General features: G+C 61.2%; 55 protein-coding genes (1 of these 55 cut by a window edge). 37 read left to right on the top strand and 18 right to left on the bottom strand.

Going from position 1 to position 56,947, the window contains the following annotated elements; all coding sequences use genetic code 11:
- The 10 genes from AQZ49_RS05110 to AQZ49_RS05065 form a co-directional block, all read left to right on the top strand.
- Nucleotides 1-705 carry the 3' portion of an amidohydrolase family protein gene (locus tag AQZ49_RS05110; RefSeq protein WP_067613653.1) on the top strand. It extends 357 nt beyond the left edge of the window, so only the last 705 of its 1,062 coding nucleotides appear in the window; the start codon falls outside the window, past its left edge; the stop codon is at nt 703-705.
- Nucleotides 706-1,018: 313 nt separating this feature from the next.
- Nucleotides 1,019-1,600 carry a DUF2975 domain-containing protein gene (locus AQZ49_RS05105; RefSeq protein WP_082701522.1) on the top strand — a complete coding sequence of 194 codons (582 nt, stop codon included), beginning with the start codon at nt 1,019-1,021 and terminating at the stop codon, nt 1,598-1,600.
- Nucleotides 1,600-1,827, top strand: coding sequence for a helix-turn-helix domain-containing protein (locus AQZ49_RS05100; RefSeq protein WP_067613649.1), 228 nt, complete (start codon nt 1,600-1,602; stop codon nt 1,825-1,827). The genes AQZ49_RS05105 and AQZ49_RS05100 overlap by 1 nt, the downstream gene beginning before the upstream one ends.
- Entirely contained in the window at nt 1,824-3,275 is a 1,452-nt protein-coding gene (locus tag AQZ49_RS05095) for an efflux transporter outer membrane subunit (protein ID WP_231738867.1), read from the top strand. Before AQZ49_RS05100 ends, AQZ49_RS05095 begins: the two co-directional genes overlap by 4 nt.
- Nucleotides 3,272-4,579 (top strand): efflux RND transporter periplasmic adaptor subunit, encoded by a 1,308-nt coding sequence (locus tag AQZ49_RS05090; protein ID WP_067613645.1) that lies wholly within the window; start codon nt 3,272-3,274, stop codon nt 4,577-4,579. The genes AQZ49_RS05095 and AQZ49_RS05090 overlap by 4 nt, the downstream gene beginning before the upstream one ends.
- A complete protein-coding gene (locus AQZ49_RS05085; protein WP_067613643.1) occupies nt 4,576-5,283 on the top strand; it encodes an ABC transporter ATP-binding protein in 708 nt (235 codons plus the stop codon). The genes AQZ49_RS05090 and AQZ49_RS05085 overlap by 4 nt, the downstream gene beginning before the upstream one ends.
- A gap of 23 nt (nt 5,284-5,306) precedes the next feature.
- Nucleotides 5,307-6,515, top strand: coding sequence for an ABC transporter permease (locus AQZ49_RS05080; RefSeq protein ID WP_067613642.1), 1,209 nt, complete (start codon nt 5,307-5,309; stop codon nt 6,513-6,515).
- Between the two features lie 236 nt (nt 6,516-6,751).
- Entirely contained in the window at nt 6,752-7,243 is a 492-nt protein-coding gene (locus tag AQZ49_RS05075; protein ID WP_067613640.1) for a flavin reductase family protein, read from the top strand.
- A complete protein-coding gene (locus AQZ49_RS05070) occupies nt 7,243-7,623 on the top strand; it encodes a Rieske (2Fe-2S) protein (RefSeq protein WP_067613638.1) in 381 nt (126 codons plus the stop codon). The genes AQZ49_RS05075 and AQZ49_RS05070 overlap by 1 nt, the downstream gene beginning before the upstream one ends.
- Complete coding sequence (locus AQZ49_RS05065) at nt 7,620-7,937, top strand: YciI family protein (RefSeq protein WP_067613636.1); 318 nt, start codon at nt 7,620-7,622, stop codon at nt 7,935-7,937. The genes AQZ49_RS05070 and AQZ49_RS05065 overlap by 4 nt, the downstream gene beginning before the upstream one ends.
- A gap of 21 nt (nt 7,938-7,958) precedes the next feature.
- On the opposite strand, the gene AQZ49_RS05060 is transcribed toward AQZ49_RS05065, so the two are convergent.
- From AQZ49_RS05060 to AQZ49_RS05035, 6 genes are all read right to left on the bottom strand, one after another.
- Nucleotides 7,959-9,455, bottom strand: coding sequence for an aldehyde dehydrogenase family protein (locus AQZ49_RS05060; protein ID WP_082701521.1), 1,497 nt, complete (start codon nt 9,453-9,455; stop codon nt 7,959-7,961).
- A 91-nt stretch (nt 9,456-9,546) separates the two neighbouring features.
- A complete protein-coding gene (locus AQZ49_RS05055) occupies nt 9,547-10,572 on the bottom strand; it encodes a hydroxyquinol 1,2-dioxygenase (RefSeq protein ID WP_067613634.1) in 1,026 nt (341 codons plus the stop codon).
- Between the two features lie 21 nt (nt 10,573-10,593).
- Nucleotides 10,594-11,094 carry a cupin domain-containing protein gene (locus AQZ49_RS05050; RefSeq protein ID WP_067613632.1) on the bottom strand — a complete coding sequence of 167 codons (501 nt, stop codon included), beginning with the start codon at nt 11,092-11,094 and terminating at the stop codon, nt 10,594-10,596.
- 122 nt (nt 11,095-11,216) lie between these two features.
- Complete coding sequence (locus AQZ49_RS05045) at nt 11,217-12,272, bottom strand: maleylacetate reductase (protein ID WP_067613630.1); 1,056 nt, start codon at nt 12,270-12,272, stop codon at nt 11,217-11,219.
- 166 nt (nt 12,273-12,438) lie between these two features.
- Nucleotides 12,439-13,299: a dioxygenase family protein gene (locus AQZ49_RS05040; protein ID WP_067613628.1), complete on the bottom strand. Its 861-nt coding sequence runs from the start codon at nt 13,297-13,299 to the stop codon at nt 12,439-12,441.
- Between the two features lie 179 nt (nt 13,300-13,478).
- A complete protein-coding gene (locus AQZ49_RS05035) occupies nt 13,479-14,705 on the bottom strand; it encodes an MFS transporter (RefSeq protein WP_082701520.1) in 1,227 nt (408 codons plus the stop codon).
- A gap of 233 nt (nt 14,706-14,938) precedes the next feature.
- On the opposite strand from AQZ49_RS05035, the gene AQZ49_RS05030 reads away from it, so the two are divergent.
- From AQZ49_RS05030 to AQZ49_RS05005, 6 genes are read left to right on the top strand one after another with little or no spacing between them, the layout of a single operon-like run.
- On the top strand, nt 14,939-16,159 hold the full coding sequence (locus AQZ49_RS05030) for an acyl-CoA dehydrogenase family protein (RefSeq protein ID WP_067613624.1): 1,221 nt from the start codon (nt 14,939-14,941) through the stop codon (nt 16,157-16,159).
- A gap of 12 nt (nt 16,160-16,171) precedes the next feature.
- Complete coding sequence (locus AQZ49_RS05025) at nt 16,172-16,921, top strand: carboxymuconolactone decarboxylase family protein (RefSeq protein ID WP_231738864.1); 750 nt, start codon at nt 16,172-16,174, stop codon at nt 16,919-16,921.
- Nucleotides 16,918-17,640 carry a dienelactone hydrolase family protein gene (locus AQZ49_RS05020; protein ID WP_067613620.1) on the top strand — a complete coding sequence of 241 codons (723 nt, stop codon included), beginning with the start codon at nt 16,918-16,920 and terminating at the stop codon, nt 17,638-17,640. The genes AQZ49_RS05025 and AQZ49_RS05020 overlap by 4 nt, the downstream gene beginning before the upstream one ends.
- Nucleotides 17,641-17,651: 11 nt before the next feature.
- Nucleotides 17,652-18,485 carry an SDR family NAD(P)-dependent oxidoreductase gene (locus AQZ49_RS05015; RefSeq protein ID WP_067613618.1) on the top strand — a complete coding sequence of 278 codons (834 nt, stop codon included), beginning with the start codon at nt 17,652-17,654 and terminating at the stop codon, nt 18,483-18,485.
- A 30-nt stretch (nt 18,486-18,515) separates the two neighbouring features.
- On the top strand, nt 18,516-19,064 hold the full coding sequence (locus tag AQZ49_RS05010) for a carboxymuconolactone decarboxylase family protein (protein ID WP_067613616.1): 549 nt from the start codon (nt 18,516-18,518) through the stop codon (nt 19,062-19,064).
- Nucleotides 19,065-19,097: 33 nt separating this feature from the next.
- The gene (locus tag AQZ49_RS05005) at nt 19,098-19,952 is read left to right on the top strand and encodes a fumarylacetoacetate hydrolase family protein (protein WP_067613614.1); all 855 of its coding nucleotides are present in this window, start codon (nt 19,098-19,100) and stop codon (nt 19,950-19,952) included.
- A 219-nt stretch (nt 19,953-20,171) separates the two neighbouring features.
- Here AQZ49_RS05005 and AQZ49_RS05000 read toward each other — a convergent pair whose 3' ends face one another.
- From AQZ49_RS05000 to AQZ49_RS04985, 4 genes are all read right to left on the bottom strand, one after another.
- Nucleotides 20,172-21,041, bottom strand: coding sequence for an SMP-30/gluconolactonase/LRE family protein (locus tag AQZ49_RS05000; protein ID WP_067613612.1), 870 nt, complete (start codon nt 21,039-21,041; stop codon nt 20,172-20,174).
- On the bottom strand, nt 21,031-22,524 hold the full coding sequence (locus AQZ49_RS04995; protein ID WP_197410928.1) for a bifunctional 3-(3-hydroxy-phenyl)propionate/3-hydroxycinnamic acid hydroxylase MhpA: 1,494 nt from the start codon (nt 22,522-22,524) through the stop codon (nt 21,031-21,033). The genes AQZ49_RS05000 and AQZ49_RS04995 overlap by 11 nt, the downstream gene beginning before the upstream one ends.
- Before the next feature lie 32 nt (nt 22,525-22,556).
- On the bottom strand, nt 22,557-23,078 hold the full coding sequence (locus AQZ49_RS04990; protein WP_067613608.1) for a VOC family protein: 522 nt from the start codon (nt 23,076-23,078) through the stop codon (nt 22,557-22,559).
- A gap of 121 nt (nt 23,079-23,199) precedes the next feature.
- Nucleotides 23,200-23,985 (bottom strand): helix-turn-helix domain-containing protein, encoded by a 786-nt coding sequence (locus AQZ49_RS04985; RefSeq protein WP_067613606.1) that lies wholly within the window; start codon nt 23,983-23,985, stop codon nt 23,200-23,202.
- Between the two features lie 188 nt (nt 23,986-24,173).
- Here AQZ49_RS04985 and AQZ49_RS04980 point away from each other — a divergent pair, with 188 nt between their 5' ends.
- The 8 genes from AQZ49_RS04980 to AQZ49_RS04945 all read left to right on the top strand — a co-directional run bounded on the left by AQZ49_RS04980 (nt 24,174) and on the right by AQZ49_RS04945 (nt 32,919).
- Nucleotides 24,174-24,911, top strand: coding sequence for a maleate cis-trans isomerase family protein (locus tag AQZ49_RS04980; RefSeq protein ID WP_231738861.1), 738 nt, complete (start codon nt 24,174-24,176; stop codon nt 24,909-24,911).
- 55 nt (nt 24,912-24,966) lie between these two features.
- Nucleotides 24,967-26,118, top strand: coding sequence for a thiolase domain-containing protein (locus AQZ49_RS04975; protein ID WP_067613604.1), 1,152 nt, complete (start codon nt 24,967-24,969; stop codon nt 26,116-26,118).
- Nucleotides 26,118-26,543, top strand: a complete 426-nt coding sequence (locus AQZ49_RS04970; protein ID WP_082701519.1) for a Zn-ribbon domain-containing OB-fold protein — start codon at nt 26,118-26,120, stop codon at nt 26,541-26,543. Before AQZ49_RS04975 ends, AQZ49_RS04970 begins: the two co-directional genes overlap by 1 nt.
- A gap of 5 nt (nt 26,544-26,548) precedes the next feature.
- A complete protein-coding gene (locus tag AQZ49_RS04965) occupies nt 26,549-27,949 on the top strand; it encodes a 3-oxoacid CoA-transferase (RefSeq protein WP_067613602.1) in 1,401 nt (466 codons plus the stop codon).
- Nucleotides 27,950-27,979: 30 nt separating this feature from the next.
- Nucleotides 27,980-28,408, top strand: a complete 429-nt coding sequence (locus AQZ49_RS04960) for an SRPBCC family protein (RefSeq protein ID WP_067613600.1) — start codon at nt 27,980-27,982, stop codon at nt 28,406-28,408.
- A gap of 313 nt (nt 28,409-28,721) precedes the next feature.
- Nucleotides 28,722-29,582 carry an IclR family transcriptional regulator domain-containing protein gene (locus AQZ49_RS04955; protein ID WP_067613598.1) on the top strand — a complete coding sequence of 287 codons (861 nt, stop codon included), beginning with the start codon at nt 28,722-28,724 and terminating at the stop codon, nt 29,580-29,582.
- Between the two features lie 40 nt (nt 29,583-29,622).
- The gene (locus AQZ49_RS04950) at nt 29,623-30,261 is read left to right on the top strand and encodes an NADPH-dependent F420 reductase (RefSeq protein ID WP_082701518.1); all 639 of its coding nucleotides are present in this window, start codon (nt 29,623-29,625) and stop codon (nt 30,259-30,261) included.
- Between the two features lie 321 nt (nt 30,262-30,582).
- Nucleotides 30,583-32,919 (top strand): TonB-dependent receptor, encoded by a 2,337-nt coding sequence (locus tag AQZ49_RS04945; RefSeq protein ID WP_082701517.1) that lies wholly within the window; start codon nt 30,583-30,585, stop codon nt 32,917-32,919.
- Nucleotides 32,920-32,979: 60 nt separating this feature from the next.
- On the opposite strand, the gene AQZ49_RS04940 is transcribed toward AQZ49_RS04945, so the two are convergent.
- Nucleotides 32,980-33,417 (bottom strand): carboxymuconolactone decarboxylase family protein, encoded by a 438-nt coding sequence (locus tag AQZ49_RS04940; RefSeq protein ID WP_231738858.1) that lies wholly within the window; start codon nt 33,415-33,417, stop codon nt 32,980-32,982.
- A gap of 315 nt (nt 33,418-33,732) precedes the next feature.
- Here AQZ49_RS04940 and AQZ49_RS04935 point away from each other — a divergent pair, with 315 nt between their 5' ends.
- Both AQZ49_RS04935 and AQZ49_RS04930 read left to right on the top strand, forming a co-directional pair.
- On the top strand, nt 33,733-34,989 hold the full coding sequence (locus tag AQZ49_RS04935; protein WP_067613592.1) for an acyl-CoA dehydrogenase family protein: 1,257 nt from the start codon (nt 33,733-33,735) through the stop codon (nt 34,987-34,989).
- A complete protein-coding gene (locus tag AQZ49_RS04930; RefSeq protein ID WP_255355404.1) occupies nt 34,986-36,251 on the top strand; it encodes an MFS transporter in 1,266 nt (421 codons plus the stop codon). Before AQZ49_RS04935 ends, AQZ49_RS04930 begins: the two co-directional genes overlap by 4 nt.
- 251 nt (nt 36,252-36,502) lie before the next feature.
- On the opposite strand, the gene AQZ49_RS04925 is transcribed toward AQZ49_RS04930, so the two are convergent.
- Entirely contained in the window at nt 36,503-37,357 is an 855-nt protein-coding gene (locus tag AQZ49_RS04925; RefSeq protein WP_067613588.1) for an SMP-30/gluconolactonase/LRE family protein, read from the bottom strand.
- Nucleotides 37,358-37,594: 237 nt separating this feature from the next.
- On the opposite strand from AQZ49_RS04925, the gene AQZ49_RS04920 reads away from it, so the two are divergent.
- The gene (locus tag AQZ49_RS04920) at nt 37,595-38,800 is read left to right on the top strand and encodes a hypothetical protein (RefSeq protein ID WP_067613586.1); all 1,206 of its coding nucleotides are present in this window, start codon (nt 37,595-37,597) and stop codon (nt 38,798-38,800) included.
- Here the strand turns inward: AQZ49_RS04920 and AQZ49_RS04915 are convergent.
- Nucleotides 38,787-40,973 (bottom strand): N,N-dimethylformamidase beta subunit family domain-containing protein, encoded by a 2,187-nt coding sequence (locus AQZ49_RS04915; RefSeq protein ID WP_067613584.1) that lies wholly within the window; start codon nt 40,971-40,973, stop codon nt 38,787-38,789. The genes AQZ49_RS04920 and AQZ49_RS04915 overlap by 14 nt on opposite strands.
- Nucleotides 40,974-41,341: 368 nt before the next feature.
- On the opposite strand from AQZ49_RS04915, the gene AQZ49_RS04910 reads away from it, so the two are divergent.
- The gene (locus tag AQZ49_RS04910) at nt 41,342-43,732 is read left to right on the top strand and encodes a TonB-dependent receptor (protein ID WP_197410925.1); all 2,391 of its coding nucleotides are present in this window, start codon (nt 41,342-41,344) and stop codon (nt 43,730-43,732) included.
- 199 nt (nt 43,733-43,931) lie between these two features.
- On the opposite strand, the gene AQZ49_RS04905 is transcribed toward AQZ49_RS04910, so the two are convergent.
- Entirely contained in the window at nt 43,932-44,630 is a 699-nt protein-coding gene (locus AQZ49_RS04905) for a TetR/AcrR family transcriptional regulator (RefSeq protein WP_082701514.1), read from the bottom strand.
- Nucleotides 44,631-44,845: 215 nt separating this feature from the next.
- Nucleotides 44,846-45,613 carry a class II aldolase/adducin family protein gene (locus AQZ49_RS04900; RefSeq protein ID WP_067613579.1) on the bottom strand — a complete coding sequence of 256 codons (768 nt, stop codon included), beginning with the start codon at nt 45,611-45,613 and terminating at the stop codon, nt 44,846-44,848.
- A gap of 346 nt (nt 45,614-45,959) precedes the next feature.
- Here AQZ49_RS04900 and AQZ49_RS04895 point away from each other — a divergent pair, with 346 nt between their 5' ends.
- The 6 genes from AQZ49_RS04895 to AQZ49_RS04870 are packed head-to-tail and all read left to right on the top strand — an operon-like array spanning nt 45,960 to nt 51,741.
- Nucleotides 45,960-46,433 carry a VOC family protein gene (locus AQZ49_RS04895; RefSeq protein ID WP_067613577.1) on the top strand — a complete coding sequence of 158 codons (474 nt, stop codon included), beginning with the start codon at nt 45,960-45,962 and terminating at the stop codon, nt 46,431-46,433.
- Nucleotides 46,430-46,912, top strand: coding sequence for a RidA family protein (locus AQZ49_RS04890; RefSeq protein ID WP_067613575.1), 483 nt, complete (start codon nt 46,430-46,432; stop codon nt 46,910-46,912). The genes AQZ49_RS04895 and AQZ49_RS04890 overlap by 4 nt, the downstream gene beginning before the upstream one ends.
- A complete protein-coding gene (locus AQZ49_RS04885) occupies nt 46,912-48,249 on the top strand; it encodes an amino acid deaminase (RefSeq protein WP_082701513.1) in 1,338 nt (445 codons plus the stop codon). The genes AQZ49_RS04890 and AQZ49_RS04885 overlap by 1 nt, the downstream gene beginning before the upstream one ends.
- Nucleotides 48,250-48,269: 20 nt before the next feature.
- Nucleotides 48,270-49,052, top strand: a complete 783-nt coding sequence (locus AQZ49_RS04880; protein WP_067613573.1) for an HpcH/HpaI aldolase family protein — start codon at nt 48,270-48,272, stop codon at nt 49,050-49,052.
- 27 nt (nt 49,053-49,079) lie between these two features.
- Nucleotides 49,080-50,804 (top strand): N-acyl-D-amino-acid deacylase family protein, encoded by a 1,725-nt coding sequence (locus tag AQZ49_RS04875; protein ID WP_067613570.1) that lies wholly within the window; start codon nt 49,080-49,082, stop codon nt 50,802-50,804.
- A gap of 22 nt (nt 50,805-50,826) precedes the next feature.
- Nucleotides 50,827-51,741 carry an SDR family NAD(P)-dependent oxidoreductase gene (locus AQZ49_RS04870; RefSeq protein WP_082701512.1) on the top strand — a complete coding sequence of 305 codons (915 nt, stop codon included), beginning with the start codon at nt 50,827-50,829 and terminating at the stop codon, nt 51,739-51,741.
- A gap of 251 nt (nt 51,742-51,992) precedes the next feature.
- On the opposite strand, the gene AQZ49_RS04865 is transcribed toward AQZ49_RS04870, so the two are convergent.
- Both AQZ49_RS04865 and AQZ49_RS04860 read right to left on the bottom strand, forming a co-directional pair.
- Nucleotides 51,993-52,808 (bottom strand): SDR family NAD(P)-dependent oxidoreductase, encoded by an 816-nt coding sequence (locus AQZ49_RS04865; RefSeq protein WP_067613566.1) that lies wholly within the window; start codon nt 52,806-52,808, stop codon nt 51,993-51,995.
- A gap of 259 nt (nt 52,809-53,067) precedes the next feature.
- Nucleotides 53,068-53,673 carry a TetR/AcrR family transcriptional regulator gene (locus AQZ49_RS04860; RefSeq protein WP_067613563.1) on the bottom strand — a complete coding sequence of 202 codons (606 nt, stop codon included), beginning with the start codon at nt 53,671-53,673 and terminating at the stop codon, nt 53,068-53,070.
- A gap of 74 nt (nt 53,674-53,747) precedes the next feature.
- On the opposite strand from AQZ49_RS04860, the gene AQZ49_RS04855 reads away from it, so the two are divergent.
- Entirely contained in the window at nt 53,748-54,479 is a 732-nt protein-coding gene (locus AQZ49_RS04855) for a Coq4 family protein (RefSeq protein WP_067613561.1), read from the top strand.
- Nucleotides 54,480-54,718: 239 nt separating this feature from the next.
- Here AQZ49_RS04855 and AQZ49_RS04850 read toward each other — a convergent pair whose 3' ends face one another.
- On the bottom strand, nt 54,719-55,330 hold the full coding sequence (locus tag AQZ49_RS04850; RefSeq protein ID WP_197410924.1) for a TetR/AcrR family transcriptional regulator: 612 nt from the start codon (nt 55,328-55,330) through the stop codon (nt 54,719-54,721).
- 112 nt (nt 55,331-55,442) lie between these two features.
- Here AQZ49_RS04850 and AQZ49_RS04845 point away from each other — a divergent pair, with 112 nt between their 5' ends.
- Entirely contained in the window at nt 55,443-56,195 is a 753-nt protein-coding gene (locus AQZ49_RS04845; protein ID WP_067614216.1) for an SDR family NAD(P)-dependent oxidoreductase, read from the top strand.
- A gap of 211 nt (nt 56,196-56,406) precedes the next feature.
- Nucleotides 56,407-56,811 carry an amino acid permease gene (locus AQZ49_RS22715; RefSeq protein ID WP_067613556.1) on the top strand — a complete coding sequence of 135 codons (405 nt, stop codon included), beginning with the start codon at nt 56,407-56,409 and terminating at the stop codon, nt 56,809-56,811.
- The last annotated feature ends 136 nt before the right edge of the window (nt 56,812-56,947 follow it).

Raw genomic sequence — 56,947 nt, 5'->3', positions numbered from 1 at the left:
AGATATCCCGACCGTTTCATCGGCATGACCGCGCTTGCCCCGCAGGACGCCGACTGGTCCGCCAACGAGATCCGTCGCGGCGCGCGCGAACTGGGTTTCAAGGGTGTTCAGATCAACAGCCATACGCAAGGCCACTATCTCGACGAAGACCGCTTTGACCCGATCCTGCGCGCACTCGTCGAGGAAGGGCAAGTGCTGTATATCCATCCCGCCACCCCGCCCGACGCGATGATCGAACCGATGCTGGAAGCCGGGCTGGACGGGGCGATCTTCGGATTTGGCGTGGAGACGGGGATGCATCTGCTGCGTATCATCACCAGCGGGGTGTTCGATCGCTATCCCGATCTTCAGATCATGGTGGGCCATATGGGCGAGGCGCTGCCTTATTGGCTGTACCGGCTCGATTACATGCATCAGGCCGGGGTGCGATCGCAACGCTATGAACGCATGAAGCCGCTGCACAAAACCATCGCCGAATATATGCGTTCCAACGTGCTGATCACGTGTTCGGGGATGGCGTGGGAACCGGCCATCCGCTTTTGCCAGCAGGTCGTGGGTGAAGACAGGGTGCTTTATGCCATGGACTACCCCTATCAATTCGAACCCGACGAAGTTCGCGCGCTTGATGCCATGGCAATTTCCGCAGACGTGAAAAAGAAATTCTTCCAGACCAATGCCGAGCGGTGGTTTGGCCTGGATCTGTAGGTAAAAATTCTTGGAAACTGAGCGATTTTGAGTCCAGTTTGGTAAATTGATCTCCAATTTGTTTCAGATATGCCAAATATACCTCTCTCCAGCTCCGAAGCCCACAACGCATTCTACGGCCGGTGGAGTGATCGGTCGCAGGCTGCCGGGCGCGCGCCGGGCTGATTGTGGCGCGCCTGTCATATCGAATTTCAATATCAGGGATTGACCTGGCCCTCGCTTAAAATTATCGATCCCCGATATTGTACATATCGGAGATCGATAAAATGATCGCGAATCTGCGCCGTTGTATGGATCGCCTCCGGCGTGAAACATGCGTCATCGCGATCGGCTGTGTGCCGGCTGCCGGGCAGATGGCCCCATGTTGAGCAAAGCGAGTGATCCGCTGTTGCGCTGGACGCGATTGCTGCTGGTGATCGCCTTGATCATCTTTGGTGTGTCGGGTGTTGCCGCTTTGGTCGCCCTGTTGCCGTTATGGCTGTTCGAGGCTCGTGTGCTGGTCTGGCTGTCGGCGCACTCCGATGGGCCGCAGGTGGCTGGCGAAGCACTGTTTTCGATCGGTTTCACGCTGATCGGGATCGCGGTCATCAATGGCCTGAGCGCCCAGTTCCTGCGCAAGCTGATCGCGATCATCGATTCAGTGGGGCAAGGTTCTCCCTTCATCCCACAGAATGTGGACCATTTGCGGGTCATGGGCTGGCTGGCGCTGGCCACGCAGGCGATGGGGCTGGTTGGTTTGCCGTTGGGCGCATGGCTGCGGCACGCCCTGGCCAACAAGCACATTTTCGTGCCGTTTTCGCTCGCAGGGCTGGTCACCGCGCTCTTGCTATTCATCCTGGCCCGGGTTTTCGAGCATGGCACTCGGTTGAGCGAAGACGTCGAGGGCACGGTGTGATGGTCGACGAGCCCTCTCGCATCGTGGTCAAGCTCGATGACTTGCTCCATGCCCAGCGGATGACGCTGACCGAACTGGCGGAACGCGTCGACATCACGCTTGCCAATCTGTCGATCCTCAAGACCGGCAAGGCCAAGGCCATCCGGTTCTCGACGCTGGAAGCGATTTGTCGTGAACTCAGGTGCCAGCCAGGTGACTTGCTTGGCTATGCAGGTGAAACGTCATGATGACCCGTTGCGGGCAGAGGCGCATCCTGCTTGGCATGACCTTGCTGCTGTGCGGATGCGCGGCGGGGCCCAATTACGCTCCGCCGCAGGGCACTGCATTGGCGGTGCCGGCGCAATACACGCTCCATCTCGCGCCGGGCGCTCCGGTTGATCTTGCGGTATGGTGGAGTCAGTTCAACGACCCGCTGCTGACCGACCTGATTGCACGCGCGACCGCAGCCAATCTCGACATCGCCGTGTCTGCGGCGCGCCTGCGTCAGGCGCACGAATCCTTGATCCAGGCGCACGCGGCGCAATTGCCCACGCTGACCGGATCGGCTGGCGAAACCCACACCGCAGAATATGCCAAGGCGGCAGTCGTTGGTGGTATCCCGCAACTGGCTGAAAACCAGGCGTTTGATAGCCTTTCTGCGGGTTTGGCCGCTTCGTGGCAGGCCGATGTGTTTGGTGGCAATCGGCGCTCTGCCGAAGCAGCGCGGGCCAGTATGGCTTCGTCCCTGTTCAACCTTGTTGCGGTGCGCACCTCGGTTGCGGGCGAAGTGGCGACAAATTATATCGACGCCCGGCTGGCGCAGGCGCGGCTTGCCATCGCACGCGATACCTTGCGCACCCAGGACGACAATCTCGACATTGCCACCTGGCGGTTGCAGGCGGGGTTGGCGTCTTCGCTCGACCAGGAACAGGCCCGTGCCCAGCGCGCGCAGACAGCGGCGACCATCCCGCCCTACGAAACTGCCTTTACCACCGCGGTGAATCGGATCGGGGTCCTGACCGGGCAAGCGCCGGGAGCGTTGCGCGCTGCGCTTGAGGTGCCCGGACCGATCCCTGTTGGGCCTGACGGTGTGGCGGTTGGCATTCCCGCCGATACGCTGCGTCAGCGACCTGACGTTCGCGCTGCCGAACGTGATCTTGCCACCGCGACCGCGCAGATCGGGGTGGCGCAAGCGCAACTTTACCCGGCGCTGACGCTGACCGCCAATCTCACCAGCCAGGGCAGCCATTTCACCGGGCTGACGGATCTTGTCACCAGCACACTGTTTGCCGGTCTGGCACAAACGATTTTCGATGGTGGTCGGCTGCGTTCGCAGGTTCGGGCGGCCCGGGCCAATGCCGATGCTGCCTTTGCAACCTACAAGCACACAATCCTGTCCGGGTTGGAGGATGTCGAAAACGGCGTCCAGGCGCTGGAATCTGCCAAACGCGAGCAGACCGCGCTGGCCGTTGCGCGCGATGCATCCAACAATGCCGCAATCATCGCGCGCAGCCAGTATCGCTCCGGGCTGACCGATTTTGTCACACTGACCCAAAGCGAGCAGACTTTGCTGTCGGCGCGCGACCAGCTTGCAGCCGCGCAAGCCGCGCAGGCCAGCGCATTGGTCCAGCTTTACCTCGCCCTGGGCGGCGGATGGCAGCCTGATCCACCATTGCACAATGGAAAGCCCTTATGACCGACGCCACAATCGCGGAATTTCTGGGAGAAAGCCTGGCGCCTCCCCGGCGGCGCTGGCGCAAATGGGGTTTGATCGCGCTTGGCCTGGTTGGGCTGGCAGCGTTGGCTTACGCGCTGTTTGGCGGCCGTGTGGCACCGAAATATGCGACGGCTGCCGTCAAGCGGGGCGACCTGGCGGTGACCGTCTCGGCGACGGGCAACCTTGCTCCGACAAACCAGGTCAATGTCGGGTCCGAGGAATCGGGCATTGTGGTGAACGTGTTTGTTCAGAACAACGACCATGTGAAAAAGGGCCAGCCTTTGGCACAGCTTGACCCGACGCTGTTCCGTGCCGCGCTGATGCAGAATGAGGCGCAATTGCTGTCGGCACGCGCGAGTGTTGCACAGAACCAGGCGACGCTCGACCAGTCGTCCGTGACGCTGCGTCGGTATCAGGAAGTGGCTCGGCTGTCAGGGGGCAAAGTGCCTTCGCAGACCGAACTCGATACCGCACTCGGCGATCATGCCCGCGCAGTGGCCAATTTGAAAGCGGCCAAAGCGCAAGTTGCACAAGCCGAGGCAACACTGTCGACCAGCCGCACCAATCTGGCCAAAGCGACCATCTATGCCCCGGTTGATGGCGTGGTGCTGTCGCGTCAGGTCGAGCCGGGGCAGACCGTTGCGGCGGCGTTCAACGTGGCAACGTTGTTCACGATCGCCGAAGACCTCACCGCGATGAAGCTGGACGTCAAAGTCGACGAAGCCGATATTGGCGAGGTAGCGGTCGGCAACAGTGCAACATTCGCGGTCGATGCCTATCCCGGCCGGGCCTTTGCGGGTGCGGTCACGCGAATCGATCTGGGCGCCAATGCCACACCAACGGTCAACAGTGCCGGCACCACCACCAGTTCGACCAGCACGGTGGTGGCCTATACCGCGGTGCTGGCGGTCAGGAACCCGCAATTGCTGTTGCGCCCCGGAATGACCGCGACAGCCGCCATTCTGGCCAAGTTGGAACGCAACCAATTGCTGGTGCCCAATGCCGCACTGCGCTTTACCCCCGAAAGCGGCATGGAATCCGGCGGGGTCCAGATCGGCCCCAAACCTGGCAGCGGCGGATTCGGTGTGGCCGGACAGAACAAGACCGCCACAATCGGACGTGGCAGCCATCAGACCGTTTATGTGCTGGCGGCCGATGGTGCGCTGCGTCCGATCGAGGTCACCATCGGCAGCACCAATGGTGCGTTGACCGCTGTTTCCGGCCCCGGCTTGAGACCGGGTATGCAGATCGTCACAGGCCTTCTGGCGGCGACCGCGACATGATCGGGCCAGGCCAAGTACCGCTTATCAGCCTCGTGGGCGTGACCAAGCGTTTCGGCACGGGTGAAGCGGCATTTCAGGCACTCAAGGGGGTCAATCTCGATATCCTGCGCGGTGATTTCATGGCGGTGATGGGGCCGTCAGGCTCGGGCAAGTCAACCACGATGAATATCCTCGGTTGCCTCGATGTGCCGAGCAGCGGTTCGTTCGTGTTTCAGGGCCATCATATCGAAAATCTCGGGCGCGATCAGCGCGCGTTGCTGCGCCGTCGTCATCTCGGCTTTGTGTTCCAGGGCTTTAATCTGCTCGCGCGCACGAGTGCGTTGGAAAACGTCGAGCTGCCATTGCTCTATCGCGGCGAAGACAAGCGGGCACGGCACACCATGGCGATGGCCGCGCTTGACAAAGTTGGCCTGGCGCCGTGGGCCAGACATACCCCGGCCGAGCTATCGGGCGGGCAGCAGCAGCGCGTTGCCATTGCCCGCGCCATCGTGACTGAACCGGCCGTCTTGCTGGCCGACGAACCGACCGGCAATCTGGATAGCGAACGATCGATCGAAATCATGGAATTGCTGACCGATCTCAACCGCAACAGCGGCATTACCGTGCTGATGGTGACGCACGAGCCTGAAATGGCCTCGTATGCTCGCACCATTGTCCATTTTCGTGACGGGATGGTGGATCGCATCGAACGGAAAGCAGCATGACCGGCACATCTGCCTCTACCCGGTTGATCGCCACCAGTGCGTTGTTGGCGGTGCGCGCGATCCGGCGTCACGTCCTGCGTTCGTTCCTTACGGTGCTCGGCATTGTCATCGGCGTGTTCGCGGTGGTGACGATGGTCACGCTGGGCAAGGGCGCGTCCCGATCGGTGCATGACGAGGTCTCCGGGCTGGGGGCCAATGTGCTTACCGTGCTGCCGGGAACCGCTCCGGGGCGCGGCGGCGGAGGCGAGGCGCCGCCACCCTTCAAGCTTGAGGATGTCGATGCCATTCGCGACCAGATCGGCGGCGTGACTGCGGTTGCGGCGCAAGCCCAGGTTTCGGCGACGGCGGTGTTCAATGCGGCGAACTGGCAGACCACGGTCAACGGCGCCGACAACGCCTATCTCGATGCGCAGAACTGGGCTGTGACCGCAGGACGGCGCTTCACGGGTGATGAGGAAAAAGCCGGAAAATCGATCTGTCTGGTCGGCTCTACGGTCGCCAAGAACCTTTATGCCAATCAGTCGCCGCTGGGAACGACCCTGCGCCTCGGATCGATCAGTTGCACGGTGGTGGGGGCCCTGGCTACGCGTGGGCAGGGCGGTTTCGGGCAGGACAATGATGACGCCGTGATCATGCCGATCAAGGCGGTGCAGCGCCGCCTGACCGGCAATCGCGAAATCCGCGCGATCATTGTGGGTGCCGATCCCGCCTATGACAGCAAGGATATCCAGCAGTCGATTGCGGCCCTGTTGCGCGAACGGCGCAACATTCGCAGTGGCAAACTCGATGATTTCACGATTTTTGACAGCAAGCAGATTGCCGACACGCTGGCCAGCATCACCGGCACGCTGACCGCCATTGTCAGTGCCGTTGCGGCGATTTCGTTGTTGGTAGGTGGTATCGGTATCATGAACATCATGCTGGTCTCGGTCACCGAGCGCACGCGCGAGATCGGCATTCGTCTGGCGATCGGCGCGCTGGGTCACGAGGTTATGCTGCAGTTTTTGGTCGAAGCGGTCGTACTGTCGTGCGTCGGAGGCCTGATCGGGCTGGTGCTCGCGCTGGGTGCCTCGATCGGGCTGTCGCGTTTGCTTGACCTGCCGTTCGTGTTCGACCCGCTGACAAATCTGACGGCGTTTGCTTTTTCAGGTTTGATCGGTGTCATATTTGGCTATTTTCCGGCCCGCCGCGCGGCCAGCCTCAATCCGATCGAAGCCTTGCGGCATGAATAGGCTCTCATCGGCCGGATAACGTCCGTCATGCACGTTGCCCGGCGGGGTGCGTAAAGCGCCAGGGCACGGCGGGTTTAATCTGAAACGCATCATGCATCCTGGGCGCGCATTGCTGCGCGGGCCCGGCCCATCCAACTGATCGGTGTCCGTCCGCATAGTGGCCGCATTCAGACTGGACGCATGGCGACCGCCAGCGGCATAGTTTTGAGCCAGCCAAGTCAAAAGAGTTCCAGTGCATGTCCGCCACAACGATCACCATCGATCCGCGAGATTTTCGCGATGTTCTAGGCTGTTGCCCGACCAGTGTGGCTGTTATCACCGCACACCATGGCGATGATCGCGTTGGACTTGTGGTCGGCACTTTCACATCGATCTCGCTCGATCCGCCGCTGGTCGGTTTTTTTCCCGGCATAGGGTCATCAACCTGGCCACGAATTGCGTCAGGCGGACGCTTTTGTGCGAATATCCTGTCATCCGAACAGGCGCATATCTGCAAGACATTCACGTCGAAGTCGGACGACAAATTTGCCGACGTGATGCACGGGCTCAGCCCTGCGGGATTGCCGCTGATCGACGACATTGTTGCGTGGGTGGATTGCCGGATCGAGTCCGTGCAGCAAATTGGTGACCATCTGCTCGTAGTCGGCGCGGTAGAAGCGATGGGGCAGGGTACCGCATCGCCGCTGGTGTTTCTCAAGGGCGGATATTTCGCCACCGCGGCGATTTGATGACAGGTGCTGAGAAGGGCTGGACGCTTCGCCCACAGGCGCCGTCGATCGGTACGGTGCTAGGGCCAATCGGGCAATGGGCAGATGGAGCAGCGCGCGAATTCGTGTTTGGTGCCGGGCTCAACGCGTTTCGCATGCTGGTCGTCCGCAAAGGCTCACGCGTGTTCGGCTATGTCAATCTGTGCCCGCATTATTCGCTGCCGCTGAACGTGCGCGCCGACGAGTTTCTGTCGCGCGATGGGGCACGGATCATGTGCCGCCGCCATTTGGCGATCTTCACAGTTGAGGACGGCATGTGCATCGATGGCGCCTGCATTGGCGCCGCGCTGGATTGCGTGCCGTTACAGATCGACCCGGAAGGGCAAGTGGTGATCGGATGAGCGGGGCCTATTTCATTTTCCGCGGTTACGACGTGCCGGAAACTTCGGCGGCGATCCGCACGCGCATACGGCCAGAGCACCGCGCCTATATCCGTGAGGCCCGGCACGGCGTTCGCGTGGCGGCAGGCGGCATGGTGGTAACTGATGCCGATGACCATGTGACGGGCACACTGCTGATTCTGCACGGGCCTGATCGGGCGGCGGTCATGCGCTATCTTGGTGGTGACCCGTACTGGGCGGCGGGGCTGTTTGCGCGCTATGAGCTCGATCGCTGGACCTGGGGCCTGGGTGCGCCGGCGGAGGAAGCGCCATAGTCTGGCGCTGCCTCGCTGCCATTACCGCGTGTAAAATGGGGGGATCTGCGCATCGACGTTGACCCACACCGATTTGGGCTGGGTGTATTCGCGCATCGCCTCAAACCCCATTTCGCGGCCATAACCTGATACGCCAACCCCGCCAAAGGGAGAGGCCGGATGCACGCGCTTGTAGCAATTGATCCATACCATGCCTGCGTGGATGCCGTCGGCAAAGCGATGCGCGCGTGTCAGATTTTGCGTCCATAATCCTGATCCGAGCCCGTACTCGGTCGAATTGGCGATCGCCATCGCCTCTTCATCGGTGTTGAAGGTTGTCACGGTCACAAAAGGTCCGAACACTTCTTCGCGGCTGACGCGATCGCCGGATCGGGCGCGGACGATTGTGGGTTCGATAAAATATCCGCCTTGCAGGTCCGGTGCGCCGGGCACTTTGCCACCCGACAGGATTTCTCCGCCCTGTTCGCGCGCCATCTGCACATAGGCCAGCACGCGCTCGTGGTGCACTCGCGATGTCAAGGGACCCATCTCGGTGTCGGTGTCGAGCGGGTCACCCAGCCGGATCGAACGCGCAAGACCAATAAACCGTTCCAGAAACTGGTCGGCAATCGCCTCGTGCAGGATGAGCCGGGATCCGGCGATGCAGGCCTGCCCCTGGTTGTGGAAAATGCCAAATGCCGCGCCACCGACAGCCGCAGGAATGACAGCGTCATCAAATACGATATTCGGCCCTTTGCCGCCCAGTTCCAACTGCAACTTTTTCAGGTTGCCTGCCGATGCGCGCACGATTTCCCGGCCCACGTTGGTCGATCCGGTGAACGAGACTTTGCCGATGTCGGGATGGTCTGCAATGCGCTGGCCGGCGGTGTTGCCATAGCCGGTCACGATATTGACGACCCCGTCGGGAAATCCGACCTGTTGTATCAGTTCCGCCACGCGCAACGTGGATAGCGGGGTGATCTCCGACGGTTTCATCACCACGGTATTGCCCGCCGCCAAGGCCGGACCCAGTTTCCAACTGACGAACATCAGCGGGAAATTCCACGGTACGATCTGCCCGACGACACCGATCGGTTCGCGTTTGACGTAGTTCAGGAATCCGGCATCGACCGGAATGACCGCCCCTTCCAGCTTGTCGGCCATCCCCCCGAAATAGCGAAAGCACAGCACTGTGCGCGGTACATCAAGCCCCAGACAATCGCGTACCGGATGGCCGGTGTTGGTTGCTTCCAGTCGCGCAAGATAGTCGGCGTCGGCCTCGATCGCATCCGCCAGCTTCAACAACAGACGGCCGCGTTCGTGCGCGGGCAGTCGCGCCCAACCCGGGGCGGCGGCTTGTGCTGCCGCAACCGCACGATCGACATCCGCTTCACGGGCCTCGGCGATGCGCGTGATGACCGAGCCATCGAACGGATTGATGACGTCGATTTCACCGCCAGCCGCGCCGTCGACCCATGCACCATCGATGAACAGGCGGGTCTTGAGCGCAGCGGGATCGATGGGTGCGAGTTTTGGCACAGGCGTGCTTTCTGATTGGCGAACTTCAACAGGGGCAGGATCTTTGTGAAAACGATCTTGCCCGTTGGTATGCAGGGTGTGGCTTGCGGAATTACCAGGTCACCGAAACAATCGGGGCCTCACCCTTCAGGATCAATTCGGGGATGATCGGGGAACCGTTCTCCCACACCAGCAGCATCGCGCGCTTTTTCGCGTAACCCTTGTGGCGGATGTCCGCGGGCATGCATGACACATCGCCGGCCCGCGTGATAACCTTGGCGCGCGGCTTGCCGGTCTCCTTGTCCTTGATATCCCAGTCGATTTCGTCCGACAGTGTAATGAACCATTCGCAGCGATCATTGCCATGATCGATGGGAAGGGCGAATTCTTCGGTGGTCGGGCAAAACAGGCTTTCCCCCACCACCGAACAGACCGAGGGATTCCACGTCACGTCGGATCGCGACAGGTAGTCGAACAGATTATACGCCCAGACTTCGCCCTCAAAGCCTGGTTCCGGCTCGACGATGGGGGTGGACTGGTCAAGATCGGGAAACATCCGGTTGACCGGAAAGCCATTGGCGTCGGTGCGCAGCGGGGTATCGCCGGGCAGACCGACGATGCGCTTGGCCGAAACGCGCGTGCGTGTAATCGCAGACTCATTGTGGCCGTTCTTCGATCCCCACGGCGCGCCGGTTTCCATGGGCGCGGCAAACGGATCAAACCCCTGGTTGGTCCAGTCGCTCATGATCGCCTTGAACAGCGGCATCAGCACTTCGCTGGGAAAGCGTTCTTCGCGGTCGCGGCCCGCGTTGTGATAGGCATCGTTGTAGCGGCCGGCGAACAGCGTGACTTCGCCATAGTGATTGACCGTGCCGATGACGTCGTCAAAATTGACGGTGCCATAAAAGAAGCCCCACGCGACATCGCGCATCATCGCGCGCAGGAACGCGTCGACCGGCATCGTGTGGGTGCCTTCAGGCCAGGTAATCCGCGCAAAATATTCATCACGCGCAAAGGAAAAGCTGCCTGCGCTGAACGTGCGATAGCCTGTCACGTTGTCGATCGCGCCGATTTCGGTGCGCATGACAAGCGGCAGGTTTGAAGCAGCCGCCTGATGTGCGGTTTCTGACATTGCCATGGTGTGGATCCGATCAAATATTCAGGAGTTCTGGCAGATTTCCGCCCACTTCTGCACCGTTTCCGGACCTTCGACGGTCTGGATCATCAGGCAGGCAGGGGCGTGGGCGATGAAACGATAGGCCGCGCCGCGCGGCAGCAAGCCCTGATGGCCGCGTGACAGGACCACACGGCCCATCTTGCGACCGGCGGGTTCACCGGCCAGCTTGACGGCGCCCTGGCTTTCGGGTGGAGCGACAGCGGCTGGATCGTCGAGCTTGACGAATTGCACTTCCACCACACCGTCCATCGACAGCACGAATTCGTCGTGCGTGGCGCTGTACCAGTCCGAACTGCCTTCGGCGCGTGCGACTTCGATGACATATTCAAAATTCTTGGCAACGGCGACGCGTTCATAGGGTGCCGACTGGCTCGCGACTTCAAAGATATTCGAAAAGACATAGTTTTTCGGATCATCGTCGATCGGAATGACCTTGCCTTTGTCATAGTCGGCAAGCGACCCAAGTCTGGTGGTGTATTCCATAAAATGAGATCCTTGGACGGCCCTGATGGCGCTGCCATGCCGGGCGCATAACGCAATGATTGGCGCCTGGTGTAAACGGGTATGGCACGTCCGTCCGTCTGGCGTCTGTGCGCACGCGGGGCTTACGAGGCCGGCGGCAAACCATCCCACGCGCGTTCCAGCAACATGCGCAGCCGCACTTTGTCCAATGGTGCGGGATTCCAGTACGGCTTGGCAAATGTCAGCTCGATCACCCGGTCCAGACCGCCGTGCGGCATGCCGAGTTCACGCAGCGATGTCGGCGCACCCAGCGACCGGTTCAGATCATACAGCGCCATGGCCGCGTCCGGACGACCAAGCGCCGTACCGATGCGTGCTACGGCATCGGCCGCATAGGGAGCGTTATAGGCCAGTGCGTGTGGTAGAATGACGGCATGGGTCTGCGCATGGGGCAAGTCGAACGTTCCGCCCAGCGCATGACACAGCTTGTGGTGCAGGGCCATGCCCACCGCGCCTAGCGTCGTGCCGCACAGCCAGGCGCCATACTGCGCGTCGGACCGTGCGGGTACGTCTGTCGGTGCGGCGCTGATGCGCGGCAATGCACTCGCCAGCGCGCGGATGCCTTCCTGTGCGATCAGCGAGATTATCGGGTTGGCCTGCTCGGAATAGAGCCCTTCGACCGCATGGGCGATGGCGTTCATGCCCGAAACGACCGAGATCGCCACTGGCAAGCCCATAGTCAGATTGACGTCATACAGGATGACTTCCGGCAGAACACGCGGGCTGGTCTGCGTGGTCTTGATGCCGTTCTCGGTCTGGCCGATGATCGCGGTTGCTTCGGACCCTGCATAAGTCGTCGGTATGGCGATCTGGGGCAAGTTGGTGCGCAAGGCGATCGCCTTGGCCAGGCCGATGGTCGATCCTCCGCCGATCGCGATCAGGCAGTCCGCGTCTGCCAAGGCGGCCATGGCGGCCTCTGTCACATCGACCGGAGTGTGCATGCGCGCACCGCAAAACGCCCCGCACGCCAGATCACCGATTTGTCGGACAATCCGGTCGGCGTCGGGCGCCTGTTCGGGCGTCGCCACGACGAACGCACGCCTGGCCCCCAGCCGGACAATTTCGTCGGCCAGACTGTCCAGACGACCGGGGCCGAACAGCACGCGCGATGGATGGGATTGATAGACAAATGGGGTCAAGGCGTTGCTCCTGTGGTGCTGGTTCAGCCCCGATCGGCGATGGCTGCCGCAAATACGCCGCCGGTGAGCGGCAGATCGCAAGTGTCGGGGACCTTGGGGCTGCCATCTCTTTGCGGGACCAGGGCATGACGTTTCCCCCGGACGAGGGCCGAGGGGGCGGCGTTGGTCAGAGCGCGGACAGTTGAAAACGGTGGTCGAGCGTCTTCCAGCCGGCGGGACAAGCGCGCCCGTCCGGCGCGGTGCCGGGTGCGTGCTGCGCCAGATCGACCACCAGCGACTGTTTCACGCCGAATACAACGTCGGAATCAAGATAAGCCCCGCCGGCGACAAACAGATGCGTGACCAGCGTGCGGTGACCGGCGGCGGAAATGTGAAAATGCACATGGGCGGGCCGCCACGGATGGCGGTCCGACGCGTTCAACAGATCGCCAACCGGGCCATCGTCGGGGATCGGGTACGCCGGCGGTACGATCGTCCAGAACTGCACATGGCCCTGCGCATCGGCGCGAAACCGTCCACGCAGAAAATAGCCGTCGCGTTCCGGATACTGGATGTCATAGCGGCCGTCTTCGTCGCTTTGCCAGACAACCACATCGGCATCGGCCAGGGGGTGCCCATCGGCCCCCGCGACCACGGCGTTGACCAGCAGCAGATCCCCCGGGTGCCCCGCGCCGATATCCGCCCCGTTCGGCCGGGTTAGCGCGTCGTCGACAAAAAACGGTCCTAGCACCGTGGATTCGGTCGCACTTTCCTGCGTCCGATGCTCAATCGCATCGACCAGCATCGACAGGCCCAGCACGTCGGACAACAAGATGAATTCCTGGCGCCCATCCCTGGACATATGCCCCACGCGTGTGAGGAATTCGACGCCTTGCCGCCATTCCTTGAAAGTCAGCGCGGTTTCACGCGCAAAGGCATGCAAGTGGCTGGTGAGGGCCAGAAGAATTTTGCGCAGACGCGGATCCGGCGTTCTTGCAAACTGCGCACTGACTGCTGCGGTCAGCTCGGTTTCAACATCATGGCTCATGGAAATCTCTTGCTCATCACGGTTTCGAAGGCATCGCACACGCTGGCCAGTCGCGACGCGCGGACATCTCTGGCGTCATCCTCACCGGCTTCCGGCGATCATGCCGGGTGCCATTGTGTGCAAGTGCGCCGCCATGTCCTGTCCCCCGATTGGATCTTTGTTGAAGGCCCGCCTTGCGATCACGCGCCCTTTGGAAACAGGCGCTTGCCGAACAGCAACAGGCCGGCCGCGGCCACGTTGAGCGCAACCATCGTGCCGGTCAGCGGCGTGTAGGTGTGGCTGTGGTCAAACAGCCAGCCACCAATGAACGGTGTGGCTGCGCTCGCGACGGTCTGCAGCGAAATCGCCACGCCCGATATGGCGGCGAACCGGTTGGCGGCAGTGCATTTGCTCAGCAGGGCCATCGCGCCGACCTGCACCGCACCAAACCCCGCACCCAGCACGACCGGATAGGCATAGAACAGTCCGGTATTGCGTGCGTTCGCCAGCAGCAGAAGACCGATTGCAAAAGTGATGCTGCCCGCCGCCAGACTGCGGCGCAAGCCTGCGCGTTGACCAAATGCGCCGATCAGGAAATTGCCGATCAGGGTCGAGGCGGCCATCAGGGACATCGAGCGCGCTGCGGCGAGCGGCGTATGGCCATAGTCCTGCAACATCGCCAGGCCATGCGCGATATACAGCGCGCTGCCGGCGCCCGCGACCATGATGCAGAAGATCACCAACCAGATGTCGGGCGATTTCAGGCTGCCATCGCCGGTCCCTCCCCCGGGAGGGCCGAATTCAACCGGGGTGCCGGTCTTGGGCGGATCGCGCACCACAAAAAGTGACAGGGCCAGCGCAATCGCTCCCATCACCGTAAATACCAGCCAACCCGCGCTCCAGTCATGCGACCGGCTGATCACTTCGCCGATCAATGGCGCTGCAACAAATCCGCCCGCGCCCATCGTGGCATACAAAATGGCAAACGGCCGCGCCTGATCATCGACAAACCAGCCCGCGACACAGGCCTGATTGGCAATGAACCCGCCCGCGCTCATCGCCAGCCCGATAAACAGGCCAAATGCGGCGACCGCCTGCAACGGCCCGTGGACGAGAAACGCCATGACCAGCGATCCGATGATCAGCGCGGCGCTGCCACCGATCAGTGTGCGCTGCGATCCAAACCGGCTGACGGCGGCCCCCATCAGCGGTGCGGTGGTGCCGGTGATCAGCATGTTGGCCGTGACCAGCAGGCCCAGCATGCTGCGGTCCAGCTTCATCGCGGTCACCATTGCAGTGTTCACCACGCTGGCGCCATAGATCGGGAACGCAGCGTTGATGCACAGGATACCTGCGCAGGCGGCAAGGATCCGCCATTTCTGATTGGCATTGCGGACTTCGCGGCCTGCCAAAGCTGCAACATTCATCGCGTTCTCCCGTGTCGATTGCGAGGTCTATCGCCCGGCGTGCACCCTGACCGGTTAGGCCAAGGCCGATCATTCAACAGCCCTGCACGCCAATCCGTCCGGGTGGTGTACGGCCACCATGTACGCCAACCGGACGCGCCGGGGTCGCGGGTTGCGGTTCATCGTGCGGATGGCGCAACCACCACGGCGTTCGCTTGGGTTATGCAAGCCGTTTACAACAAATGAGGCATTCCATGTCCATGGCAGAGGTGCGTACCAAGGCAACCCTCCTTCCTCCTGAACCGGGTTTGACCCCGGATGAAATGATTGCGCGCGCCAGGGCGATGATCCCGACGTTGCGGTCGCGTCAGGCGCAGACCGAAGACGCGGGGCGGTTGCTTGAGGTGACCAATCAGGAATTCCTCGACGCCGGATTTTACCGCATTGTTCAGCCGCGCAGTTTCGGCGGTTATGAATTCACTTTGCCGACTTATGTGCGGGTCATGATGGAGATCGCACGCGGTTGTCCGTCAAGCGCGTGGGTGCTGGCGCTGGTATCGGGTCATCCGGTCATGCTGGCCGATTTCGACATCCGCGCGCAGATCGAGGCCTATGGCAAATCTGGCGATTATCGCTGTCCGTCGGTCGGGTCTCCCGTGCCGGTAAAGCGCGAAGGCAGCGGCTTTCGCGTCAGCGGCAGTTGGGATTACGCATCGGGTTGCGATGTCTCCACCCATGTGATGGTCAGCGGGGTTGCCCCGGACGAAGATGGGTCGATGACTGCCCGGCTGATGCTGGTCGATCGTGACGATTGCACGATCGTCAACAATTGGCGAATGATCGGCATGCAGGGCACCGGCTCGCGCCAGGTCGTAGTCAAGGACCTGTACATTCCTGAATATCGCACCGCGCCGATGGCGATGTGGCAGGCAAAGAGCACCAATGCGGCGCATGCCAACCCGATGTACAGTGGGCGCAAGGGATCCTATTTCCTGATCGAACTGGGCGCGGTCGTGATCGGAACCGTCAAAGGTGCGCTGGATCTCTATGAAGAAATCTGCCGCACCAAGACGATGCGTTTTCCACCCCGCATTCCGCTGTTTGAAAGTCACGAATTTCAGCAGTATTTCGGCGACGCGCAGGGCAAGGTGGACGCGGCCGAAGCACTGCTGCTCAAGATCACCGAGCGCTATGTCGAGGCGTGTTCCGTCGATCCGATCACCGGTGGGGAATTCAGCGAGGAAACCGACCGGCGGCTGTTCGTCGCGGCGCAAGAGGCATGCCGGCTGGCGTGGGATGCGCTGGAAATTATCTTCACCACTGCAGGGACCAGTATCGGCGCCAGGGATTCGATGCTCGCGCGGCTCTATCGGGACGCCAGCGTGCAAAAGACCCATTTTGTGCAGCAAAAGTCACGCACCGCGGTGAATGCGGCGCGGTTGCACTTTGGCATGCCACCGCTGACGCCGTTCTGAAAGATGGGCCCGTTGCAAACGCCGGAAGGTGGCCCTGATCCGGCATCGGTGCGCGAAGCGTTCAAGCGCCGTCGCGGCCACTGGAACGACGACTGGGAAGCCATGCTTGGCTATTCACCGGCCTATGTCGCGGCATATCTGGAATTCTCGGCCTATGTTGCCGATCGGGGAACATTGAGCCCGAAATTTCGGGAACTGCTTTATGTCGCGACCAATTGCACCCCAACGCACATGTTTGACAAGGGCCTGCGCAATCACGCCCGCCAGGCACTGGCTTTGGGTGCGACGCGCGATGAACTGATGGCGGTTGTCGCCACGGTCAGCGCGATGGGGTTTCATTCCTATGTCACTGCCGCAGGCGCGGTGGCGGATGCAGTGCCCGCACTGCCCCGCACCGCCGATGCCGATGCGGTGCGTGCCGACCATGCCGCCCTGTTTGGTGATGTTGATGCGGCCTTTGGCGTGGGGATCGCACTGGATCCCGTGTTTCACGCCAGGTGGCTCGATTTTGCCAGCGCGCCGTTGCGCGGGCCCACTGCCGTTTTGAGCGCGAAAGACGCGCATCTGATTTCGTTGGCCGTCCATGTCCAGTGCACGCAATTGAACGCGGCTGGAGCGCGAGCGCATGCGCAGGCGGCACTGTCGCAGGGCGCGTCGGTCGACGAAGTGCTGGATGTCGCTCGGCTGGTGTCGAGCATGGGGATCCACGCAATGGTGTTTGCACTGCCGGTAATCAACGAACTGACAGGGGGCACCGTATGACCGTCGGGCATGATTTGCATTACACCGCCGGTTCGGTCGAAGCGTGCGGCTATTATGCCCAGCCTCAGTCAGGTGCGGTCCGGGGCGGCGTTCTGCTGGTGCATGAAGCGCCTGGCCTGGGTGCGCATTTGCGGCGACGCGCAGACGCACTGGCGGCGCTTGGCTATGCCGCTTTGGCGGTCGATCTGCATGGTGGCGGGCGGTTTGCCGCCCACCCGCCCGAAGCGCGCCAGTTGGTCGAGGCTCTCAAGGCTGATCCTGCTGAACTGATGGTCCGTTTGCAAAGTGGGCTTGATGCGCTGGTACAGCAAAGCGGCGGTGCGGCGGGCAATCTGGCGGCGGCAGGATATTGCTTTGGCGGTTGGTGCGCGCTGGAACTGGCGCGGGCCGGGGCACCACTGCGCAGCGTCAGCGTATTCCATGGCGCGCTGGCCAGCACGCGCGGCGCAAGCCAGATCGCAGGGTCGGTGCTGGTGTGTACCGGCGATGCCGATCCATTTGTTCCGGCGGAACAGATTGCCGGGTTCACTGCGGAAATGGCGGCAGCGAAAATCGACTTTCAACTGTGCCTCTATGGCGGGGTCGGCCATGGCTTTACCGACCGGGATGTGCCCGATTTGCCGGGGTTTGGCTATGATGGCAGGGCCGACCGGCGGGCATGGCAGTCGTTCGTCTTTCAGCTTGCAGAGCATAGTGCCGACCCCGGGCGGGCGGCGTAGAGGAAATAATCATGACGCGATACGATGGCAAAGTCGTCCTTATCACCGGGGCGGCGCGCGGGATCGGGCTTGGCACCGCTCGCCGGTTGACCGAACTTGGCGCGCGCGTGTTCATTGCCGACCTTGATCGTGCCGGGGCAGAAGCTGCGGCGGCCGGATTGGCCGGTGGCACGGTGCTGGGATTTGGCTGCGATGTCAGCAAAGACAGCGATGTGCAGGCTCTGCGCGAAGCCGTGTTGGCGGCGGCCAGTGGCGGGATCGACATGCTGATCAACAACGCCGCCAAGCCACCCATCACCGGTTCGATTGCGCTGGTCGGCATCGACCAATGGCGCGATGCATTGGATGTCAATGTTCTGGGCTATGTGCGGATGATCAACGCGTTTCTGCCCGAGATGCTGGCGCGCGGCAGCGGGCATATCATCAACACGTCTTCGGGTCTGGCGCTGCTCCCCGATCCGCCGATCCGTTTCATGGGGCCTTATATCGCATCAAAGGGTGCGCAACTGTCGATGAGCCACGCCTTTGCCCATGCCCTGGCTGGCACCGGTGTCGCGGTTTCGGTGTTTTGTCCTGGAATTACCGCCACGTCGGACGAACCCGGCGGCGATCTGCCGCCGATCCCCGGCGCGCCGGGGCCAGCGGATTTTGCCATCGGCGTGCCGCATCGTCGTACCATCCGGGTCAGCGCCGAACATGCCGCCGGCGTGTTGATCGACGGCCTGGCGCGGGGCGATTATCTGATCTGTTCGCAGGACGGCTATCTGCCCGACCTGATCAATTTTGCCCGGGCGAATTTCGATCCGCGCTCAATCGTACGCGCGGCCGAGGCAGAAGCTGTCTGACCTTCAACAACGAGGGCAGGGGAGAGCGCGATGGGAAGGCTGACATACCTCGATAACAGCGACCTGGCGCCTGAGTACCAGGACATTCCGCGGATGAAGTCCAATATCACGCGTGCTGTCGCGCACAGCCCGAAACTCGCGCGAAATGTCGCCGGGCGCGGGATGTATTTTCGGCATGACAGCACGCTGGATGTGCGCCTGCGCGAACTGGCAATTCTGCAAGTCGGGTATTCCACGCGGTCAGCCTATGAATGGGCGCATCACGTCGATATCGCGTTGTCGTTCGGGGTCAGCGTGCAAGATATCCGCGCAATTGGGCCGGAAACCCAGGGGATTGGAACGCACCTTGATCCGGTGGCGTCGGCTGTGTTGGCGGCGGCGCGTTCGTTGACCGATGCGATAGCCTTGCCGCAGCCCATTTTCGATGTGCTGGCAAAAGCGATGAACACCGCGCAACTTGTCGATCTGCTGGTAGCCATCGGTGAATACAATGGCCTGGTGCGCGTAATGGCCGCGATCGAGATCGATCTTGAACCCGAATACCTGGAATATCTCGTGCAGTTTCCACTACCGGCATGAATTTTATTTTCGCACAATAAAGGATTTTTCCTCATGAAACTGCTTAGCTTTACCCACGAAGGACGCGACAGCTTTGGCGCGGTGGTCGGTACACGCGTTGTTGACCTCGGGCTGAAATTTGCTGGAGTCTATGCCGATATCGTTGCCGTGCTCAAGGCTGGCGCACTTGACGAAGTCGAGGCCGCTATTGCGGGGGCCACGGGCGACTATGATCTGGCAGATATCACGTTTCTGCCGGTTATTCCCAATCCGCCCAAAATCATCTGCATCGGCGTGAATTATGATTCCCACCGCACCGAGATCGGTCGTGATCCCAGCGCGCGACCGATGGTGTTTGCGCGTTTTGCGGCCAGCCAGGCCGCGCATCAGGAACCGTTGCTGCTGCCCCCCGAATCCGAAACGTTTGACTACGAAGGCGAAATTGCCGTCATCATTGGCAAGGCGGGGCGCCGTATCGCCGAGGCCGATTGCTGGGACTACATTGCCGGCTATGCGCCATACAACGATGGCAGCATTCGCGAATGGCAGCGCCATACCGCCCAGTGGGGTCCTGGCAAGAACTTCTACAAGACTGGTGGTTTTGGTCCGTGGATGACGACGCGTGGTGAAATCGCCGACAACCAGACGCTGCATCTGAAAACCCGGCTGAACGGCATGGAATTGCAGAATGCCACCAGCGATGAAATGATCTTTTCGATCCCTTATTTGATCGAATATTGCTCAACCTTCATCCCGCTTGAACCCGGCGACGTAATCGTCACGGGCACTCCGGGCGGGGTTGGCGTTCGTCGCGAACCCAAGTTGTTCATGAAGGAAGGTGACCTGGTCGAAGTCGAAATCACTGAGGTCGGCGTGCTCAAAAACCCGATCCAGGCCGAACGCGTCTGATCAACCGGGGCACCCCGACGTCAGACCGTGACGGTTTCCGGGTGAGCGCGTGGCAGTGTGCCGCGCGCCGCCCGAGTCCCGGCGCGGGGTGCGTCTGGCAGCCGGTGTTTGGCCTGAGCCCGCGTAGGGCCGATGTGAAGCGTCACCCGGCGGCGAGAATTTCGACGCAGCATCGCGCAATCTGCCCTTCCGGCGCACACTGGAACTCCTGCGCTCGCGCTAACTCTGGTGCCACATGGGTGCGCCAGCAACAGAGCTGCGCATGGTCACCAGATGGTCGAGGCGGATTGACCCGACGAACACCGTCTTGCGGTCGTCTCCGCCAAAGGCAATGCTGGCGGGAAAGTTCAACACCGATGCCTCAGGGTCTTCAAACAGGCACCGGGCCTGTCCACTGGGGGCGATGCGATGGATGCCGTTGCGTGTCACCTCGGTGACCCACAGGCCCCCGTCCACGTCGAAGGCCAGGCCATCGACGATTGCGCCTTCAAAGAGCGGATCGGGGCCGAACGCTTCGGCTGGCCCTGGCTCGCCGCTGTCCGAAAGGCGCATCCGTAACACCCTGCCTCGTCGGCTTTCGGCGAGATAGACATGCTGCATGGCTGAATCAAAGCGCAGTTCGTTGGCGAAGCACAGGCCGGACGCCATCAGCCTGGGACCGGCGGCCGTCCGCTTCACGACATATCCATCGGGTATCGGATGGTCGATTGCGCGCGATCGCGGAACGGTGCGGGTGGATACGGTCAGCCACAGATCGCCCGCCGGATCGAAATGGACAAAGTTGGCAGCGCCCAGATCATGGCCATCGAATTGCCCGAATTCCAGTCGGCCAGATCCGTCCGGGGCAAGCGTATGGACGGTTCCGCTGTCAATCCCGGCCAGATAGAACGTGCCGTCGCGGTCTTGCGCAATTCCATTGGTGGTGCCGCCCGGGGCAGGGACGTGGCGGCAACAGCCATCGGTGCTGATCCGTGTTATACCGCCCCGGCTGTCGGAGACCGCCAGATCGCCATCCAGGGTGACCAGCACGCATTCCGGCCGTTGCAGGGCTGTGCCGATCCGGCCGCAGGGGACCAGATCAACCGTCATGCCGTGTCACTGTGACCACCGGCAATGCGGCGATCAGGGCTTCGGCTTCGGCAAATGTCCCGGCGGTGCCGAAAATGTAGTGATCGGGGCGAATGATCACCGCTTCTGCGCCGATTGTCGCCAAATATTCGTCGCCATCGCCCTCCAGCACGACCGCGCCTGCCGCGCGCAACCGGTCGTGCATTGCCGGGGTGAACCGCGCCGCCAAACGGGCGGTGACGAGCACTGCAAAATGCAACCCCACCAGATCATCCAGGCGCCGGTCTGCGCGCAAGCGGGGTTGTGCCGCCAGCGTTCCCGCCAGCGGATTTGCGTTTTGTCCCCTTAGACCACCGCCGAGCCTTGGCCGGATCGGGGTCATCACATGCGGACTGGACAGCAACATGGCGTCACGTTCGCGTGCCTTGTCCGGATCGGTCTCGGCAATAAATCCGCCAATCCGGTTGGCCTCGGCAATATATTGCGTGACGTGCGGTGCCAGTTCCTGTTGGTAGCTGTCGAGCAAGTCGGGATCGGCTGTCCCGGTGAGCGCGAGATCGATCTTCCACGCCAGATTTATGACATCGCGCAGGCCCGCACACAGGCCCTGGCCAAGAAACGGTGGGGTCTGGTGCGCCGCATCGCCGGCGATCATCACACGCCCGTTGCGCCAGCGCGAGGCGATGGCCGACCGAAAGACATAGACCACCGCGCGTTCCAGCACGACGTGGTCCGGCGACACCCAGCGTTGCAACAGCGGATATACCTGATCGGGCCGCGCAAAGGTCGCGGGGTCATCGCCGGGCAGGAGCATGACCTCCCACCGCCGACGCCGCCCCGCACCCTCGATATAAGTAAACGGGCGGGCCGGGTCGCAGTATTGCACCGTGCCTTCGGGCAGTTCCGGCGCGCCCGGGTTCAGGATGAAGTCAGCGACCAGCCATTGTTGCGAAGGGGCAAGGACGGTCAGCTCCGCACCGATGAGTGCACGCACAGTGGAATTCGCGCCGTCGCAGCCGACCACATAGCGAGCCTGTGCCGACCAGGGCTCGCCTCTCTCGTCCCGGGCGACCAGCGTGACACCAAGCTCGTTCTGGTCCAGCCCGGTCAACCGCAGCCCCCGCCGAACCGTCACCAGCGATGATCTGGCAATCCGCGCCTGCAACGCGTGTTCCAGATCGGGCTGGTGAAACCGGTTGCTGTCGCGCCAACCGTGGATTCCAGGCGTAATCGGACGCGGCCAGTCGATCAGCATCCGGCCTTGCGCATCTTCGAACCGCATCCGCGCGTAAACGCCCAGCAATGGCTCCAGATCTTCGCCAATGCCCGCCGACTGCAGCACGCGCATCGCTTCCCCGTCGATGTGGGTGGCGCGGGGCAAGGGATAGGATTGCGGAAACTGTTCCAGGACCAGTACGCGCCGCCCCTCGCGTTCGAGCAAGTTGGCCAATGTTGCGCCGACAGGGCCATAGCCGATGATGGCAACATCGAATGGTTCGTCCACGGCCGTGTGACCTGGATTGTCGGGCGTCATGATCACAGCGCGCGGATGTTGTGTGCGGTTTCAATACTCCACTGGTCCACCGGCAGGAATCCCGGCGCATTGCGGCACAAGTTTTCGGTAAACGCAAAAATGTCTTCTTCGCTCGCTGCGAGGTCGATCGTGGTGCGGTGCGGTTGGGTGATGTACCATGGTGTATCGACGTAAGCTTCGATACGGTTCCCTTCGGGGTCGGGAAAATAGACCGACCACGCAATGCCGTGGGTCAACGGTTCAAGATTGTCGATCCCTGCTTCGACGAGATGTCCATACACCCGGCGCAATTCGGCCAGCGTCTTGAGGCGGAACGATAGCTGGTTGATCAGATGCTGCTCGCTGTTGGGCCGGCCAGTGGCAAGCACCAATTGGTGATGCGATGTGGGGTCGCCAGTCAGAAACACGATCGACCGCTTGTCGTTGCGCGCAATGTCGGTCACGGCAAACCCGAATACGCTTTGATAAAAGGCCAGCATGCGGTCAAAATCGCGCACATACAAACCGACATGGCCAATTTCCACGGTGCTGTCCCTTTCCCAACGCCAGGCGCGACGCTTTTACCCGGCGTCCGTTCGGAAGGTTCGGTAGAGCGGTCGCAGAGGCCCGGCCACCGCTATGGGCCCGGCGTCCGCTGTGCGAACTTCAGTGCGAGGATTGCGAATCGAGCACAAAGCTGGCGAGCCGGGTTTCGATTTCGGCCTGGGCTTTGATCAGGGCAGGAACGAATTTCTCCAGCGCATCGGGCAAGCGCACCGCCCTCGAAATCCAGGCAATATCAATGCAAGCCAACACCGCCTCGCCATGGCGGATCGGCACCGCGATCGATGTGACATGCGGGTAGGTATATCGCTGTTCCAGCGCATAGCCCTTTTCGCGCACCGTCTGCAGCATGGGCCGTGTGTGTTCGCCCACTTGCGCTTCGGGATCGACCGCATCACCGAATTGCTGCAAATGCGACAGGATCTGTTCTGCTTCCTGCGAGGGGCAGAACGCAAGATAAGTGCGGCCTACCGCGCTGCTCAGCATGGATCGCTGGCGATCGTTGAATTCCTGGACATCGATCCGGTAGGGGTTCTGCAAGTGGGTCGAATCTCGCTGGACCATCGCATAGTCTTCAAACGACGCGATCTCGCAAGTCCACACCACCTCTTTTTGCAGCTTCACCAGGGTGGGCATGGCGGCCCAGTGCGCCCATGCTTTTTCAGTCAGGCCGTTTTCCAGCGTGCGTGTTTCCAGCGTCGGGTGGTAAATCTTTCCCTCATCGACCGACACCAGCCCGCTGTCGAGCAAGGTGCCGAGGATGCGGTAGACTGTCGGGCGTGACAGGTTGAGCTGATCCGCAATCGCCTGGCATGAACTGCCGCCGCTTTCGCTGATGATTCGCAGCGCGTTCAACCCCCGAGACAGGGCGCGGATGGTGTCGGTCATGGTGTTCCTGACAGGCTTGCTCTTTTAGTCCCGGCCAATCGTAGCTTAACCGCCCGGGCAAAACTACCCGCAGACACCGGACACCAGGCGGACGGTTTGCCACAACGATTGGTCACCAAATTCCAGACAGAGCAAAGGTGCCTCAAGCCGCCTCAGTGCTTTGGGGTATGCGCCAAGTGGGGCAGGGGATGATGTCGCAATACGATCCGGCACAGGGCAAGGGGTATGGGTGGCGCATGCGGCTCGGTATGCTGCTGCCATCCAGCAATCCGGTTGCCGAACCCGAACTGATCCGGTTTCTGCCCGACGGCGTCTCCTTGCACACCACACGACTGAAGCTGGCGGGCAGCACGCGCGAAGACCTGCTGGGCATGACCGAAGGGGTCGAGCAAGCCGTCAAACTGCTGACCGATGCAGGTGTGGACCGGCTGGTGTTCAACTGCACGGCGGTCTCGACGTTCGATCCTGCCATGGGCGAGGCGTTGCGCGAACGCATGGAGTTCACCGGTGGAAAGCCGGCAACCAGCACATCGGATGCAATCGTCGCGGCACTTGCGGCGCTCGCTCCGCGCAAGGTTGCACTGGTGACACCTTATATCGATGCTGTGGTTGAACGAGAAACCGGCTTCCTCGAACACTTTGGATACGAGGTTGTTCACAAGGTCGGGCTGGGGTTGGCCGAGGGCAAGGCAATGGCATCGGTCGAGCCGGGCCAGTGGTATCGCGAAGGTATGGCATGCGCCGGCACGGGCGCGGATCTCGTTTTCCTCAGTTGCACCGCCATTCGCGTGTTCGATGTGATCGCCGGTCTGGAACGTGATCTGGGGCTGCCGGTTTTGACCAGCAATCAGGCCATGCTGTGGTGGTGCCTGCGTGGCGCCGGTCTGCAGGATCGCATCCCGGCGCTGGGCGGATTGCTCGCCTAGGCATGGCACCTCGATCATCCGTATTTTGGGGCATAACTTCTATGGAATTGTGGGCATGACCATCCGGGGCAAGGCGCATATTGCCGGGGCGTTCGAGCACCCGTTGCGCGATCTGCCAGACCATTCGGTACAACAGATTCATGCAGAATGTGCGGTGGGCGCACTGGCCGATGCCGGACTTTCGATCCGCGACGTCGATGGCTATTTCTCGACTGGTCAATTGGGTTTCGGCGGGGTTTCGATGACCGAATATCTCGGTCTTCGACCCAGTTATGTCGATGCCACGTTTACCGGGGGCTCGTCCTATCTGGCGCATGTCGGCCATGCCGCTGCAGCGATTGCAGCCGGCAAATGCAAAGTTGCGCTGATCACCCAGGGCGCCAAAGTGCGCGGCGTGCTGCGCGGTCCCAAGCACAGCGGTGACACGCCCGAATTTCCGTTCGAAACCGTTTATGGCGAAACCAATGCAGGAATTTATGCGTTGGCCGCGCGGCGTCACATGCACGAATACGGCACCACGGCCGAGCAGCTTGCCGCAGTCAAAGTGGCGGCATCGCACTATGCCAGGCACAACCCCGCCGCGCTGCTGCGAAAACTGGTGACGGTTGAGGATGTGGTGAATTCGCCGATGATCGCCAATCCGCTGCATCGGCTCGATTGCTGTGTGGTGACCGATGGGGGGGGCGCCCTTGTTGTGGTCGCGCCTGAAATCGCGCGCCAATTGAAACGACCGTCAGTCCGCATCCTTGGCCATGCCGAACATATCAAGCACAGCGGCAACGGCCCCAACGATTTCACCAGCACCGGGGCGGCCGTATCGGCGCCTCGTGCATTGGCCGAAGCCGGGGTCGGCCTCGGCGATGTCGATTACGCATCGATCTATGATTCCTTCACGATCACGGTGATCATGACGCTCGAGGACTTCGGGTTCTGCAAGAAGGGCCAGGGCGGGGCGTTTGTCGCCGATGGTGCACTGGCGCGCGACGGGGTGATCCCGATCAACACCGACGGCGGCGGCTTGTGCAGCAATCATCCCGGATACCAGGGCGGCCTTGTCAAGATTGTCGAGGCCGTGCGCCAGTTGCGTGGCGAGGCTCATCCGGAAACGCAAGTACGCGACTGCGCGATTGCCGTGGCACACGGAACCGGCGGCGGCATGTCGCGACAGGCCAGCGTCACGCTGGTTCTGGGCCGGGGAGACGCGTGATGACAGCACCGCAACTGCCGACGCCGGTACCCTATGTATCGGGTGAAACCGAACCGTTCTGGTCGGGGGCAAAGGCCGGAAGGCTGATCCTGCCGCATTGCACGGTGTGCGATCATACGATCTGGTACCCCAAGGCGTTTTGTGGCGAATGCGGATCGCTGGATGTCGAATGGCGCCAGGCGAGCGGCGAGGGTACGCTTTACAGCTATACCCAAGTGCACCGTGGCGAGGGGCCCTACCGCGACCTGTCGAGTTTTGTTCTGGCGCTGGTCGATCTGGATGAAGGCGCGCGGATCCTGACCAACATTGTCGATGCCGATCCGGCGCAATTGATCGTCGGGCAGCGCCTGCGCGTGGTGTTCGACGATGCCGGTGATGCGGCCGCACTGGTGCGTTTCACTCCCCTTTCACAACAGAGCTTGTAATTTTCATGGATAAGACATTTGCAACTTGCGCCGAGGCGCTGGCCGATATTGCCGACGGATCATCGGTGGCGATTGCCGGCTTTGGCGTCGGCCATTCCTACCCCAACAGCCTGGTGCTCGGCCTGCGCGACCAGGGGGCCCGCAATCTTCGGATCGTGGCCAATTCGATGGGGGCGGGTGGTGATTTTCGCCCCCAGATTTTGGTGCAGAACGACCAGGTGTCCAGCCTCGTGTTGTCATTTTCTGCACGGCCTGGTTTGCCGTCGCCCGAACAGATCAAGATCGAGGCTGGCGAAATCGGCCTCGAAATCGTGCCGCAGGGCATTCTGGTGGACCGGTTGCGCGCGGCCGGTGCCGGTTTTGCCGCTTTCTATAGCCCGGTCACCGTCGGCACCCCGTTGCAGCACGGCAAAGAAGTGCGCAATTTCGGTGGGCGCGATTTCGTGCTCGAACATGCGCTGCCGGTCGATGTCGCGCTGATCCGCGGCTACCGCGCCGATCCTTTCGGCAATGTCGAATTTCGCGGCAGCAGCGCACATTTCCATGCGAGCTTTGCCAAGGCAGCACGGCTGGCGATCGTGGAAGTCGAAGAAATCGTCGAGGCAGGTGCGATCCCACCCGAACGTGTTGGTCTGCCCGGCATTTTTGTGTCGCGCGTGGTCAAGACGACAGCCAAGTACCCACCCCCCAAGGGATCGATGGGGCGTCGCGCGGCCGAGAGTAACCGCGAATATTTCGGCAAGCCCGCGCTCAGCCGATCGGCCATGGCGCGGCAGGTTGCCGAGATGTTGCCGGACGACGCCTATGTCAATCTTGGCTCTGGCTTGCCCACGCTGGTGGCCGGACATGCGCGGGGCAAAACGATTATCCTGCACGCCGAAAATGGCGCGCTGGGGTACGATCTGGTCGACGACCCTGCCATGATAGACGTCGATTTTTTCGATGCTGCGGGCAATTTCATCAAATTGCGGCCCGGCGGCGCAGTGTTCGACAGCGTCGTGTCGTTCGAAGTGGCGCGCTCGGGCAAGCTGTCGGCGATCGTGCTGGGCGCCTATCAGGTTAGCGAGCGTGGCGATCTCGCCAACTGGGCGCTGCCCGGACAAGTTGGCGGTGGCATTGGCGGGGCGATGGATCTGGCTGCATCAGGCAGCCGGCTGATCGTGCTGATGGAACACAGCGACAGCAAGGGCCGGCCCAAACTGGTCGCGCAATGCAACTACCCGCTGACCGCGCCCGCGTGCGTTGATGTGGTGGTGACCGATCTGGCGGTGCTGGAACGCGTCGACGGCCGGTTTACCGTCACGGCGATGGTTGAAGGTTTTTCGCAGGAGGAAATCCGGTCGATTACGCCGATGGACGTGGGGTTCGCGGATCACATCCGCAGCATTCCGGTGGATTCCCAATGACACTGCCCAGTTGCTACAGGAGGAATTGATATGAAGGTTTCCCAGACAGTTACACTCAATGCACCAGCGGAGCAGGTGTGGGCCTACGTTCGCGATTTTTACAATGTGGCCGAATGGCAGCCGCATATCACGTCGGCCGAACGTGGCGCCAATCCGGGAGAACGCGTGGTGCTGATGAAACGCGGCAACACCGTGCTCGATCGCATTGCCACGCTGGATGACGACAAGATGCTGCTCGCTTACGAAATGGTTCCCGATCAGGTTCTGCCGCCGGGGGTGCCGAAACTGGAGGGCTTTCTGGCGACATTCGCCGTGACTGCGCACGGCGACAAGTCCAGCGTGGACTACAGTATTGTGGTCGAAGTGCCCGAAGCCATCCGCCCGATGGCGGAAAAGGGCATGGGCGGGGATATCGCCGGCGCTCTTGAAGGCCTTTCTGCGAAATTCGGCGCCGCCTGAACGCGGCAAGTGCGATCAGTCGAGCCGCATCGCGCAATGCGATGCGGCTCGACTTGTTTTCGGCCAGCGCCAGCAGATCGGGCAGGGATCAGTTTGCGGCGCTTGTCCGCCAGGTGTACATCGATATTAAGCACCAGATATCAAAATAAAATATTATTTTTCAATATTTTAGATTTATTACTCGACCGCTCGTGGCGACCGAGCGCGGCCTTGATGCATGGCCATCGGCATTGCGCGCACACGGCGCTGTGGTATCCCGCTTTTGATAAAGATCAAAAAAGCCATATGGGAAAAGGTGCACGGGAGATGATCGTTGACCTATAGGCGCATCCGATCACTGACGCGCGGTATCGACGTGCTGCGCTATCTCAACACGGTCCAGGGCGCGCAACCGACCGACATTTGCAAGGAGTTGAGGCTGCCGCGTCCGACGGTTCACCGGATTCTCGACACGCTGGAAGAGATGAAACTGGTCCACCGGGGATATTATTCGCGCGAGTTCCGCCTGACCGATGGTGTCAAGCGGCTTGCCAGGGCGAAGGGCGTGTATGAAGACCTGCGCCAGGCGGCATGGCCAATTATGCACGAATTGACCGCACGGCACGTCTGGCCGTGCGATCTGGCAGTGTTTCATGACAACGCGATGCTGATCGTCGAATCCACGCATCGGTCGAGCCCGCTTTCGTCCGATATCGGTATGGTCGGGCTGTCGCGATCGATGACGTCCAGTCCGCTGGGGCGCGCCTTCCTCAGCCACTGTGATGATGCGCAGCGCGAAGCGATTTTCACCGCGCTCGCTTTGCAGACAAGCGAAAACGACGGGTTGTTGCGTCAGCGCGAGGCCATCGACCGGATGATTGAACAGGGACGCAACGATGGCTTCAGCATGTGCCCGGAATTGCCGCACACGCGCTGTGCCAGCATTGCGGTGCCGATCCGCGTGCGCGGTCATGTGGTCGCCACCATGAACATGGTGTGGAACATCAAGGAACTGACCTTTGCCGATGCCGGGACGCAGCTTGGTGTTCCCTTGCTCGCCGCACGTGACCAGATCGAGCGGCGTCTGGTCGAAATTGATCTGCAACCGCAGGCTGCAGGGCCTGAAGCGCCATCGACGGCATTCGATGGCGCGCTCGGTCCTGATGCGGGCGCGGGCACGTCGCGCGCGGCCTGACCGACGTTTTGTTCACAACTTGCTGAAATGGAGTAATGCCTTGAGCACGATCGGATTTCTTGGAGCCGGGCGCCTTGCCCAGATGCTGGCGCCCAAAGCGGCAAAGGCTGGATGGAAGGTCATTCTGTCCAACTCACGCGGACCCGACACACTGTCGGAACTTGTCGCCAGTATTGATGGCGACGTGATCGCCGCGACCCCGGCCGATATGGTGGCTGCTTCCGATGTGGTCATCCTGGCGATCCGCTGGCCGCAGATCGCCGATGCGACGGCCGGTATCGAATGGTCGGGTAAAGTGGTTGTCGATGCCACCAACAACCGTTTGGGACCAAAGCCCGAGGATCTGATTGATATCGGCGGGGCGCGGTCGAGCGATATTGTTGCCGGACATGTCGCAGGGGCACGGCTGGTCAAGGCGTTCAACCATGAACCGATCCCGGTGTTTGGACAGTCGCTGCCGCCACAGGACGAAGCCAATGTGCTGTTCCTGGCCGGGTCCGATGGCCAGGCCAACGCGCTGGTTGCGCAATTGATCCGCGATCTGGGTGCGGAACCGATCGATCTTGGTCCGATTGACCAAGGGGGTATGCTGATCGCCATGGGCGGGCCGCTGACCAACAAGTTCAAGCTGTTCACCAAGGCCGATGCCCTGGCGGCCATCGCCGCTGTGAACCAATAGCTGATGCTGCGCGCCTGACCGGATATTGATTCGGGCAGGCGTGGCGGCATCCTGCCCACTGCAGTTATCAGGCATTCACGCCCCGGATCACCGCCGGTGACGAGCGCATTGTCGCGCCTGAAATATTTTATTTACAAAGCGCTACACTGATACGCGGGTGTCAAATTGACGGGCGTGCGGCAACCTTATGCTGCACTTTTGCTGCAGTCAGACACGCTCTGGCGACACCAAGCGGACGCTCCGGTTCCAACCGTTGCAAAGGTCGAGGTTGGGCGTGACTTACGCGGAAAGCAAAAGTCCAGTAGGTATAAGGGGAGGCATATGAAACGGTCAGTTGGTCAATATCGTGCGAGCGCGGGTCTCGGTGTGAGCATGATTGCGCTGTTGTCCTTTGCCGGAAGCGCGCAGGCGCAATCCAGTCCCGCGCCAGCCAGGCCTGCGGACAAGGCCACTGCTACAGAAACACCGGAAATCATTGTCACCGCGCAATACCGTTCGCAAAGTCTGCAGACCATCCCGCTCGCAGTCACCGCGATTTCGGCCGAGCAGTTGAAGCAGAAGAACCAGCTTAGCCTCGTCGACCTTGCTGCTTCGGCGCCCAGTGTCACCATCCAGCAGGGCAATTCCGGCTACGGCGCCACGCCTTCGGTCGCTATCCGCGGTATCGGGCAAAACGACTTCAATTTCGCGTTGGAACCGGCGGTCGGTATTTATATCGACGATGTCTACCAGCCTACTCTGTTCGGTTCCCAGTTTGATCTGATGGATCTCGATCGCGTTGAAATTCTGCGCGGTCCACAAGGGACACTTGCCGGCCGCAACTCGATTGGCGGTACCATCAAGCTGGTAACTCATCCCGCTGATGACAGGCTGGAAGGCGACTTGACCGCGGCTTATGGCAGCGCGAACAAGGCGGTGGTGCGCGGAATCCTCAATGTCCCGCTCACAAGCAATCTTGCCGTGCGGGTTTCGAGCTATTTTTCGCGGCAAGATGGCTATGTCGATCGCTACGACTACGCGTGCCTCAACCCCGGCTCGGGCTACACGGCCCTGACAAGTGCGCCCGGTTGTAAACTCGGAACAGAAGGCGGCACCAAGCATTTCGGGACGCATGTCGATCTGCGTTGGACGCCATCGGATCGATTGGACGTCAATCTCGTTGGGGATTTGAACTATACCCGGGATGACCCCGCAGCCACGGTCTTGATCGCGGCGACCAATCCCTATCCGGCCACCGGAAAAACGAATTTCCCGCTATTCGTAACGGGGGGTGGATTTGTAAACTACGCAACTTATGCCGTTCCTGAAGAAAACTGGTATCCTGGGGCGGTCAATCGATCCAATGGTCACGCTGCATCGCTGAAAATCGAATACAAGGTTTCAGACAATGTCACGTTGACTTCGATATCGGCTTATAACGGCTATCACGCGCAGTTCACCGATGATGCCAGCGGCGGACCACTCGACGCATCGGTCGAATATAACAATCTGATTTATGATGCGTATAGCCAGGAGCTTCGCCTGGGTGGGAAAATAGCGGCCTTCGACTGGACCCTTGGCGGATATTATTTTGACGGAGACGGCTATCAAGGGGGGCGATTCAATCTCGGTCTGACCGGGCCGGTGCCGACCGTCACGTCGGCCACGCAATATACGGATTTCACGCAGGGCGACAAAGTCACGTCCAAGAGCAGGGCTCTGTTTGCACACACGGACTGGCATCTGGCTGACAAGACGACGTTGACCGTTGGCGTTCGCTATACGCATGAGCAAAAATACTATCAATTTGTTCGCGCGGCGGTGACCATTCCAGAAAGTATTCTCAACGCATCGGTGAATGGCGATACGGGATTTTATTCCAAGGATATCGTTGACTATCGCGTCAGCCTTGATCAGCGCTGGACGCCCGACGTGATGACCTATGCCACGTTCTCGACCGGCTTTCGCGGCGGCGGTGTCAACCCGCGGCCATTCGTTCCTGCCCAAATCACCACGTTCGGTCCGGAAAAGCTCTACAATTTCGAGCTTGGTACAAAGTCATCGTTGTTCGATCGTAAGCTTGTGCTGGATGGTGCGGTTTTCTACGACATATATGACGCCTTTCAGCGGACCATTACCAATGGCTATGCCGGTTTCCCGGCCTCGGCAGTTCCGCTCAATTCAGGCAACGGAGACCTGTACGGCGCAGAACTCGAGCTGACCGCGCATCCCACTGTTGCATGGTCGGTGGATGGATCGACCAGCTATACGCGCTTCAAGACGACCAGTTTGAGCGCGGACGCGCTCGCTTCGGGGATCACGTATTCGATGGACCCCATCTACATGCCGAGGTGGCGTGCCAATGTTGGTACACAATACAACTTCGACCTTGGTTCGATCGGAACGTTGTCCCCTCGCATCGACGCCAATTATCAGTCATCTCTATACACCAACACCATCAATGCCGCAGTCAATCGGCTTGCTGGACGCACAATTTTGAACGCGCACCTGACGTGGAAGTCGCTCGACAAGCAATGGCGCGTGGCGTTGGATATCAGCAATCTTACCGACAAATACTATTTTCTGAATATTGATGACACACTTCAAGGCAAAGGCACGGTACGGGCAACGCCTGCGCGTCCTCGGCAGTTTGTCCTTACGGCCGAACGCAAGTTCTGACCCGGATCAGGAGCCACTCGCACACCCTTGCGGTTTGCGGGTGGCGCCAATCCTGATGTTTCATGTGAACGGGGATTGCTCCCCCGGCAGCGGGTTGCGCGCCACGTTCATCACCATGGCCAACATGGCATAATATCCGCATATGGCACATAGATCGACGACGCCGGCCTGGCCGAGCAACTGCTCGGCATCGGCATAGGCGGCATCATCGACTGTGGTAGAGCGATGCAGTTGCCGACAAAATGCATGGACGATTGTCTCTGATCTTGACAGCCCCACCGGCTCAGTGTCGGCCGCAATCGCCAGGATTGCCTGGGCGTCAACGCCTGAATCGAGCGCAAGTCTGGAATGTACTGTCCATTCATAATCCTGCCGCCAATGCCTGGCCGTCACCAGAATTGCCAGCTCGCGCAGATTGGCAGGAAGGGCATTGTCGAACCGCAGATAGGCGCCCAGCGCCTGCGCCGGACCAAATACGCCAGGGCTGTTGAGCAGCACTGCAAACGGGCCGCGCACCGATCCCCGTGGGCCCGATGCCAGCGCGTCCGCAGCCGCCCTTTGTTGGGCCGTCATGGCATCCTGGGCAACGGCTGCAATGCGCGGTTCGGGCCTGTTGGGCATCGGGCGATCTTCCCTTCGATCTGGTCTCGCACGCTCATCCCTGACACACCTGCAGGGATCAAGCCCGTGCATCTCGAACGACCGGCTGATGTACGTGTGGCGGACGCGCGGCGAGCGCAACTTGCTTCGTTCGGCCCGGCCACGGCATGACAGCGCCAGCCTATTCGAAGGAGCATAGCTGTGGCGACCGTGATGAAGTCCGTGATCGAAAAGCAGACATATCTGCCGCAGCCTGAGCCTGACTTGACTCCGGAGATGATCATCCGGCGCGCGGTGGAGTTGCGTCCTTTGCTGGTTGCCGATCAGGCCGCCAGCGAAGAGCGCGGGCATTGTGCCGTGGAGATGCACCAGCGTTTCCAGAAGGCCGGTTTCTATCGTATTCTTCAGCCCAAAAGGTACGGCGGCTATGAATTCGATCTGACCGTGTTTGCCCGCGTCATCATGGAAATTGGCCGCGGCTGCCCTGGAACGGCCTGGGGCCTGAGCCTTGCTGCGGGCCATTCGCTGAATGTTGCAGCGGTGTTTCCCAAAGAGGCGCAAGACCTGATTTTTGGCAAAAGCGGGGATTTCTGCGCCCCGGCGCGGGCCGTCCCCAGCGGGACAGCGACGGAAACCGCCGATGGCTGGATTATCGACGGGACCTGGGACTATTGCTCGGGATCACCGCACAGCAATTATGCAATCTTTGGTGTGCGGATCGTCGGTGGCGATCCCGCCGGGCCGCCGCAGATCGGCACGGTGGTTGTGCCGCGCGCGCAGTGTGAACTGCTTGACAACTGGCGCGGATATATCGGCCTGAAGGCCAGCGGATCGAACAGCATGAAAGTCGACAATGCGCTGGTGCCCAAGTCGTTCGTGGTCAACCAGAACCTGTTCGACATCAATGTGCTGGGCGGCACCGTCGGCTATCATCTGCATGGTAATTCCATGTATTCGGGCCGGATGTTCGGTTTCTTTCAGACTGAAATCTCGTCAATCCTCGTCGGCGCCGGCTTCGCAGCGCTCGATGAGTTCGAACGGATTGTTCAGCAGAAGTCTGCTGCACCTGCAGGGCCGATGCCGATGGGTGGTGTGGGCGATCTGGTTCGTCCCCATGGTCTGGCGCTGGGCATGCTCGAAGCGGCGCGCAATGCGGTCATTTCGGGCGCGCAGTCCTACCTCGACTATTGCGCTGCCGGTATCCACGATCCCGAAGCCTACACTGCGTTGGATGACATGCGCATTCAGGCCGGGTTGCAACACGCTGCGCGCCTCGCCTGTGAGGCGGTGGACTTGCTCTACACGTCGGTCGGGACGAGCGCGGCCGCCAAGGATGGTACCCGGTTGCAGCGGTATTTCCGCGACATTTCGATGGCCCGTACCAACCCCGGTCTGGCGGTTGAACGTGCGGCTGTGGCGCTATCCAATCGCACGATCAAGGAACGGTTGAGCCCTGCAGTTGCGGGGTGACCATTTCGCTCAATTCATCTGCAGAAACAAACCCGGCCGCGCCCCGCGAGGGGGCGCGGCCGGGTTTGGCGTTGTCCCGGCGACCGTTCCTGCATGTTTGGTTGTTGCGTGCTGCAGCAGTGCTGGGCAGCCAGATCATCGCCTTTGCCTTGTCGCTGCAGCTCTATCAGACCAGTGGCTCGTTGCTCGATCTTGGCTTGTTGGGCCTGGTCCAGTTCGTCCCCACCATCGCGTTTTCCTTGCCGGCGGGGCAATTGACCGACCGGTTTGCGCCGGGGCGCATCGCCTGTGTTGCGCAATTGTTCAATGCAGCAACTGCGGCGATGCTGTTGATCGCCAACCTGGCCGGGGCACCGCCCGTCACTGTTCTGTTCGCCGCCGCGGTGATGACGGGGGCTACGCGGTCATTCGACCATCCGGTCAATACCGCGTTGCTGCCATTGGTTGTGGAACGGTGGCATGTTGCCGCTGCTGTCGGCTGGACCGCATCGGTGGCGAAGATGGCCACACTGGGCGGGCCGATCCTGGCCGGGGCACTGTTCGCGCTGGAACCCAAGTCCAGTTACACTGCCGCCGTGGTGTTATGCGGGGCAGCGGCAGCGATCGCATTCGCCTTGCCAAGGCCCGCAACGCGTACCGTTGGACATGCCATCGGCTTTCGGTCGGCCTTTACGGGATTTTCGGTCATCTGGCGCGACCGTGTGTTAAGTGGTGCGATGTTGCTTGACTTGCTGGCGGTGCTGCTGGGTGGGGCCACGGCCCTGCTGCCCGCCTATGCGCTGGACGTGTTGCATGCGGGCCCGGTCGAGCTTGGGCTCTTGCGGGCGGCACCGGGCGCCGGTGCTGTGTTGCTCGGCATCTGGCTGGCGCGCCATCCGGTGGCGCGTCATGCAGGGGCTGTTCTGGTCGGTACAACTTTGCTGTTCGGCGTGCTGACCGGCTTGTTCGGGATGTCGCACAACTTTGCGCTCAGCCTGTTGCTGCTGGCCGGGATCGGCGCGGCCGACATGGTGAGCATTCATATTCGCAGCGCGCTCGTGCAATTGCGCACCCCGTCGGAATTGCGTGGTCGGGTCGGGGCTGTGAACGGCATTTTCATTAGCAGTTCCAACCAGATCGGTGCGTTTGAATCCGGCCTTACCGCCAGTTGGTTCGGGTTGGTGCCGGCCGTCGTGGCCGGGGGGATGGCAACCATCCTGGCGACCATAGTGGTTGCTTGGGTGTGCAGGCCGTTGCGGAGAGTCGACCGGCCGCACGATTGAAGCATGACAGATCACGGTACGCCAGGAAACGGCGGTTGGTCGTCGCCGACAATGGCACGCAGATCCTTCGGGATAGCGACCGATTGCGGCGAGAGGGCACCTTGTACGAAACTGCCTGAAAGCAGGAAATCTCGGTTTTCGGCGATTTTTGAAATCGGTCGGGACGTTGTGGAACGCGCCGACTTGGGGCCCGCGCTGTTGCGCAGGCTCGACCGGATCGATCCCGGCCAGCGCCCGTGACACCCGATCGTTCAGGGGATTCCCGCGCCGGCCACATCCACCCGCGTCATCAGGATGCGTGCGGTGTGGTGGGCACGGCACCAGTCGGGATCGTGCCGCTCTGCCGTCAGGATGAACAGCGTGCGTCGGTCGGCGCCGCCCAGTGTGCAGGCAATCGCCTCCTGGTCGGTCGCGATGCGCTCGGTAATGATGCCGCCTTCGCCGACCCGCAAGACTTCGTGCGAGGTGGGCGAGGCGACCCAGACATGGCCTTGCGCATCCAGGCAGATGCCGTCGGGCAGCACTTCGCCGGGCAGATCCGCCCAGTGGCGTGGTTCGACCAGATCGCCGTTGGGCGCGATCGTGAACGCGGTCAGAACGCGCGTCCCGCTTTGGGCAACGATAAGCGTTGTGCCATCCGGAGTGATGACCATGCCGTTGGGAAACCACAGCCCTTCCGCCGCCACCGCGACGGTGCCATCGGGCGCGATCCGGGCAATGCTGGCGGTGCACGGCGCGACCGGCGTGGCGGCCAGATCGAAGCCGAAGTTGCCGACATAGGCCATGCCTTGCGCCGAAACGAGCATGTCGTTGGCATGCCAGGTGGCAATTGCGCCAAGATCGGCGTGCTCGACGAACATGCCAGGTGCAGTCTGGCGCAAGACCTTGCGGTCATGCATGGATACAACCAGCATTGCCCCGTCCGGAAGCCAGCCAAGCCCCGAAACCGGGCCGTCGAACGTTGCCACGATGTCCATCTCGCCGGTTTCCTTCACGCGCAGGACGCGATCGGCATGAATGTCGGAAAGATAGAGCGCGCCATCGTGCCAGCGCGGGGCTTCACCGAAGGCGATGCCGTCGATAAGTGTAACAAGCGGTCTGGTCATGGATTTGCCCTGTTCTGAAATATAGGGATTACTATAATTATGGACATCTGCTGATCCGCCAGCGCTCGCTAGTGTGCCGTGGAAAGGGCCTACCATGCTTGCTTCATGGCTTGAAAATCCGACTCGGGGCCGGCTCTCCAGCGATGTGCCAAGGGTCTCATGTGGCTGAGCGATTGACAATAAAATAGTATAAACTACATTTCTGTGGCTGCAGTTTCGCGGGCGGGATCTCAAAACATGGACGCACAGGCAGGTCAGGCTCGTTTTGAGCCGACCATATCGAAATGGATCGGGCCGGCGCCTAGCGGGCAGGCCGTTGTCGGTTTTCTGGGTATCGGCACGTTATCTCTGGTTGCGGCCGGGGTGCAGCCGCTGGTGTTCGGCGCCCTGGTCACCGAGCATCGGCTGACTGCTGCGGGGTTGGGCTGGGCGATGACCGCGGAGTTCCTGGCGCTGGCCCTGGGCGTCGGTGTGGCGAGCGCGGCGCTGCCCCCGACGGGTTTGCGTGCGCGAGGGCTGCTCGCCGCTGTGCTGCTGCTGCTCGCCAACGTGCTCTGCATGCGGCATGCGGGTCTGCTGATCCTGGCCGATCGCGCGCTGGCCGGATTTTCCGCCGGGGTACTGCTGTCGATCCCGACGGTGATCCTGACGCGCTCGCGTAACGCCGGGCGATGGGGGGCAGTGCTGCTGGTGATGCAGGGGCTGGCGCAATTGCTCTTTGCGGCGGTTCTGCCGCAGACGTTGATGGGCCGGCTGGGCGCAAACGGCGGCTTTCTGGCGCTGGCCGGAACGGCCTGCGTAACCATGGCGTTCTGTCTGCTGGTGCCCGGACGGCTGCCCCCGCTGGAGAGCGTCTCGCCTGAAAACGCCGGATCGGGGAGGCTGTCGGTACCGGCGCTGCTTAGCCTGGTCGTGGTCGTGCTGGTCTATGCCTTCCTGTTCGCCTTTTTCGCTTATATTGGTCAGATCGCGCAGCAGGCAGGGGCCAACGAGCAAGCGGTCGGCGCCATCCTGGCGACCGCGGTGGGGTGCTCCATCGCCGGGTCACTGGTCGCGGTGTTCGTCGCGCAGCGGCTGGCCGCATTTCCCGTGCTGGCGGCGGCGGCAATCGCCAATGTCGTCGCGATCATAGGAGTGGCACAACTTCCCGGGCCAGGGCTGTTCATGGCGCTGGCCGCGCTGTGGGGTTCGTTCTGGGGCTTTCTGATGCCGTATCAGTTGCCGTTCACGATCGAGATCGATCCATCGCGTCGGGCCGCCCTGCTGGTTCCCGGGGCGCAGTCGTTTGGCGCCTCCACCGGTCCGCTGCTGGGGTCGTTCTTCGTAACCGATACGGAAAGTCGGGGGGCGTTGCTGGCGGCCGGGTTTTGCCTGGCTGCGGCCTTCCTGCTTGCGGCGGCCCTGACCGTCCACCGCAAGCGACGGCAACTCAACCGGCTGTGAAACGCCGGATGACATTGCCCAGGATGGTTGAAACCGGGCCGTCGAATCCGTCTCCGTTCCACAAGCTGCCGCAAAAAGTGATCGAGCCGGTGGCAAATACCCCGCCACCGGCCGGCGTTTCGACATAGACCATGTCTGCGCGGGCCAGGCGTTCGGCCGCTTCGCCGGTTACGGTCAGGCTTTCAGTCAGCATTTCTTCGTTGACCAGGGTAATCGTGGGCGGCACGTTCTCGGATGTGGCCAGGATATGGACCTGGCCGGGCGCGCCGTAGAGCGGTTCGGCCCGATCGAGTTCAAACCCGGCTGCGCCGCCGCCCGACAGACCGTAATCCCCGATCACGTCGCCGTCCACGCCCGCAAAGATCCATGCGGCCGAACCCGCGTCCGCCGTCCGGCGGTAATGCGTGGCGACGAAAGGACCTTGCGCGGAAAAGCCGATCCCGGTCAGGCTTTGGGGATGGCGGCCGCTGCGCCGCCACATTCCGCCCAGACAGCCGTCGAGCTGGTGATAATATTCGCCGGGTTCTGCAGCCCATAGCCGGATACCGCCCTCGGCCCGGCGACATTCGATCAGTTCGGGTTGCGCGCGATCGCGGGCGATCCGCCAATAAAAGCCATTGCCGCCCAGATAGGCAAGGTGGCCGCCGCCATCGACATAGTCCTGGAAGGCATCGAGCGATCCGGGCGTGTGATATTCGGGATGGGTCCCGGTCAGCACGCAAGGATAGCTGCGGATCAGATCGGCGCCCTCGTCATCGAGGTCTTCGTCGGTGACGACGTCGAAGGCGATTCCCTTCGCCTCCAGCCAGGCCAGCAGGTGCGTGTCGGCTGGATAATGGCGCACGCCGGACCCGTGGGGATCGTCCTCCCAGACCATGCCCGGACGCATCGTCAGGATTGGCCGATGACGCGAACTGAGACACACGCCCGAGCCGTCCGCGTGCCAGTTGTAGGTCGATCGGCCATAGGAACCGTAGCGGCTGCCGGTATAGGCGCTGCCGCCCCATGCGCGCGCCCGGGCCTGGCTGGCTTCGCTGCGGTTGGCGAAATAGCAATTGGCATAAGCGAGATAAGTGTACGTGGGCGCGACAAAGACGACATCGGCCGTGCGCCGTCCGCGTGGCGGCAGGACGTAAAAGGGAATCCAGTCTTCGCCACCCGCGCAGACCAGGTGGATGGCATAGCTGCCGCTCGGCAACGTTTCGGGAACGGCAAGCGTGAACGAAGCTGACCACCGGCACGATCCGAAATCGTCTTCATGGAAATGGATCGCGCCATAGTGATCGGGCGCATGGCGCCAGGCCGGTTCGTCGCCCGTCCAGCGCTGCCCGGTCACCGCGCGCGTCGGCAGGTTGTGCAATACGCCGTCGCGCGCCTCGGGGCCGACACCGCAGATGGTCTGGGTACCGATGCCCAGGGTAAAATCCCATTCGGCCAGCGGGGTCAGCGCGATGTCCAGATCGTCGGCAACATGCAGCAGCACGCCCAGATAGACGCCGGGCCGCTCGATCTTGCCGGTGAAATGGTGGCGCCGGGGCGTGCCAGACGCCGCAATGCCGATCATGCCGCCATCCGGCAGCGCGAAATCGCCCGGCACTTTGGCGGTGATCGCGACGCCGGCCCGCCGGTGCTGGCGCGCGCCCAGGGTCAGCGTGCGTGATATGGGGTCGAGGCTGATCCATACGCGCGTCCAGCGTAACGGGTCCAGCCTGGCCGCCAGATCCACGGTGTGCGATCCGATCACGGCGCGCAGACCCGTGGCGGTCATTTGTAGCGCAACCGAGGTTGTGCCGTCTTCCTGAGCCAGGACCGTAGCCGTTTCGGGCTGCAGCCGGAACCACACGAGCGCGCTCCAGGTAGTCGCTGCCCCCGACGGCAGCGCTGGTCCCGCTGCGACTTCGCCGAAGGAACCGCTGTCGAGTGGCTGTCGCACCCCCGGGAACGTGCCGGCAAACAGATGATCGAGTTGTTCGAACCGCATTCCAGGTCCTTGCGGATTGCAATCGCCACTGATCACCCGGACGAGTGAGGCGGTATAGTCGCCCGATTCGGCCAGACCGACATAGGCGGTCAGGCTTTCGCCGCCACGCGCAGACAGTCGATCGACGTAGCCGGTGATTGGCATCGCGTCGGTGTTAAGGCGGGGAATGCGCAGGCGTGGCTCGGTCGTCATGGTCTGGTGTATCCTCGAATGTTCCATCAGCAAGGCCGTGCAGCGACGGGCCCCGATAGGGTCGGGCGCGTGACGCGGTGCCTTGCGCTTTCATGCACGATCTGTACGCGCTCCGGCCCGTCGGTAAATCTACTTTTTGCTATATTTCTATAGCGAGGTTCGGCTTTGACCGATCTGCCGTCCTTTGCGGGCAGGGGGCAGATGGCCAGGAATGATCTCCAAACTGAGGCATATTAGAGCCAAAAAAGGGTGCATTCTTGTATTGCAATCTTGTGAATCATCAAACATAGTATTTACTACATCATAAAGTGACGCTGGGCATCGTCGGCATGCCGGCTACTCAGGGCCATAGAGGGGCAAGACACGCTATGAGATTCACATTTGCGCCTGCGACCGCACGGGATATCGCGCTTCTCTCGCTGGCCGGACTTGCGCCTGTGGCGGCTCTGTCCGATCCGGCTTTGGCCGCGGCTGCTTCCGCCACGCCCGCTGCAACGGCCGGTGCCGAAACCGCTCCGGGTGAGGATGAACCGCCGGCAATTATCGTCTCCGCGCAACGGCGGCGGGAAGACGTCCAGCGTGTCCCCGTAAGTGTGAACTCGATCTCGTCGGAGCAGATCAGGAATCTGGGAATCCGGTCGACCGACGACATCGGCAGCTCCGTTCCCAACGTGACGATCTTCAGTCCAAACGGATCCGGCCAGCAGCCGGCCATTGTCATCCGCGGGATCGGGGTCAATGACTTCGACACCAACAATCCCGGCCCCAACGGGATCTACGTCGACGATGTCTTCATCAGCGCGCCGTCGGCCCAGGCATTCGGCCTTTTCGACATAGACCAGATCCAGGTGCTGAAGGGTCCCCAGGGCACTCTGTACGGGCGCAACACCAGCGGGGGAGCGGTGGTCTTCACCTCTGCCCGCCCGACCGATACATTCCAGGCCGATGGCCACGTCGAATACGGCAACTACAACACCGTCAGCGTGAACGGTGCGATCTCCGGCCCGATCACCGACACGCTCGATTTCCGGGTAGCGGCCATTCACAACCAGTCCGACGGATTTGAAAGGAACCTGCTGACCAATTCATCGGCGGGCGGCACCAACAACGAAGCTGTGCGGTTGCAGCTTCAGTGGCATCCAACCGAAAAGCTCAAGGTCCTGCTGAGCGCGACGCTGGGCTATTCGCATGTCGTTCCGCTGGAATATATCGCGCACGGGGCTTTCCAGCCCGGTACGCAAGGCAGTCCCAGCCCGGTAACATGTTCACCGGCACAAGTATCTGCCCAGGAATGCGTCAATCTGTTCGGCTACAAGGCCCCGACAGGTTTTTACGATGGCGAGTGGTCACGCCATGACAAGGGACACAATTTCAGCCAGATCTATCAGTTGCGAGAAGATTACGACCTTGGTCCGGTCGAGCTTACGTCGATTTCGGCATTTATCGGTAACAATCACTATTTTCCCGAAGATTCCGACGGCGGCCCACTCAATACTCTGCAGGTGGTTTATCGTGATCGATCGAACACGTTCAGCCAGGAAATCCGCCTGTCGCAGAATGCTGCGGCATTCCATTGGGTGGCCGGGCTCTATTACATTCACGAAAGCCTCTATCAGGACCAGCCGCTATCGCTGTTCTACAACGGCGATTTGTATGGCGGCTTTGGAATTCCCGCAGGATCGGGCAATTTCGACTATGTGGCCCAGATCCTGCAGGATCGTAGCCATCAGATCACCAATGCGCCCGCTCTTTATGGGCAGGGCGATTATACCTGGCGCAATTTCACCCTCACGTTGGGCGGACGCCTGACTTACGAGAAGAAGACGTTCGCCTATTTTCAATCGACCCAATATCAGGAGGGCGGCCTGGGCAACTATAGCCCGTCGACCGATGTCATTACCGCCGATGAGGCGCAAAGCGACACCAGCTTTACGTGGAAGGCGGGCCTGAGCTATGCTTTCACACCGGCGATCATGGCCTATGGCAGTGTCGCGACCGGCATCAAGAGTGGCGATTTCAACGGAAGTTTCCTCAGCAGCGATGCGCAACAAGCGCTGTTCCAACTACAGCCGGTCAAGCCAGAGCATGTGACCAGCTACGAGATCGGCGCCAAGACCAGTCTTCTTGATCGGCGGCTGACCTTCAACCTGGCTATTTTCTACAACAATTACCGTGACCAGCAGATTTTTGCGCAAGTTCCGCAGGAGATCAACCAAGGCAATGGCCAGCAAATCGAGGATCTGACCAATATTCTCGCGAATGCTGAAAAATCCCATACAGAAGGCGTCGAGGTCGAATTGACCGCCCGTCCGGTGACGGGGCTGACCGTGACCGCGCAACCCGCATGGCTGAACGCCAAGATTGATCGGGCCGGTCTGCCGGCGTTCACCGGCTCGACAAGCCTTGACGGAGACCAGGCGTCGAATGCACCGCATTTCTCTGCCCTGGGCCGGGTCGACTATGCGATGCGCCTGGGCGACGACAAGCGTCTGACGCTCAGTTGGACATCGACCTACCGCAGTCATGTGTTCTTTTCGCCGACGGACGATCCCTATCTGGTCCAGAACGGCTACTGGCTCCACAATCTCAACATCGGGCTGGAATTCGCCAAGGGTTGGAAGCTTGGTGCCTATGTGCGCAACGTGACCGGGACAAAGTATGTGGTCAACGCATCCGATCTGATCTCGCCCTTCGGCGTGGTCAGCGGGGTACCGGGGGCTCCGCGGACGTTCGGCGGATCGCTCGACTACAAATTCTAGTGGTCCGATTCTGACATTTGCTACCGCTATCTGTTGGGTGGTGTGCAAATGTCAGAATCTTTTTGGACCATCAGAGCATCGTGTAGACTCGGGGCCTGTCTCGCGTTCTCAAAGCCGTGCGACATGTCCTGCATTTGAGGCAGATCCACCAGACAGAACATGACTGGGGATAGAAGGCTGATATAGATATCTATCAGCATCAATCATATAATGACCTTGCAATTAGTCTGGCTGCTTCTCTGAACAGGATGGAGTGTGGAATTTCGTTCTCTTCGATCGCCAATTCGTCGACAACAAATCCGAATTCCGCTCTGATGCGAAGGCGATACCACAACGTATTCTCTGGTAGGTCGGGCAGAGCGCGTTTGTAGAATTCGAACATCTGGTCCGTGAACATTCTCTGCGACTCGATGCGAACATGCGCCAGGTTCGGCAAGGCGCGCAGTGCCCTCATCGTCCACACCCCGCCCGGTTCGCTGGCGACGATGGATGCCGCAGTCCTGAACCATTCCTCGAGCTTGTCGACCTGAGAGTCGAGGCTTGCCCATGCCCCACCGTCGAACAGCCACACCGCATATGCGTCATATTGGCGCTTGAGCAAACGGCGAGCGAGTTCTTCGAGAATTTCGTACTTGTCATCGAAATATCGATAGAGCGCCGGCGGCGTCAGATTGGCGCGCGCACAAATTCCGTTGGTCGTGAGTTTTTCGAACCCGACTTCGCCGAGCAGCTCACCAGCGGCTGTTATAAGTTTTTCATAAGTTGCGATGGCTTTGGCGCTTTGTGGAGGCTCGCGGCGTGCCTTGGGGGAAGCAATCGCCGGCGAAGCGGATTTCCCCGACGATCGCGCGACCGTGCGTTTGCGGGCCGTGGATTTCTGTTCGGCAGGCTGGTTCATTATCGTTATCTCGTCATGTGCGGAGCGACCGCGCGCAATAGCATTTCCTAAGCGCTATAGCGCGTTCGATGCGCCACCGTCGAGCGATCAAATTATGGCGGATGGCTATCGATTCCTGCAAGCCGGGCTGCCTGACAGCCATGCAGCAATCGATGCGCGCACGACATGCAACCTAGCTTTCCGTATCTCGATGGTGCGGTCTATGAGTTTACGGACTAGCAGTCGTACCCCGGAAGATGGCGGTCGAGCTGTCGACGAAGACCTGGCCAGACGAGGGCGGAAACGCTTCCGCGGCCTGCTCCCGAAACCTGCCGCCGAACTTCTTCCTGTGCGCTGTCCGGGGCGAGCAATATGCCCGAGGTTCCGGCGCTCAGGGCAGCGACTTGTTGTTGGCACGCCTTTTCCAGGTAATAGATATTGAGCCATGCTTGCGCGGCGGTTTCCCCCACTGCCAGCGTCCCGTGGTTTCGCAGGATCATCAGGTTGCGACTGCCAAGGTCGGACACGATCCGCTCGCGTTCGTCGTGGTTCAGCGCGATGCCTTCATAGTCGTGATAGGCAAGATGCGGCATGACGATGAGCGCATGTTGGGTCAGTGGCAGCAGTCCCTCGACTTGCGCGGCCACGGCGACGCCGGCGTTGGCGTGCAGGTGGATCACGAAGCGCGCGTCCGACCGCGCCATATGGATTGCCGAATGGATTGTGAACCCGGCGGGATTGACCTGATACGGCGACTCGCCGATGACCTTGCCGTCCATCCCGACTTTGACGAGCGATGAGGCTGTGATCTCCTCGAAGAACTGGCCGTATGGATTGATCAGGAAGTGATGCTCCGGGCCGGGGATGCGTGCCGAGATGTGCGTAAAGATCGCATCGTCCCACCCGTAGAGTGCGACCAGCCGGTAGAGCGCTGCGAGCTCGACGCGGATGTCCCACTCTGCCGCGTTGTCGGGGAATGCGGAGACTGGCGATGCCGAAACCATTGTGAGGTGTCCTTTCGTTGGGGGTGCGGGATGGTCGCCCTGGCGCGGGGCGAGGTTGGCAATGCTCTAGCACACGGCCCCCGCATTAAATAGCTTATACTATGAGTGTTGTGATCCCGCCGTTTCGTCGCGACGCGGCATGACGCTTCTGCACAGCCGTCGCCACTGCACAATCGCTGTTGACATTATATAGTAATAACTATATTAAATGTCCAGACAGATGGAGAGGTGTGGTGCATCCCGGATTGACGAACATACCTCCCGCCTCGCAGAGGCGGCGTAATGGCGGTGCCTTGGGCTCCTGCTTTTCGAAGGCGTCTCCGGCGCGCTTGGGCGGGTGCTAGGCATGGCCGCCGATCAATTTACAGGCTCCCCGCTGGCGGTCGTCAGGACGGTGAGCCATGTCGCCATAGAGGTTGCCGACCTCGACAAATCCATTGCCTTCTATCAGCGCGCCCTTGGCTTGCGCATTGTCGTCGATGATCGATCCAGTCCGACCCAGGCGTCGATCAAGGGGCTGATTGGCGATTTCGCCTTCGAGATTGCGGCTGTCGCCGGGTGCTGTGGAGGGGTGGAAACGGCGCGCCCGGGCTTGTGCCTGTCGTTTGGTGTCGAGGACGCGAAAGCGTGCTTGCGCCGCTTTCAAGACGCAGGGCTGGGCGAACCTGGCGCCCTGTCGGAGATGTCGGGGGCGACCTTCTTCACGGTTCGCGACCCCGACGGCAACGCGATCGAACTGATAGAATTTCCGCACGGCGCGATCGCACTCGGTCAACTTCTCGTCGCCGGCGAGACGCGAAATCCCGGAGACGCACCATGACGGACAAGCCTGACCCGTATGACCGCCTGTTGGCGCTGGGACTGACGCTGTCGCCCCCGCTGGCGCCCGTCGCCAATTTCGTCGGGCTCGTCCAGGTCGACAAGCTTGTATTCCTGTCCGGACAGGGGCCGGTCAGCCCGATCCACGGCTATAGGCTGGGCAAAGTAGGGCGCGATTACACGGCCGAGGAAGGCTATGACCATGCCCGGATCGTGGGCCTGAATCTCCTGAGCGTGCTCCATCACGAATTGGGGTCGCTCTCCCGGGTTGTTCGCGTGGTCAAGCTGCTCGGAATGGTCAACGCGACGCCAGACTTCGCGGCCCATCCGGCGGTCATCAACGGTTGCTCCGATCTGTTCGTGGAGGTCTTCGGGCCCGACATCGGCAAGCATGCGCGGTCCGCCGTCGGGGTCGGATCGCTGCCGGGCAATATCAGCGTCGAGATCGAGGCGATCCTGGTCGTCGAGGAGAGCGCCTGATGTCGTCTTCGCAGCGAGCGGCGGTAGATGGTTTTGGCAGCGGCCTGGCGGCCGGTAGGGATCATGCGGCTTCGCTCGGTCCTTTCGACAAGGGGGTGCCGCAAGGGATCTCGCCTGTTCCCCTGGCGGATGTCGCCGCGCAGGGTTGGAACGTCCTGCGCGGCGACTTGCCTTTGCCTGCGGCAGTCATCCGGGAGGATGCGCTCGACATCAATATCCAATGGATGCGCGCTTTCGTGGAGGATCAGGGCGTGGCTCTCGCACCCCACGGCAAGACGACGATGGCGCCTGCGCTCTTTGATCGGCAGCTTATGGATGGTGCCTGGGGCATTACGCTGTCGACACCGCATCAGGTCGCGACGGCGATCACGCTTGGCTACGACCGAATTTTCATAGCCAACCAGGTCATCGGCCGCTCGGCGATCCGCTATCTGTTCGATGCGATCGAAAACAACCCGAAGCTAGAGCTGTTCTGCCTGATCGACTCCATCGCGCTCATCGAGCAGATCGAGGCGATTGCTGCGCAAGCCGGGACGACCCGGCGGCTGCAGGTGCTCGTCGAAAAAGGCTTCGTGGGCGGCCGGACGGGATGCCGCACAGTCGCCGAAACGGTGGCCGTGGCGCGCAGGATCGCGCGTTCCCCCCATCTCGATCTCGTCGGCGTGGAGGGTTTCGAGGGCCTGATCCGCGGCGAAAGCCTGGCGGCGACGCTCGACAAGATCAGGCAGTTTCTGGATGAGGTCGTCGCTGTGGCGCGGTGTTGCGACGACGAAGATCTGTTTGGTGAAGGCTCGGTACTGCTCAGCGCAGGCGGGTCGGCCTTCTTCGACCTCGTGGCTGAACGGCTCAAGGCAGCCGATCTGTCGAAACCGACCACCGTGCTGCTGCGCAGTGGCTGCTACATCACCCACGACGCGGGCATGTACGCTTACGCGTTCAAGTTCCTGCAAGAGCGCGCTCCCCATCTGTTCGATCGTGGCGCGCCAAGACCCGCGCTGGAAATCTGGGGTTACGTCCAATCGAGGCCGGAGCCGAACCTTGCGATCGTGGCGGTGGGAAAGAGGGACATCTCCTACGACCAGCCCCCGGTGCCGCGATATTGGTATCGTCCCGCGCAAGGCGATAGCGCTCCAGCGTCGCTCGGCGATGGACACAGGGTCGATCATCTCGACGATCAGCACTGTTACGTGATCGTGCCCGATGGGTCGCCCCTCGCCGTCGGCGACATGGTTGGCTTCGGCATTTCGCACCCATGTCTGACATTCGACAAATGGCGCGTCATCCACATGGTGAACGAGCACTACGACGTGACCGGATCGCTGCGCACTTACTTCTAATTATTTGATCGGAGGCGATAATGTCCAACCCACTTCTTCAAAAGCTCAAGAACGGAGACGTCTGTCTGAACGGATGGCTCACGATTCCGGATGCCTTCGTCGCCGAAGTCATGGCGCAGACAGGCTGGGATAGCCTGACGATCGACCTCCAGCACGGGCTTCACGACTATCGCTCGGCTGTGGCTGCGTTGCAGGCTCTCCACGGGCGTCCCGTCACGCCGCTCGCACGCGTGCCGTGGAACGAGCCCGGCATCATCGGCAAAGTGCTCGACGCCGGGGCATGGGGTATCGTCTGCCCGATGGTGAATACGGCAGCGGATGCGAAGGCGCTGGCCGATGCATGCCTCTACGCGCCGCAGGGCGCGCGCTCGAACGGTCCCATTCGCGCCGGCTTCTACGGGACGGCCAGTCCCTATCAGACGATCGCCAACGCAAACATTCTGGTCCTTCCGCAGATCGAGACGCCCGAGGCAGTCGAAAACCTTGAGGCGATCCTGGATACGCCGGGCATCAGCGGCGCCTATGTCGGCCCCAGTGATCTGGGCCTGTGCATGGGGCTACCGCCAATCCTCGACCGGGAGGAACCCCAGATCCTCGAAATCTATGAGCGGATCATTGCCGCCACGCGCAAGCGCGGCCTGATCGCGGGGATTCAGAACAACGCGCCTGCCTATGCCGCACGCATGGGCAGGATGGGCTTTCAAATCCTGACGATAGCCACCGACGTCAATCTGATGGGCTTTGCCGCACACCAGGCCGTCAAGGCGGGCCGTGAGCTGACCAACGAAACGGCGGGGGCATGACCAGGACATTCGCGCAGGAGCACGATCATGGAACGCTATGATTTCGTGATCCGTGGTGGCGAGATCCATGACGGATTGGGCACCCCCGGCCGGATTGGCGATGTGGCGATCCGCGGCGGCGTGATCGCGGCGATCGGATCGGTCAGCGGGACCGGCGCGCACGAAATCGACGCCGCAGGCGCGATCGTCACGCCTGGCTTCATCGATGTCCACACCCATTATGACGGCCAGGTGACCTGGGAGACAACGCTTGCCCCTTCCTCCAACCACGGCGTCACCACTGTGGTGATGGGAAATTGCGGGGTTGGTTTCGCGCCTTGCCATCGCGACCAGCACGACATGCTCATCGAACTCATGGAGGGTGTGGAAGATGTGCCGGAGGTCGTCATGGCAGCCGGTCTTCCGTGGAACTGGGAGACATTTCCGGAGTATCTCGACGCCCTCGAACAACGCCACATGGACGTCGATTTTGCGGCGCAGCTTCCGCATTCTGCATTGCGAGTGTTTGTGATGGGGCCTCGCGGCGCCCGGCAGGAAGCGCCGACTGAGGCCGATCTGGCGCAGATGCGGGCGTTGACGACCGAGGCCGTGCGATCCGGTGCTATCGGCGTATCGACATCCCGGAATTTGCTGCACCGGACCAGGGCGGGCGAGCTGGCGCCAAGCGTCTTCTCGGAGGAAGCGGAACTGCTGGCGCTTGCTGGTGGGCTGCGCGATGCCGGGGACGGCGTCTTTCAGATGATCCCCAGCGTCACCGGTGACGCCCAGCATGAATTCGCGTTGATGCGTCGCATCGCGGTTGCATCGGGCCGTCCGCTCGCCTTTTCGCTGCTTCAGTCGCACAGTGGTGACGAAGATGCCTGGTCGCACACGCTTTCGCTGCTTTCAGCGGCGAATGAGGACGGGCTCGAGATGCGGGCCCAGGTCTTTCCGAGGCCAGTCGGTTTTCTCTACGGCCTCGACTTGTCGTTTCACTATTTCTCGCTTCATCCCAGCTATCGCGCGCTTGCGGACCTGAGCCTGGCGGAGAAGGTCATCGCCCTGCGAGACCCCGAAGTTCGCGCCAGGCTTCTGGTCGAAGAGCCGGTCAGCGCCAATGAATTCGCGCTCGCCATCGTCAAGGGCTTCGCAAGGGCCCTTCCGATGACCGATCCGCCGAATTACGAACCCGATATGCGTTATCGGGTTTCTCAGGAGGCGAAGAAACGCGGCCAGACGCTGGCTGAGCATGCACTGGACCTGCTGCTGGCCGACGATGGCAAGGCGATCTATTTCGTGCCCGGCGCGAATTATCGCGACGGAAATCTCGATGCCGCCCGGGCAATGGCAGCCCATCCGAACACCGTCCTGGGGCTGGGCGATGGAGGAGCCCATTATGGGCTCATCTGCGACGGCAGTTTCCCGACCTCCTATCTTCAATCCTGGGTTCGTGACGCCCGGCCAGACCAGGCGGTGGCGCTGCCGGCTGCGATCCGTGCGCTTAGCCTCGAGCCGGCCTGGAGCGTCGGGCTCCGGGATCGCGGGACGTTGAGGGTGGGGGGCAGGGCAGACCTCAACGTCATCGATCTGGCGCGCTTGCGGCTTTATGCGCCAACAGTTGCCTATGATTTGCCGGGTGGTGGCCGCCGCCTGCGACAGAACGCAGACGGGTATCTGGCAACGTTCGTGAATGGCCAGATGACCTACCGCAACGGCGTGCACACCGGCGCGTTGCCGGGCCGCCTGATCCGGGGTGCGCGACCGCAAGCCTGATCCCGGCCGATGCGCGGCCACAATGTTTTTCTCGACCTGGCGAGAAGAAGGGGGCGGAACCTGGAGCATTGTAGCAAGCGCGCGCGCGCATATCCCGGGCGGTCTCGGCACACCGGTCGGGGGCCGTAAAAAGTCGGGCAACGGACAAGAAGGCGGCAAAAACGGCATCGCCGATTTCCCGGAAACCAAAGCCATAATCGGCGCCCCCGAACAGGTTCGAGATTGTGACGGTATGTCATTGAGAACCGTTGATGAAAGGTCAGTTTGCATGAAGATCATCGTGACGGGTGCAGCCGGTGCGCTTGGCCGGGCAGTCGCAGCCAGAGCGGTCGAGCTTGGTCACGCGGTCGTGGGGATCGATCGGGTCGAAGATCCGGCGGGAGCGAACTCGGGCAACTGGATCATATGCCCGAACTTGGCGGAGCCGGGCGCCTGCGACAGGGCGATAGAGCAAGCGGTTGAGCAGCTTGGCGACATCGACGCCGTCGCGCATTGTGTGGGCGCCTTTGCCTTCGCAACGCTCGACGATGCTTCGCCCGAGCAATGGTCCGAAATGCTGACAATCAACCTGATGAGCGCGGTCGTGACGATCCGATCGTGCCTGCCCCGATTGAAAAACGGCGCAACGATCGTCGCTGTCGGGGCATTGGCGGCGCAGTATGCGGGCAAAGGAATGTCCGCTTACGCTGCGTCGAAGTCGGCCCTGGCGAAGCTGATCGAGGCGACTTGCGCGGAAAACAGAACGCGCGGGATCCGCGCCAATCTGGTTCTGCCGGCGATCATCGACACTCCGCAAAACCGGCTGGATATGCCCGATACTGACCCGGCCAACTGGACCAGTCCCGGGGCTATCGCAAATGTGGTCTGTTTCCTGCTCGATCCATTGTCGAGCGCTATCAATGGCGCCAGTATCCCGGTTTCCAACCCTGCGCGCTGAGCTCACCGCACACCACTTCGAAGCGCCCGGCTGCGCCCACGGCTGCGACGGCTTCGGAAATGGCACGGCCGATACCGCGCGAAGAGCCGGTGACAATGGCCACCATTCCTTGTCAAATCAACCAAGCCCAATGCCACCCCGCATCCAACCATCCCAACGTCGGCCCAGGCACGGGCCGGTTTATCGGCGAGATTCAACGGTGAGCCCGGTCATTGTCCGGCCGGAAAGCCGCTCCTCGAAGCCAGCGTGCTTCAGGTATGCGCCGCACGCCGCGCCAGCAAATTCCGTTGGCCGGCGCGCTCGGCATCATCGGCGAGCTTGAGCAGCGCCTTGGGGTCGGTTCCCAGAAGCCGAATGCTCCTGGCGCGCTCGGGCGGCATGAACACCTCCAGCGTCTTCTTCGTCATGGCCTTCAAAACGACCTCTGCGACGAACTCGGCCGTGACGGACGACGACAGAAAGGCCATCGGCACCTCGTCGCTTTCGGCTTCCTTCACCAGCATCGGGGTTTCGGTCGATGTCGGATGAATGATGCTGAAGTCGATCGGTGAGGTTCGCTGCTCGATGCAGAGTGCGTGATGAAAGGCGCGCAGCGCGTGTTTCGCGGCGGCATAGCTTGCCAATCCGGCAAACGGCAGAAAGGCCGTCATGCTGCACACGGTCACGAAATGGCCGGAGCCCTGCGCGAGAAACCGCGGCAAAGTCGCCATCATGCCGCGGATCGGTCCCATTGCATTGACGTCGAAGGTCTGCTGATGGGCCTCGACGGAGACATTGCGGGCGTATCCGGTATGGACGATCGCCGCATTGTTGATCAGGACATCGAGACCTCCGAACCGCTGCCAGCAGGCATCGAGTGCACGTTCCCATTGGGTCGAAGAGGTGATGTCCAATGCGATCGACGCAGCGGATTGGCCGAGTGCCGCGGCCTGGGCCGCCGCCCCTTTTTCGTCGATGTCAGCGATCAGCACTTTGTGCCCGTGTTCCACCGCGAGAGCGGCCATCGCCGCGCCGATCCCGCTTGCGCCACCGGTAATCAGCAAAGTCTTCTTCTTCGTCTTCGCCATCTGGTACTTCCCCGTATGTCCGTTCACCGCAGGGATGAGAGCCGCTTGTCTCCCGTGCACCCAATTTTCGCGGCAGGATGCGTGCCGGTGTCTCGCCTGCGCCATTGCTATGCCTTTGCCGAGATTATATAGCAATAGCTATATTATTTTTCGGACGATTCCGGTGACGTATGATTGGCGATAGCGAGAGTGAAGCCTGCTCCGAACTCAAGGGCAGGCAACAGTGATAGTCTCTGATAATATTAATATATAGTCGAAGCTATATTGCTTTCGCAGGATGGCGCGAGGTCGGGCGGCGATCCTGGCCAACGAATGAAAACCGGGCCGCCATGTTGGCGACGTCGCCGACAGACTCGGTATAGCCGCCGGAAACCCAGCGCCGCGCGATCTGCATGATCGCGCCCTCGGCACCCACCTTCATGAGTTCCTGTGTGACCTCGGGCGCAATGAGTTCTGTGAGTCTTGCCGAAAAGTCCTTGCCGATTGCAAGTACAAGGGGGTCGTTATTGTGCAGTTCGAGCAGAAAGACACGCGCTTCGTCGGGATGATCAAGCAGCGCGTTGAAAAATCCGCCGAGCGCCGACACGACCGGGGATGCCGGATCAATAGCTGCCTTGACCAATTCCAGCAGACTGTCTGTGACTGATCGGAATGCCTCGGCAAAAAAGGCGTCACGATCCCCGAATATTTCGTAAAAGTGCCGTCCCGTGAGCTTTGCCTCTCGGCATATCGCGGCAACGGACGCCCGCTCGGTACCCTTGCGGGCATAGATCGCGATCCCTGCATCAATAAGGCGTTCACGCCGATCCAGCAGGCGATCCTCGAAACTGACTCCCCGATAGGAACGACGTGCGGCTTTTTCCATGCGGCTTCCTTGACACGCAGTCACCCTCAGTGCAAATGTGACATCACGCAATGTCACTTTCTGGGCGCGCAATCATGACCTCGATCCAAGCCATACCCGAGCTCGACAATCGCCGTGACTGGCCCGCTGCCTGGCGCGCTTTGAAGAACCTTCTTCGAGACGGCAGCGATACCGTGCAGGTTTTTCGCATCATGCGCGCGTTGAACGCCGGCAATAGCCGGCGCAACTACATGCGCTTGATCGAAACCCGCGAGGGCGGCCGGATCGCCTATGGGCGTGTCGAACTTTCGGGCAGCTTTGGCGATCCATCCCTGCTTCGCGCGTTCGCCTCCGGGACGGTGGGGGCTGCCTATAGGGAATTCGTCGAGCAGAGCGGATATTCCGCCAAGGGTCTGGCAGACATCAGCAACCTCGAGGCCGTCGTGCCCGAACTCCAGCACCCGTACGCCTGGTTTGGGCGACGCGAGCGCGACATTCATGATATATGGCACATCCTGACCGGCTATAAGACCGACGATCTCGGCGAGGCCTGTTTGGTTGCCTTCTCTTATGCGCAGACGAAAGGGCTGGGTTGGGCTGTCATTGCAGCCGGCTCGGCACTGGATTCGCTTCAGTACCCCTATCGAAAGGCCTGGTGCAGGGCGGTCTGGGAAGGATATCGGAACGGAAAGGAAGCCAAATGGCTTTCGGGCGAGGATTATCTCGAACTCTTGGCTGAACCGCTCGTCGATGCGCGCAGGCGGCTAAACATACCGGAACCGCGCCACTATCTTGAGGCCAAAAAGGTGTTGCCGGCGAACGTTTGAGTGTGGATCGGCGCCCAGGCAGAACTCTGGCGGATTTCGTGCAAAGCACTGTAATTGTGGCGAAAATAATGTGCCGAGATTGCGTTCGGCACCGATTGGGGCCCCGCTGATCTCCCTCCTTGTGGACCCGTTTCAGATAGGTGTGCCGCAGAGAGGCGGGCGCGCGCTTCGGTGCCGATCCACAGTCAAAACACCGTATCCCGGTGTCGGTCAAACCGGTACCAGCTCAACCGGTCGCATCAGGGCTGCAGTCGCAGGCCTTCGACGAGGAGGCCAACCATGTGCCGTGCGTGGTTCGGATTGCCGTCGTATGTCGACATGCACAGCGTGGTGACCGCGCAAAGTATTTCCGCCGGGTCCATGCCAGGCTGTATCTCTCCCGCACGATCAGCAGCTTCGTAAAGGCTGCAAGCCACCGGACGAAGGCTGCGATCAAATCGCAGGAACAAGCCGGTAAAGACCGGATCGCCCGAGCTGAGCGCCTTGGCCAGACCTCGTTTCGTGCCGATAAATTCAGCATAGGCCTGTATCCACCGTGCAAATGCTTCAAAAGGCGGCTGCTCGGCAGAAAGGGTTGTCGCTGCTTGGGCGCAGGCGTCCATCTCGCCATGGAACACGGCCTCGATGAGATCCGCGCGCCGGGGAAATCGGCGGAACAGAGTTCCCATACCCACGCCTGCTCGCTCAGCTATCTCGCGCGTCGTGGCATCGACTCCGGTCGTGGCAAACAGCTCGCGCGCGGCCGCGATCAACGCGGCGGTGCTCCGCTGCGCATCGGAGCGCAGGCGGCGCTTGCCGCGCGCCTCGGCGGCTGTCTCGGTTTGCACATCATTCAATGCGGTGGTCGACACAAATACCTCTTGTTAAATGGAGCAGTGCTCCGTATTAAATCGGAGCGTTGCTCCGCATCTCCTCTGCTACCGGTATGCGACGGCGCTGACAATATCACTCCAGGAGAATAGCATGCATGACAGGCCCGTAGCGCTGGTCACCGGCGCAAGCCAGGGTATCGGCCTCCAGATAGTCAAGGATCTGACCGCAAAGGGTTTCACCGTCCTTTTGGGCTCGCGGAATTTCGAACGTGGTGAAGCTGCTGCGAAAGAGGTGGGACCTGACGCTGTCGCACTTCAGTTGGATGTCACGGACCTGCCATCGATAGCAGCGGCGGCCGCCCGGATTCGCACGGAGTTTGGTCGGCTGGACGTGCTGGTTCAAAACGCAGCGATCGCCACGACGAGCGAAAACGTGCAATCGGCGCAAGAATTTATTGCTGCAAGTCGTCCCAGCGTCGTCTCTCTCGACGAGATGCGAGCCGTCTGGAACACGAACGTCTTCGGCGTGCTTGCTGTGTATCAGGCAATGGTCCCGATCCTGAGGAGCACACCGAATTCTCGGATTGTGAATGTATCGAGCGCTTCCGGTTCACTTACGATGGCGTCGGACCCAAACTCTCCCGTGCGACTAGGTTTCGAGGTAACATACGCCGCATCCAAGACCGCCTTGAATGCCTTGACGGTCGCGATGGCGATCGAGCTTGAGGCTGACGGGATCAGGGTGAACGCAATGACCCCCGGCTCCACCAAAACGAAGATGAATCCGGGCGGGACGGATACCGTTGAAGAGGGGGCGGCGGAGGCTGTTCGTCTTGCCACGATAATCACTGAAGGTACGAGCGGCACGTTCACCCATGCAACCTACGGCGCGTTGCCCTGGTAATCTATCGACCGTCGAGTCCGCCTATCGTAAGTGTGGTCTGGCGGCGCATCGGAGACTCGGTGCCTGGGAGCGATCTCTCTCGCAATTCCTCTATTTGAAGAAGCATATCGCCCAACCGCCCCGTTCGGCTTCTGCCAGAGTGCGCTGCTATGCTATCGGTTGGAGCCCACTTTGTGGGTTTTGCCATCCATGGCCTCCAGACGCCGGCCCATTGCGGCATTTGGTAAACGTCGGGTCTGTTGTCATCTGGCCGATCCTGCTGCTGACGCACGATGCCGCCGGGCACCCGGTCAATGGGCATTGGGATGCGATGGGCATCTCGATCTTCATGGGCGGGCTGTTTGTCGCGGCATGGCTGTTGTGCGTCGTGGTGTTCACGCTGGTGCCGATCAGTTTTCAGGGTGTGCTGGGGCTGAACGGCATGCTGGCGCCCAACATTGCCGACAACATGGGTGTGTGCAAAGCAATGGCCGGGATGATCCATGCCGGGCTGGTGGTTGGCAACGTGATTGTGCTGATGATGATTCTGGCGCTGCTGCTGGCAATCATCATGTCGATGGCCGGGGCTTCGCATACGTTCTATCAACCGTCTACCGATGGCCGGCTCCCCAAATAGCTCGGGCGGGTGAACCATTCTGGAGCGCCGGTGGCCGTGATGGAGACCGACCTGGGTTTCAACCTGATCCTGCTATCGTTCGTCAATCTGGCCCTGATGGGCGTGGGCGCGGACATGCTGGGCAAAGGCACGCTCT

It is taken from the genome of Novosphingobium sp. FSW06-99 (genome assembly GCF_001519065.1).
Taxonomy (GTDB): domain Bacteria; phylum Pseudomonadota; class Alphaproteobacteria; order Sphingomonadales; family Sphingomonadaceae; genus Novosphingobium.
This window is presented reverse-complemented; position numbering and strand designations above follow the sequence as displayed.

Coding starts and splice junctions, on each gene's coding strand:
- AQZ49_RS04875 (WP_067613570.1), top strand. CDS start 49,080: ATGGAACGCTATGATTTCGTGATCCGTGGTGGCGAGATCCATGACGGA.
- AQZ49_RS05050 (WP_067613632.1), bottom strand. CDS start 11,094: ATGGAATACACCACCAGACTTGGGTCGCTTGCCGACTATGACAAAGGC.
- AQZ49_RS04985 (WP_067613606.1), bottom strand. CDS start 23,985: ATGACCGACACCATCCGCGCCCTGTCTCGGGGGTTGAACGCGCTGCGA.
- AQZ49_RS04945 (WP_082701517.1), top strand. CDS start 30,583: ATGAAACGGTCAGTTGGTCAATATCGTGCGAGCGCGGGTCTCGGTGTG.
- AQZ49_RS04885 (WP_082701513.1), top strand. CDS start 46,912: ATGTCGTCTTCGCAGCGAGCGGCGGTAGATGGTTTTGGCAGCGGCCTG.
- AQZ49_RS04910 (WP_197410925.1), top strand. CDS start 41,342: ATGAGATTCACATTTGCGCCTGCGACCGCACGGGATATCGCGCTTCTC.
- AQZ49_RS05005 (WP_067613614.1), top strand. CDS start 19,098: ATGAAACTGCTTAGCTTTACCCACGAAGGACGCGACAGCTTTGGCGCG.
- AQZ49_RS04855 (WP_067613561.1), top strand. CDS start 53,748: ATGACCTCGATCCAAGCCATACCCGAGCTCGACAATCGCCGTGACTGG.
- AQZ49_RS05010 (WP_067613616.1), top strand. CDS start 18,516: ATGGGAAGGCTGACATACCTCGATAACAGCGACCTGGCGCCTGAGTAC.
- AQZ49_RS05100 (WP_067613649.1), top strand. CDS start 1,600: ATGGTCGACGAGCCCTCTCGCATCGTGGTCAAGCTCGATGACTTGCTC.
- AQZ49_RS05020 (WP_067613620.1), top strand. CDS start 16,918: ATGACCGTCGGGCATGATTTGCATTACACCGCCGGTTCGGTCGAAGCG.
- AQZ49_RS04925 (WP_067613588.1), bottom strand. CDS start 37,357: ATGACCAGACCGCTTGTTACACTTATCGACGGCATCGCCTTCGGTGAA.
- AQZ49_RS04860 (WP_067613563.1), bottom strand. CDS start 53,673: ATGGAAAAAGCCGCACGTCGTTCCTATCGGGGAGTCAGTTTCGAGGAT.
- AQZ49_RS05055 (WP_067613634.1), bottom strand. CDS start 10,572: ATGGCAATGTCAGAAACCGCACATCAGGCGGCTGCTTCAAACCTGCCG.
- AQZ49_RS05085 (WP_067613643.1), top strand. CDS start 4,576: ATGATCGGGCCAGGCCAAGTACCGCTTATCAGCCTCGTGGGCGTGACC.
- AQZ49_RS04845 (WP_067614216.1), top strand. CDS start 55,443: ATGCATGACAGGCCCGTAGCGCTGGTCACCGGCGCAAGCCAGGGTATC.
- AQZ49_RS04870 (WP_082701512.1), top strand. CDS start 50,827: ATGTTTTTCTCGACCTGGCGAGAAGAAGGGGGCGGAACCTGGAGCATT.
- AQZ49_RS04865 (WP_067613566.1), bottom strand. CDS start 52,808: ATGGCGAAGACGAAGAAGAAGACTTTGCTGATTACCGGTGGCGCAAGC.
- AQZ49_RS05030 (WP_067613624.1), top strand. CDS start 14,939: ATGTCCATGGCAGAGGTGCGTACCAAGGCAACCCTCCTTCCTCCTGAA.
- AQZ49_RS04890 (WP_067613575.1), top strand. CDS start 46,430: ATGACGGACAAGCCTGACCCGTATGACCGCCTGTTGGCGCTGGGACTG.
- AQZ49_RS04900 (WP_067613579.1), bottom strand. CDS start 45,613: ATGGTTTCGGCATCGCCAGTCTCCGCATTCCCCGACAACGCGGCAGAG.
- AQZ49_RS05015 (WP_067613618.1), top strand. CDS start 17,652: ATGACGCGATACGATGGCAAAGTCGTCCTTATCACCGGGGCGGCGCGC.
- AQZ49_RS05040 (WP_067613628.1), bottom strand. CDS start 13,299: ATGAGCCATGATGTTGAAACCGAGCTGACCGCAGCAGTCAGTGCGCAG.
- AQZ49_RS04965 (WP_067613602.1), top strand. CDS start 26,549: ATGGATAAGACATTTGCAACTTGCGCCGAGGCGCTGGCCGATATTGCC.
- AQZ49_RS05075 (WP_067613640.1), top strand. CDS start 6,752: ATGTCCGCCACAACGATCACCATCGATCCGCGAGATTTTCGCGATGTT.
- AQZ49_RS04905 (WP_082701514.1), bottom strand. CDS start 44,630: ATGAACCAGCCTGCCGAACAGAAATCCACGGCCCGCAAACGCACGGTC.
- AQZ49_RS04935 (WP_067613592.1), top strand. CDS start 33,733: ATGAAGTCCGTGATCGAAAAGCAGACATATCTGCCGCAGCCTGAGCCT.
- AQZ49_RS04920 (WP_067613586.1), top strand. CDS start 37,595: ATGGACGCACAGGCAGGTCAGGCTCGTTTTGAGCCGACCATATCGAAA.
- AQZ49_RS05105 (WP_082701522.1), top strand. CDS start 1,019: ATGCGTCATCGCGATCGGCTGTGTGCCGGCTGCCGGGCAGATGGCCCC.
- AQZ49_RS04960 (WP_067613600.1), top strand. CDS start 27,980: ATGAAGGTTTCCCAGACAGTTACACTCAATGCACCAGCGGAGCAGGTG.
- AQZ49_RS05035 (WP_082701520.1), bottom strand. CDS start 14,705: ATGAATGTTGCAGCTTTGGCAGGCCGCGAAGTCCGCAATGCCAATCAG.
- AQZ49_RS05065 (WP_067613636.1), top strand. CDS start 7,620: ATGAGCGGGGCCTATTTCATTTTCCGCGGTTACGACGTGCCGGAAACT.
- AQZ49_RS04975 (WP_067613604.1), top strand. CDS start 24,967: ATGACCATCCGGGGCAAGGCGCATATTGCCGGGGCGTTCGAGCACCCG.
- AQZ49_RS04915 (WP_067613584.1), bottom strand. CDS start 40,973: ATGACGACCGAGCCACGCCTGCGCATTCCCCGCCTTAACACCGACGCG.
- AQZ49_RS05095 (WP_231738867.1), top strand. CDS start 1,824: ATGATGACCCGTTGCGGGCAGAGGCGCATCCTGCTTGGCATGACCTTG.
- AQZ49_RS04980 (WP_231738861.1), top strand. CDS start 24,174: ATGATGTCGCAATACGATCCGGCACAGGGCAAGGGGTATGGGTGGCGC.
- AQZ49_RS04880 (WP_067613573.1), top strand. CDS start 48,270: ATGTCCAACCCACTTCTTCAAAAGCTCAAGAACGGAGACGTCTGTCTG.
- AQZ49_RS04895 (WP_067613577.1), top strand. CDS start 45,960: ATGGCCGCCGATCAATTTACAGGCTCCCCGCTGGCGGTCGTCAGGACG.
- AQZ49_RS04970 (WP_082701519.1), top strand. CDS start 26,118: ATGACAGCACCGCAACTGCCGACGCCGGTACCCTATGTATCGGGTGAA.
- AQZ49_RS05000 (WP_067613612.1), bottom strand. CDS start 21,041: ATGACGGTTGATCTGGTCCCCTGCGGCCGGATCGGCACAGCCCTGCAA.
- AQZ49_RS05090 (WP_067613645.1), top strand. CDS start 3,272: ATGACCGACGCCACAATCGCGGAATTTCTGGGAGAAAGCCTGGCGCCT.
- AQZ49_RS05070 (WP_067613638.1), top strand. CDS start 7,243: ATGACAGGTGCTGAGAAGGGCTGGACGCTTCGCCCACAGGCGCCGTCG.